32 protein-coding genes and 1 other annotated feature are annotated in these 44,948 nt (G+C 45.4%); of the genes, 25 read left to right on the forward strand and 7 right to left on the reverse strand.

Annotated features, from left to right (window positions below; genetic code table 11):
* Positions 1–271: 271 nt before the first annotated feature.
* Positions 272–832 carry a CDP-alcohol phosphatidyltransferase family protein gene (locus tag ACTNEW_RS13305; RefSeq protein WP_441061899.1) on the reverse strand — a complete coding sequence of 187 codons (561 nt, stop codon included), beginning with the start codon at positions 830–832 and terminating at the stop codon, positions 272–274.
* A gap of 475 nt (positions 833–1,307) precedes the next feature.
* Between ACTNEW_RS13305 and ACTNEW_RS13310 the strand changes: the two genes are divergently transcribed.
* Positions 1,308–2,855, forward strand: coding sequence for a nitrite/sulfite reductase (locus ACTNEW_RS13310; protein WP_441061901.1), 1,548 nt, complete (start codon positions 1,308–1,310; stop codon positions 2,853–2,855).
* A gap of 335 nt (positions 2,856–3,190) precedes the next feature.
* On the opposite strand, the gene ACTNEW_RS13315 is transcribed toward ACTNEW_RS13310, so the two are convergent.
* From ACTNEW_RS13315 to ACTNEW_RS13325, 3 genes are all read right to left on the reverse strand, one after another.
* Positions 3,191–3,622 (reverse strand): RrF2 family transcriptional regulator, encoded by a 432-nt coding sequence (locus ACTNEW_RS13315; protein ID WP_441061903.1) that lies wholly within the window; start codon positions 3,620–3,622, stop codon positions 3,191–3,193.
* A 357-nt stretch (positions 3,623–3,979) separates the two neighbouring features.
* Positions 3,980–4,870 carry an alpha/beta hydrolase gene (locus ACTNEW_RS13320; protein WP_441061905.1) on the reverse strand — a complete coding sequence of 297 codons (891 nt, stop codon included), beginning with the start codon at positions 4,868–4,870 and terminating at the stop codon, positions 3,980–3,982.
* 44 nt (positions 4,871–4,914) lie between these two features.
* Positions 4,915–6,312 carry an alanine/glycine:cation symporter family protein gene (locus tag ACTNEW_RS13325; protein WP_441061907.1) on the reverse strand — a complete coding sequence of 466 codons (1,398 nt, stop codon included), beginning with the start codon at positions 6,310–6,312 and terminating at the stop codon, positions 4,915–4,917.
* A gap of 218 nt (positions 6,313–6,530) precedes the next feature.
* Here ACTNEW_RS13325 and clpB point away from each other — a divergent pair, with 218 nt between their 5' ends.
* From clpB to ACTNEW_RS13360, 7 genes are all read left to right on the forward strand, one after another.
* Positions 6,531–9,125: an ATP-dependent chaperone ClpB gene (gene clpB, locus ACTNEW_RS13330; protein WP_441061909.1), complete on the forward strand. Its 2,595-nt coding sequence runs from the start codon at positions 6,531–6,533 to the stop codon at positions 9,123–9,125.
* Complete coding sequence (locus tag ACTNEW_RS13335) at positions 9,122–9,295, forward strand: DUF4250 domain-containing protein (protein WP_441061911.1); 174 nt, start codon at positions 9,122–9,124, stop codon at positions 9,293–9,295. The genes clpB and ACTNEW_RS13335 overlap by 4 nt, the downstream gene beginning before the upstream one ends.
* 155 nt (positions 9,296–9,450) lie before the next feature.
* Positions 9,451–11,526, forward strand: coding sequence for a HelD family protein (locus tag ACTNEW_RS13340; protein WP_441061913.1), 2,076 nt, complete (start codon positions 9,451–9,453; stop codon positions 11,524–11,526).
* A gap of 502 nt (positions 11,527–12,028) precedes the next feature.
* Positions 12,029–13,072, forward strand: a complete 1,044-nt coding sequence (locus tag ACTNEW_RS13345) for a PsbP-related protein (RefSeq protein WP_441061915.1) — start codon at positions 12,029–12,031, stop codon at positions 13,070–13,072.
* A gap of 309 nt (positions 13,073–13,381) precedes the next feature.
* Positions 13,382–14,143: a class I SAM-dependent DNA methyltransferase gene (locus ACTNEW_RS13350; protein WP_441061917.1), complete on the forward strand. Its 762-nt coding sequence runs from the start codon at positions 13,382–13,384 to the stop codon at positions 14,141–14,143.
* Positions 14,144–14,164: 21 nt separating this feature from the next.
* Positions 14,165–15,043: an Hsp33 family molecular chaperone HslO gene (hslO, locus tag ACTNEW_RS13355; RefSeq protein WP_441061919.1), complete on the forward strand. Its 879-nt coding sequence runs from the start codon at positions 14,165–14,167 to the stop codon at positions 15,041–15,043.
* A 63-nt stretch (positions 15,044–15,106) separates the two neighbouring features.
* A complete protein-coding gene (locus ACTNEW_RS13360) occupies positions 15,107–17,071 on the forward strand; it encodes an NAD(+) synthase (protein WP_441061921.1) in 1,965 nt (654 codons plus the stop codon).
* Positions 17,072–17,241: 170 nt separating this feature from the next.
* On the opposite strand, the gene ACTNEW_RS13365 is transcribed toward ACTNEW_RS13360, so the two are convergent.
* Positions 17,242–17,679 carry an FMN-binding protein gene (locus tag ACTNEW_RS13365; protein WP_441061922.1) on the reverse strand — a complete coding sequence of 146 codons (438 nt, stop codon included), beginning with the start codon at positions 17,677–17,679 and terminating at the stop codon, positions 17,242–17,244.
* A 316-nt stretch (positions 17,680–17,995) separates the two neighbouring features.
* Here ACTNEW_RS13365 and addB point away from each other — a divergent pair, with 316 nt between their 5' ends.
* Positions 17,996–21,316: a helicase-exonuclease AddAB subunit AddB gene (gene addB / locus ACTNEW_RS13370; protein ID WP_441061924.1), complete on the forward strand. Its 3,321-nt coding sequence runs from the start codon at positions 17,996–17,998 to the stop codon at positions 21,314–21,316.
* A 1-nt stretch (position 21,317) separates the two neighbouring features.
* On the forward strand, positions 21,318–25,031 hold the full coding sequence (gene addA, locus ACTNEW_RS13375; RefSeq protein ID WP_441061926.1) for a helicase-exonuclease AddAB subunit AddA: 3,714 nt from the start codon (positions 21,318–21,320) through the stop codon (positions 25,029–25,031).
* Positions 25,032–25,045: 14 nt separating this feature from the next.
* Here addA and ACTNEW_RS13380 read toward each other — a convergent pair whose 3' ends face one another.
* Positions 25,046–26,446: an RsmF rRNA methyltransferase first C-terminal domain-containing protein gene (locus ACTNEW_RS13380; protein ID WP_441061928.1), complete on the reverse strand. Its 1,401-nt coding sequence runs from the start codon at positions 26,444–26,446 to the stop codon at positions 25,046–25,048.
* A 352-nt stretch (positions 26,447–26,798) separates the two neighbouring features.
* Between ACTNEW_RS13380 and ACTNEW_RS13385 the strand changes: the two genes are divergently transcribed.
* The 15 genes from ACTNEW_RS13385 (at position 26,799) to ACTNEW_RS13455 (ending at position 44,040) form a co-directional block, all read left to right on the forward strand.
* On the forward strand, positions 26,799–27,116 hold the full coding sequence (locus ACTNEW_RS13385; protein WP_441061930.1) for a PadR family transcriptional regulator: 318 nt from the start codon (positions 26,799–26,801) through the stop codon (positions 27,114–27,116).
* Positions 27,117–27,119: 3 nt separating this feature from the next.
* Positions 27,120–28,064 (forward strand): DUF1700 domain-containing protein, encoded by a 945-nt coding sequence (locus ACTNEW_RS13390; RefSeq protein ID WP_441061932.1) that lies wholly within the window; start codon positions 27,120–27,122, stop codon positions 28,062–28,064.
* A complete protein-coding gene (locus tag ACTNEW_RS13395) occupies positions 28,061–28,921 on the forward strand; it encodes a GIN domain-containing protein (RefSeq protein WP_441061933.1) in 861 nt (286 codons plus the stop codon). Before ACTNEW_RS13390 ends, ACTNEW_RS13395 begins: the two co-directional genes overlap by 4 nt.
* 41 nt (positions 28,922–28,962) lie before the next feature.
* Positions 28,963–29,145 carry a PspC domain-containing protein gene (locus ACTNEW_RS13400; RefSeq protein WP_441061935.1) on the forward strand — a complete coding sequence of 61 codons (183 nt, stop codon included), beginning with the start codon at positions 28,963–28,965 and terminating at the stop codon, positions 29,143–29,145.
* A 106-nt stretch (positions 29,146–29,251) separates the two neighbouring features.
* A complete protein-coding gene (locus ACTNEW_RS13405) occupies positions 29,252–29,443 on the forward strand; it encodes a small, acid-soluble spore protein, alpha/beta type (RefSeq protein WP_441061936.1) in 192 nt (63 codons plus the stop codon).
* Positions 29,444–29,532: 89 nt separating this feature from the next.
* A complete protein-coding gene (locus tag ACTNEW_RS13410; protein ID WP_441061938.1) occupies positions 29,533–30,249 on the forward strand; it encodes an ABC transporter ATP-binding protein in 717 nt (238 codons plus the stop codon).
* A 9-nt stretch (positions 30,250–30,258) separates the two neighbouring features.
* Positions 30,259–34,173, forward strand: coding sequence for an FtsX-like permease family protein (locus ACTNEW_RS13415; RefSeq protein ID WP_441061940.1), 3,915 nt, complete (start codon positions 30,259–30,261; stop codon positions 34,171–34,173).
* 60 nt (positions 34,174–34,233) lie between these two features.
* Positions 34,234–34,486, forward strand: a binding site (T-box leader).
* Positions 34,487–34,603: 117 nt separating this feature from the next.
* Positions 34,604–37,255, forward strand: coding sequence for a valine--tRNA ligase (locus ACTNEW_RS13420; protein ID WP_441061942.1), 2,652 nt, complete (start codon positions 34,604–34,606; stop codon positions 37,253–37,255).
* A 94-nt stretch (positions 37,256–37,349) separates the two neighbouring features.
* Entirely contained in the window at positions 37,350–39,365 is a 2,016-nt protein-coding gene (locus tag ACTNEW_RS13425; protein WP_441061944.1) for an LTA synthase family protein, read from the forward strand.
* Positions 39,366–39,522: 157 nt separating this feature from the next.
* Positions 39,523–40,824, forward strand: a complete 1,302-nt coding sequence (locus ACTNEW_RS13430; RefSeq protein ID WP_441061945.1) for a bifunctional folylpolyglutamate synthase/dihydrofolate synthase — start codon at positions 39,523–39,525, stop codon at positions 40,822–40,824.
* A gap of 2 nt (positions 40,825–40,826) precedes the next feature.
* Positions 40,827–40,979, forward strand: a complete 153-nt coding sequence (locus ACTNEW_RS13435) for a hypothetical protein (protein WP_441061947.1) — start codon at positions 40,827–40,829, stop codon at positions 40,977–40,979.
* Between the two features lie 12 nt (positions 40,980–40,991).
* A complete protein-coding gene (locus ACTNEW_RS13440) occupies positions 40,992–42,347 on the forward strand; it encodes a tetratricopeptide repeat protein (RefSeq protein WP_441061949.1) in 1,356 nt (451 codons plus the stop codon).
* A 195-nt stretch (positions 42,348–42,542) separates the two neighbouring features.
* Positions 42,543–42,881, forward strand: coding sequence for an anti-sigma factor antagonist (locus tag ACTNEW_RS13445; protein ID WP_441061951.1), 339 nt, complete (start codon positions 42,543–42,545; stop codon positions 42,879–42,881).
* Positions 42,882–42,895: 14 nt separating this feature from the next.
* Positions 42,896–43,321: an anti-sigma F factor gene (spoIIAB, locus tag ACTNEW_RS13450; RefSeq protein WP_441061953.1), complete on the forward strand. Its 426-nt coding sequence runs from the start codon at positions 42,896–42,898 to the stop codon at positions 43,319–43,321.
* A gap of 2 nt (positions 43,322–43,323) precedes the next feature.
* On the forward strand, positions 43,324–44,040 hold the full coding sequence (locus tag ACTNEW_RS13455) for a SigF/SigG family RNA polymerase sporulation sigma factor (protein WP_441061955.1): 717 nt from the start codon (positions 43,324–43,326) through the stop codon (positions 44,038–44,040).
* 194 nt (positions 44,041–44,234) lie between these two features.
* Here ACTNEW_RS13455 and ACTNEW_RS13460 read toward each other — a convergent pair whose 3' ends face one another.
* Positions 44,235–44,738 (reverse strand): QueT transporter family protein, encoded by a 504-nt coding sequence (locus ACTNEW_RS13460; RefSeq protein ID WP_441061957.1) that lies wholly within the window; start codon positions 44,736–44,738, stop codon positions 44,235–44,237.
* Positions 44,739–44,948 lie beyond the last annotated feature (210 nt).

Raw genomic sequence — 44,948 nt, forward strand, 5'->3', positions numbered from 1 at the left:
ATCACACTTCACAGTGTTTCGCACTGAACCAAAGTTCCGGAGAAAACCATACGCATAGTAAAACTCGAAGAATTCTCACATACAGTTGCTGAACTAAAGCCTTCTTTAATTCACCAAAAACATTTTTATTAACTAAAGCCTTCTTTAGCGAATTAAAGAGTTGGATTTGCTTTAATAAAAAAGTGTTTTCCAATTTAACATATCTAAAATCAGAAAACACTTTTCGTAATATTTGGAATAAGATATCCGGATAGCAATTTTTCGACACGTTCTACAGCTTCTCATCAGGTGTTGTCAGTATTCCATGATAAAACCGGATGTAATTTACCAGAGAAAAAATCATAAAGGCGATCATGATAAGAATCAGGACATCTGCGGCTGCAGCCGGCAGATTCGGAGCGAGCAGAAGAAGCATAATACCCACATCTACCACACCGGTGGTAATCTTTCCGAACCACTGAGCACCCTTTCGGACATGCTTCTTTTTGATAACATAAAGCCCCATCAGAGACATATAACATTCTTTTAGCAGGAAAACCACCAGAAAAACTTTCATCATAGGATAACGCAGCAGCACCGCAATCGCAAGTGATCCCTGCGTCAGCTTGTCTGCAACCGGGTCCAGAATCTTTCCGAAATCGGTAACCATATGGAACTTTCTGGCAATTTTCCCGTCAAAAAAATCAGTGAGCAGAGAAATGCCCAGAATCACAAATGCGGCAAAAAAGTCTTCGGGGCTGTCCGCATAACTGTACAGATACAAAAATACCGGTATCATCAGTATCCGAAAATATCCCATAAGATTGGGAATGCTGAAATATTCTTTTACCATGTTATCCTCCTGCTTTTGTGTAATGACTGGAAGTCTGAAGAAAAAATTCCAGAATGCGGCAGATTTTTCTGCCCCCTTATTATATGAATCTGAAAAAAATATGTCAATTATGAATTTGCAAAAGCTGGCATTGGAAGCATTTGTAAAGAATTACAAATATAAAAGAATTCCGGAGAGATTCAGCAAAAACAAATATAAAAGAATTCCGGAGAGATTCAGCAAAAAGAAATAAAGAAGAATTCCAGAGAGACTCAACAAGTTAGCATCTCAAATATAGACAGAATCTGGAAATACAGAGCCACCTGGTTGACATCCGTTTGAAACGATTTTATAATCATTTTCATAGATTCAATATATCTGAATGTTAACTGTTCCGTACATGTTTATTGCATAATTGCATGCAGCAGACGGCAGAATTTTATGTATAACAGATATCAGACAGATGAGATAAATATCTTATATTGGAGGGTTTGTGATGAAAAAAATTGAACCGATGTCCTGGAAACAGGAAATGGCCGCTTTTCGGGAAAAAACAGATGCATTTTATAAAGGTGAGATTAAGAAAAACGAATACAAAGGATTTTCCGGCCTGTACGGAAGCTATGCACAGAAAGGCGGACAGGCCAGCATGCTTCGTCTGAGAATGACAGCCGGACGTGTAACGAAAGAGAAAATGGCGTTTACTGCTGATGCAATCCGTCGTTTTCATATACAGCGTATCCATTTTACAACCTGTGAAACCATTCAGCTTCACGACCTTCAGCCGGAAATGATTTATGATATTATGGAAGGGGCACTGGACTGTGGAATTGTTACCATGGGAGGCGGCGGGGATTTTCCCCGTAATGTGATGTGCTCTCCGCTTTCTGGTGTGGAGGCAGAAGAGTATTTTGATGTGATCCCGTATGCAGAAGCGGCTGCAGAATATCTGATGCATTTTATCAAGACTGAAAAAATGCCGCGTAAACTGAAGGTATGTTTCTCCAATTCACCGAAAAACTATCCCCATGCCACTTATCGCGACCTTGGTTTTGCAGCAAGAGAAGATGGGAAATTTGATGTTTACAGCGCAGGCGGTCTCGGCAACAATCCGCGTTTCGGAGTAAAAGTGGCAGAGGCAGTTGAGCCGGAGAAGATTCTGTATTATATCAAGGCAATGTGGCTTACCTTCCGTGCTTACGGAAATTATGAAAATCGTGCCAAAGCCAGAACCCGCTATATGCAGGATGTACTTGGCGGCGCAGAAAATTACAAAAAAGCATATCTGGAAAAACTGGAGGAAGTTTTTGCATCAGGAGAAGATCTTACAATTTCTGTAACAGCTCCGGAATGCAAAAAAACAGGAGATGGAACGGAGGCTTCCGGTTCTCGTGTTCTTCCGCAGAAGCAGAGAGGACTTTATACAGTTGCATGGCATCCGATCGGAGGTCAGCCATCTGCGGAAACTTTCTGCAGACTCAGTGATCTTCTTGCAGAAATTCCGGATGCGGAGATGCGTCTGGCTCCGGATGAAGGGGCATATATCATCAACCTGACTGGTTCGGAAGCGGAAAAAGTTCTGAATCTGACCAGCGATGGTGCACGTACGCTGTTTGAAACATCGGTAAGCTGTATTGGTGCAAGCATCTGTCAGGTTGGACTGCGCGATTCTCAGGCACTTTTGCAGGTCTGTGTGGATGCAGTAAGAGAAGCGTCCATCCCGGATGGAGCACTTCCGCAGATTCATATTTCCGGATGTCCGTCCTCCTGTGGAACACATCAGACCGGTGCTCTTGGATTCCGCGGTGCAGCAAAATCTATTGACGGCAAATCCCAGCCGGCATTTGTGCTGTATGTGAACGGCAGGGAATCCCAGGGAAAGGAAGCTTTTGGTCATGAAGCAGGAACCATTCTGCAGGATCGTATTCCGGCATTCCTTGTAGAACTTGGAAAGACGGTTGCCGCCAGTGGTAAGTCTTACGAGGAGTGGATTTCAGAAGACGCAGAAGGTGTGGATAAAATTGCTGCAGGCTATCTGGTGTAAATACTGCAGGAATGTGCTGAATTTACCAGAAAAGAAGCACGTGATGGAATTACCAGAAAAGAAGAATGTGATGGATTTACGAGAAGAACAGAAAAAATAGAAAAAGACAGAATCTGACGGAATGTATTTCTGCATATTTTCAGTTTCTCAATTTTCCATAAAATAGAAAGCAGATTTCATTTCTGTACGGTAGTTGAAGTACAGAGAAATGAAATCTGCTTTTCGTATATTTTCAAACACGCTCTAGGATAATGTTATGTATTTCCAATGATATAAGACGGCCCTTCAAACACGCTCTACGACGGAAGGGAATATATTGCGGGAGCAATCCGCAGTCAGATGACATAATCTCCTCCGTCAGTTCCTGACTCCAGCAGGTCCTGCAGTGTAATCCCGTCAAAATACTCGTCAATCAGTTTATAAAGGCCTTCCCACATGCTCAGAGTCTTGCATTCGGCTGCTCTTGGACATTTGTTCGGAACATCTTCCAGACAGGCTACCGGTGCAAGAGAACCTTCTGCCAGTTTCAGAATGCTGCCGATGGTATATTCCTCCGGTGATTTGGCCAGTTTATAGCCGCCGCCTTTCCCGCGCAGTGCAACCAGTAAGCCGTTTTTGCTGAAGGTAGAAATAATGGCTTCCAGATATTTTTCAGAAATCTCCTGTCTTCGGGCAATATCCATCAAAGGAATATATTCGCCCTGGTTATGTTCTGCCAGATCCAGCATCACGCGGATTGCATACCTTCCTCTTGTTGATATTTTCATGCTAGTTTCCTCCACATTATCAATATCTGTTTTTTAAAAACAGTAATGAATTTTCAAACACGCTAGTATAACCCACAATAAATAACCATATGTTTCGGTGAGGTATTTATTGTGGCTTATACTAGTACATCGAATAATAAATAACCAGCTATATCACTTGCCTGATTTCTCATCTGCTGCATTGTCGTCAATCGACGATGCCACCGCATCGCCTCATTCCTCCGCCTTGTATATGAGAAAATCATTCTGCGTGATATAGCCAGTCATTTATTTTTCGATGTACTTGATTCCCTCGTTTTCAAAATAACTGCACCAGATATTCTGCGTTATTGGTATAGTAATTTACGAAAGGATACGTTAGAAGCAGAATTCTCTGAAAAAGTCACACTCTGCATCGTTGCACTGTGCTGCATCAATTGTTTTGATATCACAGTGGAAGACATGTCCAAGCTGATTGATTTTATCACCGAAAACACGGAAGACAAACGGTACATTGTTTTCCATCAGTTTATTTACCAGCAACGGTGCCTGAATCTTCTGGAAATCATTTACAGAAGTCATGCAGAATACCGGCGGATAAACATCAGTAATACGGTTCAGCACATTGATCTTCTCCAGTTCTTCATCAGAGCCCTGTTCAGGAAGGAAATCCTTCATCAGTTCCAGTGCAAGCTGTTGGTCGGGATCGCCATTTTCCAGTGCATAGACACCACAGTTCAGCGCAATGGCTGTCAGCGCAAAGTTTTCCGGAACTGTAAATTCGTATCTTGCTGCATAATCAGGATTGGTGCAGATACCGGCATAGAGACCGAGAAGATGAGCTCCTGCAGAATCGCCTACGGCAAAGATTCTTTCTGTGTCAAAATGGTATCTTCCCGCACGTTTCATGACCCATTTGCACACAAGGTTCAAATCCTCCAGAGGTGCCGGGAACTGATGCTCGGGAGCAAGACGGTAAGTGAAATTCACAACTGCAAAACCGCGCTGAGCCAGACTCATGCAGTAATACTGATAACGCTCTTTGTCACCATATACCCATCCGCCGCCATGCACGCTGATGATCACAGGAAGATCCTCTCCTTCAGCCTGCTTTGGACGGTAAACATCCAGTTTCTGAATATTCCGGTCTTCGTGGCTGTAGACAATATTGTCCCAGCGCTCTACATCCTCCGGTGTATTCATCAATGCGTCTCTTTCATCATCACTTTTTTTAAACTCTGCTCTGAGTTTATCACTTAATTCAGACATTTCATTTCCTCCATGATTCTTATATGATACAGGATTGTTTCCTGTTATTTATTATTTTCGTCGTTCTGGAAATACTCTCTGGTGAGCTGTATAACAACCGGAGCCAGAAGAAACAGTGCAATCAGGTTGGGGATTGCCATCAGTCCGTTGAAGGTTTCTGCGATACTCCAGATCAGACCAAGGTCAACGGTAGCTCCAAGAAGTGCAACCAGTGAGTAGAGTACCATAAACGGCCGGATCGTTCTGCTTCCGAGAAGAAATTCCATACACCGTGCTCCGTAAAGTCCCCATCCAATGATGGTGGAGAAGGCAAAACAGCACATGGCAATTGCTGTAAAAATAGAAACCCAGTTGCCGTAAACAGCTGTAAAACCGGAAATAGTCAGTTCTGCACCTGCGGCTGATCCATAGGGAACGTTCACTCCGCTTAAGAGAATGACAAGAGCCGTGAGCGTGCAGATCACGATGGTGTCCATAAATACTTCAAAGATTCCAAAAAAGCCCTGTTTCACAGGTTTGCGTGTATCCGCACAGGCATGGGCGATCGATCCTGTACCAAGACCGGCTTCGTTGGAAAAAATACCGCGGGAGACACCTTTTTTCATGCTGAGGAAAAAGCTTCCCACAATACCGCCTGTTACTGCAGAAGGCTGAAAAGCACCTCTGATAACAGAAGCAAAAACAGCCGGAACCCGGTTGATGTTCAGAAGTATCACGCCAATTGCAAGGATGATGTAGATCAGTGCCATAACCGGAACCAGTTTTTCGGTAACTTTTCCGATACGCTTGATACCGCCGAGAAGAATCAGGCCGACAAGAATCGTGATGACGATGCCGATGATCAGGCAGCTGATGCAAACTCCGGACTCGGAAATCACATGGTAATTGAGCAGCGCGGAATTGATGGCTGCAGTAATGGTATTGACCTGTGTGGCATTTCCGGTTCCAAATACGGCAAGTACACCGAAAAGAGCAAACAGGTATGCAAGAAAGATCCATTTTTTGCCCAGACCGTTTTTGATATAGTACATGGGTCCGCCCACCAGGTCTCCCTGTTTATTTTTTTCACGAAAATGAACGGCAAGCGTTACTTCGGAAAATTTGGTACACATACCAAGCAGGGCAGAAATCCACATCCAGAATACAGCGCCTGGTCCGCCGATTGCGATTGCTCCGGCAACTCCTGCAATGTTACCGGTTCCTACGGTAGCAGCAAGTGCCGTACAGACAGCCTGGAATGGAGTGAGGGCACCGTCCGCCGCTTCTTTCTTGCGGAACATTCGCCCGATCGTGCATTTCATAGCGTAGGGGAATTTGCGAATCTGAATAAATCCGGACCGGATGCTTAAATACAGACCGACACCAATGATGCAGATCATAGCCGGTACACCCCAGATGAAATCGTTGACAATACTGTTGATTTTTTCAATTGTTTGCAGCATATGAACCTTCCTTTGTATAAAATGATGAAATGGAATAGAAAAATTTTAGCATAAAATGGGGAAAAAGTACAGAATTTTATAGAAAGAACAATTAAAGAAATTAGCACTCGCTCAAAGAAAGTGCTAACAAAACACTTGACACAGGAAAAGAAAAGTGTTATATTCCACATAGAACAGAAGAAGAACGAAATACGTTTTTCATATAAGGAGGAAAGCCTATGAATATCAGTAAATTTACACAGAAATCCATTGAGGCTGTCCAGAACCTGGAGAAAGTCGCTTATGAATACGGCAACCAGGAAATCGAGCAGGAGCATCTTCTGTATACTCTTCTGACACAGGAAGACAGCCTGATTCTCAAACTGATCGAGAAGATGGAGATTAATAAGGAATATTTTCTGAATACAGTAAAAAAAGCCCTGGATGCAAAAGTAAAGGTATCCGGCGGAGAACTCCGCTTCGGCCAGTATCTGAACAAGGCTCTGGTAAGTGCCGAAGATGAAGCGAAGGCCATGGGAGACGAATATGTTTCTGTGGAACATTTGTTTTTGTCCATTCTGAAACAGCCAAGCCCCAGTATGCAGAAAATCCTTAAGGAATTCGGCATTACCAGAGAACGCTTTCTGCAGGCTTTGTCCACAGTCAGAGGCAATCAGCGTGTAGTCAGCGATAATCCGGAAGCTACTTACGATACACTGAACAAATACGGCGAGGAACTGGTAGAAAAAGCCCGCAATCAGAAAATGGATCCGGTGATCGGCCGTGATGCGGAGATTCGGAATATCATCCGTATTCTTTCCCGTAAGACCAAGAATAACCCGGTTCTGATCGGGGAACCCGGCGTAGGCAAAACAGCGGCGATTGAAGGGCTTGCCCAGCGTGTTGCGGCAGGAGATGTTCCGGAGGGACTTAAAAATAAGAAGATTTTTGCCCTGGATATGGGAGCTCTGGTGGCAGGTGCCAAGTACAGAGGCGAATTTGAGGAACGACTGAAAGCAGTTCTGGAGGAAGTGAAAAAGAGTGAAGGAAATATCATTCTTTTCATTGATGAGCTTCACCTGATCGTAGGTGCCGGCAAGACCGACGGTGCCATGGATGCAGGCAATATGCTGAAACCCATGCTTGCCAGAGGAGAACTGCACTGTATCGGTGCCACGACGCTGGATGAATACCGTCAGTATATCGAAAAGGATGCAGCTTTGGAACGCCGTTTCCAGCCTGTGACAGTAGATGAGCCGACAGTAGAAGATACCATTTCCATTCTTCGTGGACTGAAGGAACGCTATGAAGTTTATCATGGTGTCAAGATTACCGACAGTGCTCTGGTAGCAGCGGCAACACTGTCCCACCGATATATCACTGACCGTTTCCTTCCGGACAAAGCCATTGACCTTGTGGATGAGGCATGTGCTCTGATCAAGACCGAATTGGATTCCATGCCTACCGAACTGGATGAACAGCGGCGCCGGATCATGCAGATGGAAATCGAAGAATCCGCGCTCAAAAAAGAAACAGACAGCCTGAGTAAAGAACGTCTTGCAGATCTTCAGAAGGAACTGGCAGAGATGCGGGATGCCTTCAATACCCAGAAAGCACAGTGGGATAACGAGAAGCATTCGGTGGAGAAACTGCAGAAACTCCGTGAGCAGATTGAAGATGTCAACAAACAGATTCAGAAAGCCCAGCAGGACTATAATCTGGAAAAGGCTGCAGAGCTTCAGTATGGGGAACTCCCGAGACTGCAGCAGCAGCTGGAAATTGAAGAGCGTAATGTAAAAGAAAGTGACCGCAGACTGGTTCATGAGGCAGTGACGGATGATGAGATTGCCAGAATCATTTCCCGCTGGACCGGAATTCCAGTGACGAGACTGACCGAAGGAGAGAGAACCAAGCTTCTTGGCCTGGAAGAGCAGCTTCATAAGCGTGTGATCGGACAGGATGAAGGTGTCCGCCGTGTGACGGATGCGATTCTCCGTTCCAAAGCGGGAATCAAGGATCCTACCAAGCCAATCGGTTCCTTCCTGTTCCTTGGACCAACAGGCGTCGGTAAGACAGAACTTGCCAAGACTCTGGCGGAAACACTTTTTGACGATGAGCAGAATATGGTCCGTATCGATATGAGTGAGTATATGGAGAAGTATTCTGTATCCAGACTGATCGGAGCGCCTCCCGGATATGTAGGATATGAGGAAGGCGGCCAGCTTACAGAGGCAGTTCGGAGAAAACCGTACAGCGTTGTTCTCTTTGATGAGATTGAGAAAGCACATCCGGATGTATTCAATGTCCTTCTTCAGGTGCTGGACGATGGAAGAATTACCGATTCTCAGGGAAGAACTGTGGATTTCAAGAATACGATTCTGATCATGACTTCCAATATCGGATCTCCGTATCTGCTGGAAGGCATTGATGAAAACGGTGAGATCAGACCGGAAGCGGAAGAACAGGTGATGAATGACCTGAGAAATCACTTCCGTCCGGAATTTTTGAACCGTCTTGATGAAACAATTTTATTTAAGCCCTTGACAAAAGACAATATTGGTATGATAGTAGACTTACTGGTAAAAGATTTGAACAAGCGTCTTTCTGACCAGGAACTTTCCCTGGAACTGACCGATGCAGCCAAGAAGCTGTCTATTGAGGAAGGATATGATCCGGTTTACGGAGCCCGTCCGCTGAAACGTTATCTGCAGAAAAATGTGGAGACGCTCGCTGCAAGACGGATTCTGTCCGGTGATGTCCATACCGGAGACACAATTGTGCTGGATGTTCAGGATGGGGAGTTCATCACAAGGATAAAGGATGGCAACTCATGATACCAAAAGACCCTGTCATTTTGTTAAGTTACGTGAATACCCAGCTTCGGGATTACTATGATTCCCTGGAGGCTCTCTGCACCTGCAGAGGATTGAAGAAAAAAGAACTGGAAGAAAAGATGGATTCCATCGATTATCATTACGATGCGGATACCAATCAGTTTATATAGGGTATCAACAGCAAAAACCCCCGGAAGCATTCTTCCGGGGGTTTTGTGATGCAGGATTTTACAAGAGCATTTCTTTCTATACTTTTGCGTGAATATGGGATATAATATAAAAATGCCATGTAAGATCATACAAGAGTAAGGGGAATCGAACAATCATGACAGAAAGCAGAAAATATCTGGAACATGTGCTGAACAGTCTTCACAGGAGAATCGCGGAAATCAATGCTTCAATCGCAGAGGGCGAGAAGGAGATTGAAAATATGCATGAATACTACTGGGAAAACTATACAGAAATGGACCAGTATGGATACGAAAATTTTGACAATCAGCAGGCATTGCTTCATCAGGTAAATGCCAACCAGGAAGAACGGCAGCGGCGCCATCGTTTTCGCAAGATGCTGGATTCGCCCTTTTTCGGAAGAGTGGATTTCCGTTTTGAGGGAGAGGAAGAAGCGGAAACTTTTTATATTGGAATCGGGAATTTTGCAGAAAAGACAGGAGGGATTCCACTGGTTTACGACTGGCGTGCTCCTGTGAGCGGACTTTTTTACGATTATGACAAAGGTCCGGCTTCCTATACGGCTCCTGCCGGAGAAATTACCGGCGAGATTACATCAAAATGGCAGTATAAGATCCGCGGAGGAAAGATGCTCTATGAATTTGAGAGCGATATCAAGATTGATGATGAGATTCTAAAAGCAGAACTTGGCAGTAACGGTGAGGTACAGCTGAAAAATATCATCCGAACTATTCAGAAAGAGCAGAATGCCATCATCCGTAATACAAAGGATAAAATACTCGTGATTCAGGGTGCAGCCGGAAGCGGTAAGACCTCTATTGCGCTGCACAGAATCGCTTATCTTCTCTATCATGACCGGAACAACCTGAAATCCTCCAATATTCTGATCCTGTCTCCGAATAGTGTATTTGCGGATTATATTTCTCATATCCTTCCGGAACTGGGAGAGGAAAATATTCGTGAGATGAGTTTTGATCTGTTTGCTTATCGGGAACTGAAAGATACGGTTTCAGACTGTGAGGACCGTTATGATCAGATTGAGCGTTCCATTGCGCATCCTGGTAAGCGGGATTATTTCCACGAAAAACAGTCTGTGGAATTCCTGAACAGTATGGAACGGTTTTTCCTTGAAATGGAAGATGAACTGATGCGCTTCCGGGATGTGGAATACAAAGGACACGTCAAAACAGAAAAAGAGATCATAGAACTGTTTTATTTCAAATTTATGGATATTCCGCTGCTTTCCAGAATGGATGCGGTGGCGGAATATTTTATTGATGAAGTGGAGACGCTTCGCGGCGGCGATCTTCCGGATGAGGAACGGGAAGCACTGAGAGAAAAATTCATGAAGATGTATGAGACCAGAGATCTGTATGTGCTTTACAGCGAGTTCCTGAAAAGAGAGGGATATCCGGGACTTCCGAGGGTTGGCTTTGAGAAGCGGAGACTGCGTTATGAGGATGTTTATCCGATGCTTTATATGAAATACAGCCTTTTCAGAAAGAAGGGAGACAGTCATATCAAGCATCTTGTGGTGGATGAAATGCAGGATTATTCCAGAATGCAGTATCTGATTCTGAAGAAAATGTTTCCCTGCAGGATGACGATTCTCGGAGACAGGGCACAGACGATGGATGAAAAAGTACAGGATGTGCTGGAGTTCCTGCCGGGAATTTTCGGAAAAGATATCCGCAGAATAGTCATGAATAAAAGTTACCGCAATACAGTGGAGATTGCACAATATGCCAATCAGCTTGCCGGTATTACAGATATGGAATTATTTGAACGTCATGGAGCTCCTGTTGAGGAAAAAGAATGCAGTTCTATGAGTGAGGCTCTTGAGAAAGCATTGGAATGTCTCCGGATCGGAGAGGATGCCTATGAGACGGCTGCAGTGATTCTGCGCACGGAAGGAGAAGCCCTTGCGGCTTATGCGTTTATGAAAGAACGGATGGAGCAGAAAGGGTTTGACACGGAGAAAATGCTCACCTATATGGACCGCAACAGCTCCAGCTTCCGCAAAGGTCTGACAGTTACGACGTTTTATCTTGCGAAAGGCCTGGAATTTGACCAGGTATTTTCTGTTTTTCCTGTAAAAGATACCACACCGCTGGTAAAGCAGGCACGGTATATTGCAGCCACCAGAGCGCTGCATGAACTTCATATGTATGAGTATAAAAAGGGAAAAAAGATTATGCGTTCAGAGTATTAAACAATAAAGGTGATGCGTTCAAAGCATTAAAAAATAAAGGTGATACGTTTCGAGCATTCAAGCATAAAAAAATAATACGTTTAGAGAACTTGATCGTAAAAAAGATATTACAGATATTTTACAGAATTTTTATATCATAAGAAAGTGCTCTGCATTGCCTTGTAATATAAAAAAACTCTGGGCAGGATTATATAAGGAGCCATATTTACTGCAGTTGCTTTGCGGATATTTCTGTGAAAATCTGTCCATACTATGGAGAGACGAAGGGTTGTTAAGCAAATGCTGCAGCGGTTTCGGAATTCAGTGGGACACAGGATTTTCACAATACCTGCGGTAAATTTTATTGACAGTTTTGTCATAAAATAATAAAATAAACAGGAATTCTGGAAAATAACAGAAAACAGTCAGTGCACGAAGTTATGCAGAATGTATGATTCCCGTGCATTGCGAAGCGTGTTGCTGGGAATGGATGAAACAGTAACAATGATTTAAGGAGGCTACTATGAAGAATAAAAAAGTACTTGCGATACTTGCAATGGCTATTTCCATGTCCTGTGTATTCACGGCCTGTGGATTTGGCAGCAAAGAGGAGGAACAGGTGGTAGTAGATGTGACTCCTACACCGGAACCGACGGATGTGCCGGATCCTACACCAACGATCGCACCTGATACACAGACAAGTATTTATACATCCAGGGACAAAACAATTTCCATGAAACTGCCGGATGCCACCTGGGCGAATAAGACTGATGAGACAGATATGGTCAGCTTTGAATCTCCGGAACAGGGGAAAATTCTGATTCTCCATGGAGCAGGGGAAGAAGATATGTCTGTGGCTGTGATTCCGAGTACCGAGGATATGGCGGTATCCTTGGAACAGGCATCGGACCTGGTGCAGGGAACCGATTTTGAAATACAGAATTATACGGCGACAAACACAGACGGCATTAACGTTTACAGTTATGTGACCAAGATGCTGAATCCTGATAAGAGTGACGGGTTTGTATATGTGGTAAATAAAGTATTTGCAAATGACGAAGAATACTACACCATACAGGGTTCTGTGAGAACAGAGGATGCTCTGGAGAAGATTCAGGAATCCATAGATTCCTTTGCCATTGTGGGAGATTCTACTCTGAAGAGTGCAGCTCCGGGTGCGGATGATAAGGGAACAACAGGAAATACAGATACTGAAACAGACGGAACCACAGCAGGTACTGCAGATGGTACGGCAGCAGACGGAACGACTGCTCAGCCGGCAGAAGGAACAGACAGCAGTCAGACCTCCGGCGGAGAAAGCTCCGGCAGTACCAATTCCGGCGGATTTACGCAGGAACAGCTGACAGACACCAATCAGACCAGAACGATCTACCGTAATTCCGATGGACATCCGCTTGTGATCACACCGAACGGGGACGGTACATGGAGTGATTTTGACGGAAATACCTATGACTTCGTGAATGAGGAAGATGTTTACGATCAGAATGGCGTAGATTATTATTATCACGGTGAAGGTGCAGATGTATACTACATGCCTGTTGAATAAAATGAGCATGTGCATGTGAAAGGCAGAAATGTCAGAAAAGCTGCGGCAGGGATGAACTGCCCGCAGCTTTTTTGTATCCTGGGTAAGTGCTTCGCATTTTCCTGTAATAAAAAAATATCCCGGGTAAGTGATTTTCATTTTCCCGGGATACAAAAAGCCCTTCGGGCAGGATCACACGGTAATAATAAACTTGTACATATTTCAGGTTCTGTGATACAATAAACTGATTACAGCTGTTTGGAAAAGCTGAAAGATGTTGCTGGGCTGATGGAACAGTAACGGAAAAATGCAATTTCCGGGAGGACAGGAATGGAAGCATATGGTGAATTTGCAAAGGTTTATGATATGTTCATGGATAATGTGGACTATGAGGCGTGGTGCAGTTATCTCACAGAACGCCTGAAAGAATATAAAATCAACAATGGGCTTGTTCTGGAACTGGGCTGCGGTACCGGTACCATGACAGAAATGCTGGCAGAAGCCGGATATGATATGATCGGTGTGGACAATTCCGAAGAAATGCTGGCAGAAGCCATGGAGAAGCGTGTGGAGTCCGGACACGACATTCTTTATCTTCTGCAGGATATGCAGGAATTTGAATTATATGGGACTGTCCGGGCAATCATAAGTGTGTGCGACTGTATGAATTATCTTACGGAAGAGGAGGATTTTCTTCAGGTACTGAAACTGGCGAACAATTATCTGGATCCGGGCGGTATTTTTATTTTTGATGTAAATACGGATTATAAATACCGGGAAGTCATCGGTGACAGCACCATTGCAGAAAACCGTGAGGATAGCAGTTTTATCTGGGAGAACAGCTTTGATCCGGAAACCGGGATGAATGTTTATGAACTGACGCTGTTTCTTCTGCGGGAAGACGGGCTTTATGAAAAAGAGGAAGAAGTACATTATCAGCGGGCTTATACCGTAGATGCGATACGCAGAATGATTGCGGATTCCGGGATGGAGCTTCTTCACATATATGATGCCTATACTCTGGAGCCGCCCCGTGCGGACAGTGAACGGCTCACATTTATTGTGAAAGAAAAAGGAAAAAAACGATTTTGAATAAGGAAGAGGAATAGAAAGATGAGTGATTATATTGTAAGAGCAATGGCGGCAAATCAGCAGATCCGTGCGTTTGCTGCTGTAACCAGAGATGTTGTGGAGACAGCCAGAATGGCCCATAATACCAGTCCTGTGGCAACTGCTGCGCTGGGACGTCTTCTGACAGGCGGTGCTATGATGGGGGTTATGATGAAAGGGGAAAAAGATATTCTTACTCTTCAGATCAAGGCGGGCGGACCTCTGAATGGAATTACTGTAACTGCGGATTCCCAGGGAAGAGTGAAAGGTTATGTGGGAAATCCCAATGTCTGTATTCCGGCAAATTCCAAAGGCAAGCTGGATGTGGCAGGTGCCGTGGGAGTCGGGTTTATGAATGTGATTAAGGATATGGGAATGAAAGAACCCTATATGGGTCAGGTGGCTCTTCAGACCAGCGAAATTGCGGAAGATCTGACGTATTATTTTGCGACCAGTGAGCAGGTGCCGTCTGCAGTGGGGCTTGGCGTTCTGATGAATAAGGATAATACCGTGCGTCAGGCTGGCGGATTCATCGTACAGGTTATGCCTTTTGCAGAGGATGCGACCATCGATAAACTGGAAAAAAATGTGCAGAATATCACTTCTGTGACCAATCTTCTGGAAGAGGGACATACCCCGGAAAGCCTTCTGGAAAAAGTGCTGGAAGGATTTGATATTGAGATCAATGACCGCATTCCGACGGAGTTCTACTGTAACTGCAGCAAACAGCGTGTGGAAAAGGCCCTGATTAGTATTGGAAGGAAGGATCTCAATGAACTGATCCAGGAAGGCAAAGATGTGGAACTGAACTGTCATTTCTGCAATAAGAATTATGTATTTTCCGTAGAAGAACTGAAGGAAATTCTTCGAAGATGCAAATAAAAAAATGCTGTGAATCATAACAAAAGCGGCTGCCTGCTGTGAAAGAAAAGAGAGGAAAGGGCTATGAAAGACGGGTTTATCAAAGTTGCTGCCTGCACACCGAATGTGAGAGTGGCGGATTGTGAGTATAATGCAGAGGAAATCATCCGTATGGCACAGGATGCAGGAACTCACGGAGCAAAGGTAATCGTTATGCCGGAGCTTTGTATTACATCTTATACCTGCGGAGATTTATTCTGGCAGGAGCTGCTTCTGGAAGAAGCAAAAAAACAGCTTCTGCATATTGCAGAAGAAACAGCAAAGCTGGATGCAGTCCTTTTTGTGGGACTTCCGCTGGAATATAAAGGAAAACTGTATAATACGGCAGCAGGTATCTGCCGGGGTGAGATTCTGGGCTTTGTACCGAAGATTCATCTGCCGAATTATAATGAATTTTATGAGGCGAGATATTTTACTTCCGGAGCAGAAGTGGATGGCTTCGTTCTGCTGAAGAACGGTTCCGGAGAGGAAATGGAAGTTCCGATTTCTTCGAACCTGTTATTTACCTGTACCGCTATGCCGGATCTGAAAATTGCAGCGGAAATCTGCGAAGATCTCTGGGTTCCGAACCCGCCAAGTGTTGCCCATGCCTATCATGGAGCCACGCTGATCGTGAATCTTTCTGCAAGTGATGAGGTGGTAGGCAAGGATTCCTACCGGAGAAGTCTGGTCAGCAGTCAGTCCGCAAGGCTGCTGTGCGGTTATCTTTATGCGACAGCAGGGGAGGGAGAATCCACACAGGATGTTGTTTATGGAGGACATAACCTGATCGCGGAAAATGGTACCATACTTGCCGAGAGCAGGCGCTTTGTCAATGGAATCACCTGTGCGGATCTGGATATCCGGAGACTGGCCAACGAAAGAAGACGCATGACGACCTGCCTTTTCTCTTCTGACAGGGAGGAGGGAGAAAAAGAACCATTTTACAGTGAAGTATTTTTTGATTTGTCCGTAGAGGAAACGAAGCTTACCCGGAAATTTGATTCCCGTCCGTTTGTGCCGGGAGTGAAGGAAGAAAGAGACAGACGATGTGATGAGATCCTGCATATTCAGGCAATGGGACTGAAAAAACGTCTTGCGCATATCCACTGCCAGAATGCGGTGATCGGTTTGTCGGGAGGCCTTGATTCTACGTTGGCACTTCTGGTGACTGTCCGTGCCTTTGATCTTCTGGGAATGGACAGGAAGAAGATTACAGCAGTGACAATGCCGTGTTTTGGCACTACAGACAGAACGTATCATAATGCATGTATGTTAAGTGAGCGTCTGGGAACAACGCTGAAAGAGGTAAATATCCGGGAAGCCGTGAATATTCATTTCCGGGACATTGAGCATGATCCGGAGAAACATGATGTGACCTACGAAAACGGTCAGGCCCGTGAGCGGACACAGATTCTTATGGATATTGCAAACCAGTCCGGCGGAATTGTGATCGGAACCGGAGACCTTTCCGAGCTTGCACTTGGCTGGGCAACGTATAATGGAGATCATATGTCCATGTATGCTGTGAACTGTTCTGTGCCAAAGACACTGGTACGTCATCTGGTACAATATTATGCCGATACCTGCGGTGACGGTCAGTTGAGTGAAGTCCTTCTGGATATTCTGGACACACCGGTGAGCCCGGAACTGCTTCCGCCAAAAGATGGCGTGATCTCCCAGAAAACGGAAGATCTTGTGGGACCATATGAGCTTCATGACTTTTTCCTGTACTATATGCTGAGATGGACATTCCCGCCGAAGAAAATCTACCGTATGGCACAGATTGCTTTCGAAGGAGAATATGATAATGCAACGATCCTGAAATGGATGAAGATATTTTACCGGAGATTTTTCCAGCAGCAGTTTAAGCGTTCCTGTCTTCCGGACGGACCGAAAGTGGGAAGCGTTGCAGTTTCTCCGAGAGGAGACCTGCGCATGCCAAGTGATGCCTGCGCAAAGCACTGGCTTGATCAGGTGGAAACACTGGATGGAAATCACGAATCATAAAAAATACTTCATGCTTTTATGCTGAATGGAAATTACTAATCAAAAAGACTATATTTTGTAATTTCGTAATTTATATGGCTATTATTTTTTGCTGAATGAAACAACAGCCCGGCTGAATTTCTGTAAGAGAAACTAAGCCGGGCTGTTGTTTTTGGGGCAGATGAGTGCAGTTATTCCGGTGTGGCTTTTTCCAGAGCATCCTGAATGGCATTCAGAAGCATCTGAGAAGTATATTTCTGGTCAGAGGAATACTCGATTCCTTCCAGAGACTGCGTGGAATAGATCTGGCTGGCAAGAGACACCAGTGCCGGCTGCATCAGCGGGAACATGGCGGAAGTCGTCTCACTCAGATTGACCAGCTGGATGGAGCGGATCCGGTCTGCATCCACTGTCACTTCTACATCAAAGGTGTTTCCGCTAAGTTCAATGGAGGAACGGTAAATGCCCGGAGTGTACCGGGCATTTGTGTCCGAAGCAGTTTTCTGGCTTTGCCCGGGCCCGAACATAAAGAACAGAATGATGCCAAGGGCAATCGCAAGAATGAGAAAAATGGCGGTATAGATGATTTCTTTCATATGTAACACAACGATTTTTGTTCTGGAACTCATGGCACGCGCCTCCTGTTTTACTTTCTATATCCTATTAAACCGGACAGGTTTTTATTCCTGCTTCTGTATCAGAAATTAGACATCAGTCTCTTTATTTGCTATAATGGGAGCATTGAAGTGAGAGAATCCTGATAAGTGAATCCGAAATTTTGAAAACGGAAATCCCCAAAACAGAAATCCCCAAAACAGAAATCCCAAAAACAGAAATCCCAAAAACAGAAACCCCAAAAACAGAAATTCCAAAAACAGAAACTCCCAAAACAGAAATCCCGAAAACAGAAATTTCAAAACAGTAATCCTGAAATGGAGGCACGAAATGTCATTACAGTTTATCATCGGCAGCTCCGGTGCCGGAAAATCCTACTTTGCATATCAGACAATCATCAGGGAAGCAATGGAACATCCGCAGGTTCTGTATGATGTCATTGTTCCGGAGCAGTTTACCATGCAGACACAGAAAACTCTGGTGGAAATGCATCCCGGCAAAGGAATCCTGAATATTGATATTTTAAGTTTTGAGCGGCTTGCGTATCGTGTGTTTGAGGAAGTGGGCGGGGATAACCGCAGACTTCTGGAAGAAACAGGAAAGAGTATGGTGCTGCAGAAAATGGTTCAGCTTCATCAGAAGGAGCTTCCCTATCTGGGAAGTCAGATGAAAAAAGCCGGTTATCTGGACGAGGTAAAATCTCTGATCTCGGAATTTATGCAGTATGATGTCAGGGAAGCGGAACTTTCTGATATGCTGGAAAAGGCTTCTGACAGGAAGCTTCTGCAGATGAAACTGAAAGACGTGGGGACGCTTTATCATGCCTTTCTTGACTATCTGGAAGGACATTATATGACCGGAGAAGAAGTGCTGGATGCACTTCTGAAGGCGCTTCCTCTGTCAGAAAAAATCAGGGACAGTGTTCTTTTGCTGGATGGATTTACCGGATTTACCCCGATTCAGAACAAAGTCATTTGTGAACTACTGGCTCTTTGCCGGAAAGTATATGTGACAGTAACTCTGGATGATCACAACAATCCATTTGCACCGGGAAAACCGCATCAGCTTTTTTATATGAGCCGGAAAATGATCCATACGCTTTCGAAACTCACAAACGAGGTGGAAGAACCTGTATATATTCAGGCAGGAGAGCATTCCAGATTTGCAAAAGCTCCGGCGCTTGGCTTTCTGGAACAGCATCTTTTCCGTTACCGCAGGGCGTCCTATGACAGAGAACAGGAGGAAATCTGTCTGTTTTCCGCCAGAACACCGCTAAAGGAAATGGAGGAAACGGCCCGGCGTATCGCGAAGCTTGTCCGTGTGCGAGGTTACAGGTATGGAGAAATTGCTGTGATCACCGGCGATATGGAAGAGTATGCTACTCTTGCGGGACAGGTATTTGAGGAAGCCGGAATTCCATTTTTCCTTGACAGGAAGCACACAGTTTTGATGAATCCTTTTGTGGAATATCTGCGTGCGGCTGTGGAAATGGCAGTAAAAGGCTTTCCTTATGAAAGTGTATTCCGGTATCTTCGGTGCGGAATGTCGGATATTACCAGACAGGAAACGGACCGTCTGGAAAACTATGTGGTTGCAATTGGCATCCAGGGATTTTCCCGATGGTCCGAAAAATGGGTCCGTATTTATCAGGGAATGGCACCGGAAGCCATCGGAGAAATCAATGAAATCCGTGCGCGTTTTGTGCAGGAAGTGCAGAACCTGGCAAAGGGATTTCAGGGCGGAAGAAAAACCATCAGAGAGTACTGTGTATGTCTTTATGAATTTATTGTAAAAAGCCGGGTACAGGAAAAATTAAAAGAACGTGAGCGCTGGTTTGCCGTAAATGGAGACAAGGCCATGGAAAAGGAATATGCCCAGATCTATGGTATTATTATGGAACTTCTGGATAAAATGGTTGAAATCCTGGGAGAGGAGACGGTCAGCAGAAGTGAATTTCAGCAGCTTCTTGAGACAGGACTTGCGGAGGCAAAAGTTGCACTGATTCCTCCCAGCATGGATCAGGTTCTGATCGGGGATATGGAACGGACACGTTTGAAGGATATCAGGGCACTGTTTTTTGTGGGTGTAAATGAAGGAAGTATCCCGAAAAATACCAATACCGGAGGAATTCTCACGGAAATGGACAGAGAATTCTTTGGTGATCAGGGAGTAGAGCTTGCACCTGCGCCCCGTGAACAGATGAGTATCCAGCGATTTTATCTGTATCTGAATCTGACAAAGCCCAGTGAGTATCTGTGCCTGTCATACAGCAATTCCAGTGCCAGAGGGGAAGCAATCGGTCCCGCTTATCTGATCGGCTCAATCTGTACCCTGTATCCGAAGCTTCAGATAGAGGAAACAGAAACAAAAGCGGATCCGCTGGATTTTCTGGAAACTCCGGGAACAAGTCTGGATTATTTTCTGGAGGGCCTGACAGAAGATGGAAACAGAGATCCTGTTTTCCGGGAATTGTACAGCTGGTATTTGAAAAGTCCGAAATACGGGCCTGTAGTGCGCCGCCTGGTGGATGCTGCGTTTTACAAAAAGCCCATCGATTGTATCAGTAAAGCTGTGGCAAAGGTGCTGTATGGAGAAGTTTCTCCCTACAGTGCCACCCGACTGGAGCGTTTTTCCGCATGTGCGTTTGCTCATTTTCTGCGATATGGGCTGCAGATCACAGAAAGGGCAGAATATGAATTCCGCGCTATGGATATGGGGAATATTATTCATCGGGCGCTGGAGGATTTTGCAGTGGAAGTTCGGAAAAATGGACTTGAATGGAGGACGGTAGATGAGGAAAACCGGACACGCATCGCGGATGAATGTCTGGATAAAATTGCACTGGATTACGGAAATACCATCCTTCAGAGCAGTGCCAGAAATCATTATATGCTGGAACGTACAAGACGGATTCTCCACAGGACGGTATGGGCGCTTCAGGAGCAGCTCAGACAGGGCGAATTTGAGCCGGAAGGGTTTGAGGTATCTTTTGGAGGCGGCAGAATCGACCGTGTGGATGTACTGGAAGACGACAAACGTGTTCTGGTGAAAGTCATTGATTATAAAACAGGCAATACTTCTTTCGACCTGGTGGCGCTTTATTATGGACTTCAGCTGCAGCTGATGATTTATCTGGATGCTGCTGTTCAGGTGGAAAAAAAGAAATACCCGGGGAAAGAAGTAGAGCCTGCCGGAATTTTTTATTACAATGTCAAAGATCCTATGATCCAGGAAACAGCAGAAGCGGATGTGGAGCGTGTGACGGAAAAAATCCTGAAAGAACTGAAAATGAACGGACTTGTGCAGGCTGATCAGGAAGTGGCTGTAAAAATGGACAAAAGCCTTTCTTCTATTCCGGTATCTCTGAACAGAGACGGAAGCTTCCGTAAGACATCATCCGTGGCCAGCAGGGAACAGTTTGAAATCCTGAATCGTTATGTGAAGAAAAAAATCAAAGGAATCCAGCAGGCGATTCTGGATGGGGAGGCAGAAGCAGCGCCTTATGAACTTGGCAGAAAAAATGCCTGCATGTACTGTCCTTATCAGGGAATCTGCGGATTTGACCGGAAACTGCCGGGATATGAATACCGGAGACTGAAGGTCTTTCAGGATCAGGAACTGTGGAAAGCGTTTACAGAGGAGGTGCAGTGAGATGGGAATGAAATGGACAGAAGAACAGCAGCAGGTCATTTCTCTGCGTGACAGAAATATTCTGGTCAGTGCTGCTGCAGGTTCCGGAAAAACAGCGGTACTGGTACAGAGAATCCTGAGTAAGATTATGGATCCGGTACATCCGGTAGATATTGACCGTATGCTGATTATGACATTTACAAGAGCTGCAGCAGGCGAAATGAGAGAACGACTTTCCCGTGCGGTAGAGAATGCACTGTACAATGAACCGGACAATGAACACCTTCAAAGGCAGATGACCCTGATCCATACGGCACAGATCACTACGATAGACGGATTCTGTGCATATGTGATCCGCAATTATTTCCACCTGATCGGGCTGGATCCCGGATATCGGACAGCAGATGAAGGAGAATTAAAGCTGATTAAAGAAGAAGTGCTCAAACAGCTGATGGAAGACCGTTATGCGTCAGGGAGCAGGGAATTCCGGGAATTTGTGGATTCTTATGCTCCCGGCAAAACAGATGATGGGATTAAAGCACTGATTCTTGATGTTTATGAGGCGGCCATGAGTCATCCATACCCGAAAGAATGGCTTGAGGAATGTCTGGATATCTATAAAGCAGACGGCGATGAAAAATTGGAGGATACTGCCTGCATGAGGCTTCTATGGGAAGTCTGTATGCAGGAACTGGAAGGTGCGGAAAATCTTGCTGAAGAAGCCAGATGCCTCTGTCTGGCACCGGAAGGACCGTATCTGTACGAAGAGGCATTGAACAGTGACCTTCTTCTGATCCGGGAATTGAAAGAAGCAGCAAAGGAAAAGCGATATGATGAGATTGCGGAAAAACTTCAGAAGCCTCCATTTGCCCGTCTGTCTGCAAAAAAAGCAGAAGGTGTGGATGAAAATCTGAAAGAACAGGTAAAGTTGCTGCGGGAAGAAGAAAAAGAGATTCTGAAAAATCTCGGGAGCAGTTATTTTGCATGGAAAGAAGAAACGCTGATGCTGTTGATGAACAGCTGCAAAGAATCCATTGAGATACTGGTGGGCCTGACACTGGATTTTGCAGAACGGTTTTCGGAGAAGAAACGGGAGAAAAATGTACTGGATTTTACAGATATGGAACATTTTGCCCTGGAAATACTGATTCAGAAAGAGGAGGATACTGCGGTCATGACGCAGGCAGCCCGGGAACTTTCCGAAAAGTATGAAGAAGTTCTGGTGGATGAGTATCAGGACAGCAATATGGTTCAGGAGCTTCTTGCCAATTGTGTTTCCGGATGGGTGAATGACCGGAAGAATATTTTTATGGTAGGGGATGTCAAGCAGAGCATCTACCGGTTCCGCCTGGCAAGACCGGAGCTTTTTATGGAGAAATACAAAAATTATACGCTGGAAGAGAGCAGGGAGCAGAGAATTGATCTTCATAAAAATTTCCGCAGCCGTCCTGAGGTCCTGGAAAGCGTGAATTTCCTTTTCCGGCAGATCATGGGAGAAGATCTGGGAGGGATTGCGTATGATGATGCGGCTGCCCTTTATCCGGGAGCTGTTTTTCCGGAAGGAAGTGATGCAGAATTCGTAAAAACGCAGGTTCTTCTGATCGAAAAAGACGGGGAAGAACTGGAAGAGGAAAAAGCAGGACAGACTCCGCAGGAGCTGGAAGCGCTGACAATCGCCCAGGAAATTCACCGGATGGTTGGCAAGGAAAAAGTTCTTGACCGGGAGACCGGAGACTATCGGCCGGTGGAATACGGAGATATTGCAATCCTGTTAAGGACAGCGTCCGGCTGGGCGGATACGTTTGCCCAGGTATTGGGTACGCAGGGGATTCCTGCTTATACAGCGTCAAAAACAGGATATTTTTCGGCACTGGAAGTGGTAACGATATTGAATTTTCTTCGTATCTGCGACAATCCGCTTCAGGATATTCCCATGACCGGAGTGCTGCGTTCTCCTATTGTGAATTGTACTGCAGAAGAGCTTGCCATGATTCGCTGTGATTGTCCGGATGGAATGCTGTATGAAAGCGTATGCAGTTTTGTGGGAGATGGACAGATGGTTCTTTTTCCGGAAGAAGATCAGAAAGAATCATTGAAAGAGAAGCTGCGTGGTTTTCTGGAACTGCTGGAGAAAATCCGGGATATGGCCTGCTATACGCCCATTCATGAATTGATTCTCTATGTTCTGCAGGTGACCGGATATGGGGATTATGCCCGGGCACTTCCCGGAGGTGCACAGAGAAGTGCAAATCTCCAGATGCTTGTGGAAAAAGCGATGGATTATGAGAAAACCAGTTACCGCGGCTTGTTTAATTTTATCCGCTATATAGAAAATCTGCAAAAATATGAAGTGGATTTCGGAGAAGTGAATCTGTCCGGAAGCGGAGAATCTTCGGTGCAGATCATGACAATCCACAAAAGTAAAGGTCTGGAGTTTCCTATTGTATTTGCGGCAGGTATGGGAAAACAGTTTAATTTCCAGGATATGAATGCGAGACTTCTGATTCATCCGGATCTGGGGCTTGGTACAGATGCGGTATTTCCGGAGCAGAGGGTGGTTGTGCCGACGCTTTACAAACAGGTCATACGCAGAGAACTTCTGAAAGAAAGTCTGGGAGAGGAATTGCGTGTACTGTATGTGGCTCTTACCCGTGCAAAAGAAAAACTTGTTCTGACAGGTGCGGTTGGAAAAATGGACAGCCTGTTTATGAAACTGTCCAGATATCGGGACACAGAAGAGACACTTTTGCCGCTGGGTGTCAGGATAAAAGCCAGGACATACTGGGATTTTGTACTTCCTGCCCTGGCAAGACATCGTTGTATGGATGAACTGTATGAAGAATATGGGATCCTTCCGAATTTTCGGCACCCGCTTTATCGTGCGGAGGCGGAATTTTCTGTGCGAAAAGTAACAGCGCTGGATCTGGTGCAGGAAGAGGTTCTTTACCAGTCCGCTGCTCAGATGCAGGAAGAGTTCCTGAAAGAGTGGGACGCTGATCAGATCCATGATGCAGAAATAAGAGAAACCATAGAGGAACGGTTCCGTTATCAGTATCCTTATGAGTATCTGAAAGAGATTCCAGTCAAAGTCAGTGTATCAGACCTGAAGAAACGAAGCTATACAGACGAATCGGACAAAGAGACCAGTCTGTTGTTTGAACCTGATATCGTACCGCTTGTTCCAAGATTTGCCGCAGATACACAGGAGGAGTATACCGGGGCTGCAAGAGGTACTGCTTATCACCGCCTGATGGAATGCCTGGATTATCACCGGATCGATAATGGAGAGGATATCCGTGCCCAGATCGGGCTTCTTCTGGAACAAAAGAAAATGGAAGAGGCTGAGGCGGCCAGCATCCGGATAGAGGATGTCCTTCGATTTACCAGGACTTCACTGGGAAAAAGAATGCAGAAGGCGGCACTTGCCGGAAAATTATACCGTGAACAGCCTTTTGTGATTTCTGTAAGAGCGGGAGAAGTGAATCCTGAGTGGCCGGACAAAGAGCCTGTTCTGGTACAGGGAATTATGGATGCCTATTTTCTGGAAGAGGATGAGATCGTCCTGGTGGATTATAAAACAGATTATATACTTCCCGGAGAAGAACAGCGCCTGATCGATCGTTATCATATCCAGCTGGAAGATTATGCACAGGCACTGGAACGGCTGCTGAATAAAAAAGTGAAGGAGATTACGATCTACTCCTTCACTCTTGGAAAACCAATTACATTATCTTAGAGCGTGTCTGGGGGTTAGATTCTCCAGCCGGCCGGATATTTGTTTTTCAGCGTCTGATTGACCAGTTTGCCAAAACCGAGCGGATAGCCGTCGGCACAGAGGAGATGCCATCCTTTGGGGCTGGCGGCTTCTTCTGCGTTTATGAGGAGCGTTTCTCCTTTCAGGTAGCGTATCAGACGTTCGTCGGAAACAGGGAGAGAAATTGTGGATGTTACATCTCCTTTATGGAGAGCCAGTGCCAGAGGCTGGCTGGGTTCAAAACGGTTTTTCTTCAGATCCCCCAGATACAGACCGTTTCTTAAAAAGGTCAGCCCGCGGAAACTTCCTCCGACAGGTGGAAGATAGTAAACCTTATCGCCGCGAATATCCAGCCGGTTCCAGTCGAAGGGTTCTCCCTGAAGAGTCTTAAGACCGATTTCTGCAAAAAATGCCTCGATCCACTTGCGGGCATTTTTGTCAGGGCGTGTCTGAACAGGATGGGATTCTGTGAGAGCGATTCCGGGTTTTCGAAGCAGAGCCATGAAATGCCCTTCTCCATTCATTTTGTGCGGAAAGATCCGGATACATTTTTTCAGTTGTTCCTGTCCGTTTCCCCAGGCAGGTACACCGCTGGAAAAGCCTTCATATCCGGGCATGTCTTCGAGTTCCATTTCCGGATGATGTTCCAGAAGAAAAGAAATGGTACCTTCATCTTCTTCCGGGGCAAACGTACACGTGGAGTAAAGAAGCAGACCTCCGGGGCGGAGCATATCCGCTGCCTGCAGGATCAGTTCCCGTTGAATCTGCGCCAGATCATGGGATTTTTCCGGTGTCCAGTCTCTGGCAAGTGCTTCCTCCTTACGGAACATTCCCTCTCCGGAACAGGGAGCATCCAGGACGATTTTGTGGAAAAACTCCGGGAAAGCTCTGGCAAGTTTTGCAGGAGCTTCACTGGTCACAAACATATTGGAGATTCCGAATAATTCCAGATTGCGCAGAAGAGCTCTGGCTCTGGAGGTACTGATATCATTGGCAAACAGCAGTCCCTGACCGTGAAGCGCAGCTCCCAGTGCCGTGGCTTTTCCGCCGGGTGCTGCACACATGTCCAGCACATATTCTCCGGGTTCGACAGGAATCCGGGATGCGGGGGTCATAGCACTTGGCTCCTGAAGGTAGTAGAGACCTGCCTGATAAAAGGGACATCTTGCCGGTCTGCTGTCCTCTTCATAAAAATATCCGTTTTCGATCCACGGGATTTTTTTTACGGGAAAAGGTACGATTTTTTCAAATTCTTCACAGGTGATCTTGTCGCTATTCACGCGAAGACCATAAGTTCTTCCTGATTCAAAGCTTTTTTCAAAAGCGTCATATTCCGGGCCGAGCATTTCCTGCATTCTCGCAAGGAACGCGTCCGGGAGTCTCAATTCTCTGTTCATGTGTGATAATCCTTGTTCTGTTTTTTGTTTTGTTGATTGCTGTGATTTTTGCACAGGGACCTGCTTATTTTTTATATCATAGGTCTCCTATCATGTAAAAAATATGAAACATTTTGTTTATTGAGTATAACACAGCATATGATGGAAGAAAAGAAGCAGATTTTTATGAAAACAGTAAAATGTTACTGTTTCTGGAAATATGGGTAGAAATACTATTGACAAACATATATTATATGACATATAATATCACTAACCAAATAATATTGCATTTATTTATAATATTATATAATCAAAACAGGAATGTCTGCTTATCCAGACATTACGAATCAGAAAAGAAAAAGGAAGTGATTCCATGGTATTCAATACAGGTGCTGCCCTTCTGGATGCGATTGTGCTGGCGGTAGTTTCCAAGGAACCGGAGGGGACTTACGGGTATAAGATTACACAGGATGTGAGAAGTGTTCTGGAAATATCCGAATCAACACTTTACCCGGTGCTGCGGCGTCTTCAGAAAGATGACTGTCTGGAAGTCTATGATCAGGCGTATGCAGGAAGGAACCGGCGCTATTATAAACTTACAGAAAAAGGAAATGCACAGCTAAATTTATATAAGATAGAATGGAAAAACTATTCATCGAAGATTACTAGGATGTTTGAGGGAGGAATATAGAGTATGAACAGAGCGCAGTTTATGGAACAGCTGGCAAGGCTGCTTTCGGACATTTCTGACGCGGAACGTGAGGAAGCGCTTGACTATTATGAGAGCTATTTTGACGATGCGGGAGCAGAGAAAGAAAGCGAAGTGATCCGCGAGCTGGGAAGTCCGGGTAAGGTAGCAGCCATTATCAAAGCAGATCTGAAAGAGAGCAATGATTCTTTTGCAGAATATACAGAACTGGGATATGAAGATGCCAGAACCAGAGAGGCAGGTCAGATGCCTGACAAATACACACAGATAACCAGAACCGGAGCTGCCGGAGAAAATCAGTCCCCGGAGAGGAATGGAGATGGATTTTCTGAAGAAAATGTACATGGGAGTCAGGGGAGAAATGTTCAGAGAGATTCCCGCAGAGCCGGACAGGAAGAACGTCGGTTCGGCAGGGACAGAGCCAGATTTGAGCAGACATTCAGCCGTGCCGGAGAACAGATGGATCAGGCGTTGAATAAAGCCGGAGAGAAGGCAAGAGAAGGCTTTGAGAGAGCGGAGAGAGGATATCATTATGAAAAGAAAAAGAATCATACGGGAGCCATCCTTCTTCTGATTGTGCTTGTCTTTGTAGCACCGTTTATTCCTGGGATATTTGGAGGAATTCTCGGAGTGGCTGTGACCATTTTACTGCTTCCGTTTTTGCTGGTCTTTGCTCTTGGTGCAGCAGCACTGGGACTTGTGATCGGAGCTGTCGGAACTGTTTTGGCAGGAATCGCTGCCTGCTTTGAAAATCCGGCAGCGGGAATCCTGATGATTGGAGCAGGATGCCTGCTGATGGCTCTTGGAATTCTTGCAGGAGTGGCAGTCATATGGCTGGCAGGGAAAATGCTTCCCGTACTTTTGAGAAAGATTACGGATTTTTGCCAGAGAATTCTGGCGAAATTCAGAAGGAGAGGTGAAGGTGCATGAAGAAGTTTATAAAAGTGATGATGATCATCGCCGGTGTTTTTCTTGCCTTGGGAATCGGCTTTTCGGCAGCCGGAGCCGCTATGGGAGCCTGCATGGAAGATATGGGAATGACGGATGAGCTTCAAAACGGTCTGCAGATCATGAAGAATATCACGGTTGGAAATCGTCATGGAAGCTCTCAGGAAGAACAGCAGTCAGCAGCAACAGGAGAAACCATCAAAGAAAACACACGGTTCTGTACTGTGGATGCTGCGGATTACATCGAAATCAGTCTCCGTTCAGACGAACTGGTCCTTCAGGAGTATTCCGGGGATAAAATAAAAATTGAGATTGAAAATGACAAAGAAGAAAATGTAAAAATAACTTCGTCTGCTTCCAAGCTGGAGATCAGAAGTTCCAGACGGAAAAGCAGCCGCCGGGTAACGGTCTATTATCCGGCAGGCAAACATTTTTCAGAAGTAAAAATCAGCGTCGATGCAGGAAGTGCATATGTCAACAGTGCGCTTTATTCTGAAAAAATGGAAGTAGAAATCGGAGCAGGAGAGTTTTTCAGTGAGGAATCTGTGGAGCTGTCAGAACTGGATGTGGAAGTAGGAGCCGGAAACTTCGAGGCATCTTCTTTGAAAGCAGTAAAAATTGATGGAGAGTGCGGTATGGGTTCTCTGACACTGGGAATTTCCGGTAAGGAAACCGATTATAATTATTATCTGGAATGCGGCATTGGAGAAATCTCCATTCATGGCGACAGCTGCGGTGGTCTGGGCAGCGAAAAAAGGATCACCAATCCGGGAGCAGCCGGAGAAATGGATCTGGAATGCGGCATTGGGGAAATTGCAGTGGAGTTTCATGAATCATAAGTCATAAATTATAAATCATCAAAGAAAGAGAGGAATCAGATATGAGTGACAAACGACTTTACAAATCATCAGTAAATTGTATGATCTGCGGTGTATGCGGAGGAATTGCAGAATATTTCAATATTGATCCGACTCTGGTACGCCTGGCATGGATTATTTTTACCTGTGTTGGCGGCGCAGGAATCTGGGCATATATTATCGCGGCGATCGTGATTCCGAAGTAAGGAACCATTGATGTATAAAACGGTGCAAACCTGTGCATACTCCAGAAGAGACAGAAAAGCTTCCTGCAGACGGAAGATGGGATCATCGAAAAGGAGTGTGGATATCTTGAACAGGGACAAAGAAGTGGAAGCATTCCGCAATGGAGAGCTTTCCCATGAAGAAGAACTGAAATATGAGATTGCTCGTGAACTCGGTCTCCTGGACAAAGTACTGGAAAGCGGCTGGAAAAGTCTTTCAGCCAAGGAAACCGGACGGATCGGCGGACTGATGACACGGAAACGAAAAAGTGAAAATTGAGTGAAAAGGCATTGCCGGGGATTTCCAGGCAATGCTTTTTTGTGCTATAATGAAAAAAGGTATTACAGTACCGGACAGGAGAAAACAACATGGAAGAACAAAACGAAGGTTATGTAAAACTGGAAAAAGTTTCGAAGATTTATGGTTCCAAGGAAGTAAAAATCGTTGCTGTGGATGAAATCAGCTTTGAAATAGCCAAAGGAGAATTTGTCGTGATTGTCGGCCCCAGCGGTGCAGGAAAGACCACCGTACTGAATATCCTGGGAGGAATGGATACGGCCACATCCGGAAGCGTCTGGGTAGATGGCAGGGATATTGCGAAATATAATAACCGGCAGCTTACCGGATACCGCCGGGAAGATATCGGCTTTGTATTTCAGTTCTATAATCTTGTACCGAATCTGACCGCTCTTGAGAATGTGGAACTGGCTCTTCAGATCTGCAGAAATCCTCTGGATGCCAGAACCGTTCTGGAAGAAGTAGGACTGAAAGACAGACTGAAGAATTTTCCGGCACAGTTATCCGGAGGTGAACAGCAGAGAGTTTCCATAGCCCGTGCCCTTGCCAAAAATCCAAAGCTGCTTTTGTGCGATGAACCGACAGGAGCCCTGGATTATCAGACGGGTAAGGCAATCCTGAAACTTCTTCAGGATATGTGCAGGGAAAAAGGCATGACGGTAATCGTCATTACACATAACTCAGCACTGACTCCCATGGCAGACCGGGTCATCCGCATCAAAAACGGCAGGGTATCTGCCATGACACAGAATGAACATCCTACACCGGTAGAAGAAATTGAGTGGTAGGTGATGAGAATGAAAAGAGCATTGCATAAAGATTTCTGGATGGAAATCCGCAAAAATAAAGCCAGATTCGTTTCGATCTTTCTCATTGTGGCACTGGGGGTTGCCTTTTTTTCGGGGATACAGGCTACTTCCCCGGACATGCGTTTTTCGGGGGATGCATATTTTGACAGTGCCAGACTGATGGATATCAAGGTTGTGGGAACCATGGGTCTTACAGACGAGGATGTGGAAGCACTGGAATCCATTGACGGTGTGGAAGAGGCTGTTGGAGGCTATTCGACGGATGCCTACTGCGGAAGCGGCAATAATCAGAAAGTCGTTCATGTGGAAACTATGGATGACAGAGTCAACGTGATCAGTGTATCAGAGGGGCGCCTTCCGGAAACATCCGGGGAGTGTATGCTGGACAGTGTATTTGCCTCCAAATGGGATTATCAGGTGGGGGATGTGATCACGCTTGAAGAGGATGAGGACAGCGAGTTTCTCAAGACGAAGACATATACGGTTGCCGGTCTTGGCAGCAGCCCTCTTTACATAGCATTTAACAGAGGAAATACCACACTTGGTTCCGGTGAAGTGAATGGATTTGTCTATATCCTGCCGGAGGACTTTGATCAGGAAATCTACACGCAGATTTATCTGCGTGTACATGGAGCGGAGGAGCAGATCAGCTACACAGATGCCTATGATCATCTGATCGATAAGATCGCAGAGCGTGTGGAAGGCATTGAGGAACAGCAGTGTCAGATCCGTTATGACACGGTTGTGGCGGATGCAGAGCAGGAACTTCGTGATGCCAGAGAAGAACTGGAAGACGGCAAAAAAGAAGCGGAAAAAGAGCTTGCAGATGCAGAGAAGGAACTGAAAGACGGCGAAAAGGAGCTGGAGGACGGCAAAAAAGAATACGAAGACGGTAAGAAAGAACTGGAAGATGCCAAAAAAGAGCTGGAAGACGGCAAAGAGCAGATCGCGGATGCAGAGAAAGAGTTGGAAGATGGCAAAGCGCAGATTGCGAATGCCAGACAGGAACTTCGTGATGGCAGAAACCAGCTTGCGGATGCCAAAGCGCAGGTGGCAGACGGATGGGCAGAGCTTTCTCCGCAAAGGACGAAGCTTGCATCTGCGTGGCAGCAGTACCATAACGGAGAAGCAGAGCTGAAAGAGGGAGAACAGCAACTTGCCGCTGCCAGAAAGCAGCTGGAAGACGGCAAAACAGCAGTTTCCGAAGCGAAGACAGCTCTGAATGAAAAGCAGAAGGAACTGGACAGCGCCAGTGCACAGATTACTGCAGGCAAAGCAGAAATAGAACAGACAGCAGCGCAGCTGAGTGAGCAGAAGCAGCAGTGTCAGACGGGACTGGAAACGGTTGCAGCGGCAGAAGGGCAGCTTTCTGATCTTCAGGCAGCAGCAGATGCCGCGCAGGCAGGCGTTTCTCAGGCACAGGCAGCAGTGGACGGAGCACAGGCAGAATATGATCGTGTCAGTGCGGAAGTAGAAGCGGGAAATCTTACACAGGAGGATCTGGATGCTGCTTCGCAGAATTTAAGTGCTGCCAGAAGTGCGCTGGATTCGGCATCTGCACAGGCTGCAGCTTTGACAGAACAGCTGGAATCGACACGCCAGCAGCTGGCTGCTCAGAGAGCACAGCTGGAAGAAGGTCTGGCAGCTGTAGAAGCAGGTCTGTCTCAGCTGGAAGCAAAAAAAGCAGAACTGTCTCAGGGAGAAGCAGACATAGCTTCCGGTCAGCAGGCAATCAATGATGGATGGTCAGAACTGAAAAAACAGGAAGCCACACTGGCGGAATCAGAAAAAACAATTGCCTCCAAAGAAAAGGAGCTGGAAGCAGGTAAGGCAGAACTGCAAAGTAACTACGCCACTCTTGCCAGCGCTCAGGATCAGATCAATGCCGGAGAATCCAGACTTTCTTCTGCACAGGCAGAAATTGACGCAAATGAGCAGAAACTGGCAGATGCAGAACGGGAAATTGCCGCGAATGAGCAGAAGCTGACAGACGGCGAAAAAGAAATTGCAGAAAATCAGCAGAAAATCCTGGATGGCGAAAAAGAAATCATAGAGAATGAGAAAAAACTGGAAGATGCCGCAAAAGAGATCGAAGACGCGGAAAAAGAGCTGGAAGACGGATGGAAGGAATACGAGAACGGCAAAAAAGAGGCAGAGGAAGAAATCGCGGATGGTGAAAAAGAAATCGCGGATGCAGAAAAAGAAATTGCAGATCTGGAAGTACCGCAATGGTATGTGACAGACCGTCATGATCTCCCGGAATATTCGGATTACGGAGGAAATGCAGACCGTATTCGCAATCTTGGCACCGTTTTTCCTGTGATCTTTTTCCTGGTGGCAGCGCTCATCAGTCTGACAACCATGACCAGAATGGTGGAGGAACAGCGGACGCAGATCGGTACGCTGAAGGCTCTGGGATACGGCAAATATGACATTGCTTCCAAGTATGTCAATTATGCATTTCTTGCCACTGTGGGCGGAAGTATTTTTGGAGTTCTTTTGGGAGAAAAAATAATCCCGTACATCATCATAAAGGCATATGCTATTATGTACCATAATATGGATAGCAAGTTGATGATCGGGTATGAATGGAAATATGCACTGATTGCCTCTGCAGCCGCAGTGATCTGTACAGTAGGTGCGACACTCAGTTCCTGTTCAAGAGCCCTGGCAGAGACACCGGCGTCTCTGATGCGTCCGGAAGCACCAAAAGAAGGAAAACGTGTTCTGGTGGAGCGGATTCCGTTTTTGTGGAAACATCTGAACTTCACATGGAAATCCTGCCTGAGAAATCTGTTTCGGTATAAAAAACGTCTGTTTATGACAATTTTTGGAATTGCAGGCAGCATGGGACTGACGCTGGTAGGATTTGGTGTCCGGGATTCGATCAGTAATATTGCGGTGAAGCAGTATCAGGAACTGCAGCACTATGACGGTACGATCATCGATGATGAGGATGCTTCGGATGAAGAGCGGGAGGAACTCCGGGCTTATCTTGAGAATCATGAAAAAATAGAACACTATACCGGAATCCTGTTTAAAACGATGAAAATAACGACGGATGATTATAGTCTCAGTACCTATGTTTATGTACCGGAAGATGTGGAGAATTTCCACGAGGATGTGACGCTGAGGAGCAGAACCAGCGGAGAGCTGTATGATCTTAACGATGAAGGTGCAATTATCTGTGAAAAAACATCAACACTTCTGGACCTGAAGGAAGGAGATTATCTGACTCTGGAGGAGAACGGACAGAAATATCAGGTGAAAATTGCCGCAATCACGGAGAATTATCTGGGACATTATGTATACATGACGCCAAATGTTTATGAAGAAACGTTTGGAAAGAAACCGGAGTTCTTTGATCTGGAGTTTACGATGAAACCGGAGTACCGGGGAGAGGTGGAACTGATCGGACATGAAATTCTGAAATACCCGGCGGCACTCAGTATCAGCTATACGACGACGATCGCGGAGCAGGTGGAACGAATGCTGGGAACTCTCGGGCTGGTTATTGTGGTCCTGATCGTTTCTGCAGGAATGCTGGCATTTGTGGTTCTCTATAACCTGAATAACATTAACATTACAGAGCGTAAGCGCGAACTGGCAACGCTGAAGGTATTGGGATTTTTTGACGGAGAAGTTTCCCAGTATGTATTGAGAGAAAATATTCTGCTGACGATTCTGGGAATTATTTTTGGCTCAGGCTTTGGAATACTGCTGCATCGTTTTATCATTGTTACAGTAGAAGTGGACAGCACCATGTTTACCCGTGAAATCCGTCCTGTCAGCTTCCTTTACTGTGCGGCACTTACCTGTGTATTTTCCATTGTGGTTAATGTGGTCATGCACTTCAAACTGAAGAAAATTGATATGGTAGAATCTCTGAAAAGTGTGGAATAAATGTGAAAAACCGGGATTCCGGCTTGACAATCGTGAAAAATCCAATTATAGTAGAACGCAGAAAAGGCTGGGAAAAAGAGGAGTAGGCGATTGTCCCTGACAGAGAGGAGTGTCCATCGGCTGGAAGACATTCTGAGGAAGAGGTTGCTGAAGGTAGCTTTGGAGCCGGAAGACTGAAAAAGATGCGGTCTGTGTATGAACCGGACAGCTGCAGAAGAGTAGGTTTTCACGTATTCCTGCGTTAAAGGGGAATGAGAGATGCAGGCAGGATCTGCATAATGAAGGTGGTACCGCGGTATAGATCGCCCTTCACACGTGCGTGTGAGGGGCTTTTTTATATCACAGGAAAGAGCTTTGCATTTTCCTGTGATACAAAAAAGCCCTCCGGGCGGGAGCGCAGCGATACTATCATATGATACAGGAGGAAAGTATGAGCAAAGAACTTGCAAAAACCTATGATCCCAAAGGGATTGAAGAACGTCTTTATCAGAAATGGATGGACAACGGATATTTCCATGCAAAAGTAAATCCTGATAAAAAACCATTTACAATTGTAATGCCGCCGCCAAACGTTACCGGCCAGCTTCATATGGGACATGCGCTGGATGAGACCATGCAGGATATCCTGATCCGTTTCAAGAGAATGCAGGGGTATGAAGCTCTCTGGCAGCCGGGAACAGACCATGCCGCTATTGCGACTGAGGTTAAAGTTATCGAGAAGCTGAAAAAAGAAGGAATTGATAAAAACGAGATCGGCCGTGAAGAATTCCTGAAGCATGCCTGGGCATGGAAAGAAGAATACGGCGGAAAAATCATCAACCAGCTGAAAAAACTGGGAGCTTCCGCAGACTGGGAAAGAGAACGTTTCACCATGGACGAAGGCTGTTCCAAGGCGGTACAGGAAGTATTTATCAAATTGTATGAAAAAGGATATATTTATAAAGGATCCAGAATCATCAACTGGTGTCCGGTATGCCAGACTTCCATTTCCGATGCGGAAGTAGAACATGAAGATCAGGATGGCTATTTCTGGCATATCAATTATCCGATCGTCGGAGAGGAAGGACGGTTTGTAGAAATTGCAACGACACGTCCGGAGACACTTCTCGGAGATACAGCAGTAGCGGTAAACCCGGATGATGAACGTTACAAAGATTTGGTAGGAAAGATGCTGAAGCTGCCTCTGACAGACAGAGAGATTCCGGTGATCGCAGATGAATATGTAGACAAAGAATTCGGAACCGGCTGTGTAAAGATCACACCTGCTCATGACCCGAACGATTTCGAAGTCGGCAGACGCCACAATCTTCCGGAAATCAATATCATGAATGATGATGCCACAATCAATTCTCTTGGCGGCAAATATGCAGGTATGGACCGTTATGAAGCGCGTAAGGCTATGGTAGCGGATCTGGACGCACAGGGACTTCTGGTAAAAGTAGTTCCTCACAGCCACAGCGTTGGAACACATGACCGCTGCGGTACAACCGTTGAGCCGATGATCAAGCCGCAGTGGTTTGTAAAGATGGACGAAATGGCCAAAGCCGCAATGGAAGTACTGAATAATGGGGAACTGGAATTTGTTCCGCCGAGCTTTGGCAAGACTTATCTGCACTGGCTGGAAAACATCCGTGACTGGTGTATTTCCCGTCAGCTCTGGTGGGGTCACCGTATCCCTGCTTATTACTGTGACGAATGCGGGGAAGTTGTGGTAGCCCGTGAAATGCCGGAGAAATGTCCGAAATGCGGATGCACACATCTTCATCAGGATGAAGATACTCTGGATACCTGGTTCAGTTCCGCACTCTGGCCGTTCTCCACACTTGGATGGCCGGATAAGACAGAAGAAATGGAATACTTCTATCCGACAGATGTACTGGTAACCGGTTATGATATTATTTTCTTCTGGGTAATCCGTATGGTATTTTCCGCACTGGAACAGACAGGAAAGTCTCCGTTCCATCATGTTCTGATCCATGGACTGGTTCGCGACAGCCAGGGACGTAAGATGAGTAAATCTCTCGGCAACGGCATCGATCCTCTGGAAGTGATTGACAAGTATGGCGCAGATGCCCTTCGTCTGACCCTTATTACCGGAAATGCGCCGGGAAATGATATGCGTTTCTACTGGGAGCGTGTAGAATCCAGCCGTAATTTTGCCAATAAGATCTGGAATGCTTCCCGTTTCATTCAGATGAATCTGGAAGGCAAGACTGTTACAGAGCCGGAAGATCTGCAGGCGCTCTGCGCAGAAGACAAATGGATCCTGTCCCATCTGAATACCGTGATCCGTGAAGTAACTGAGAATATGGAAAAATACGAGCTTGGTATCGCTGTACAGAAAGTATATGATTTCCTCTGGGATGAGCTTTGTGACTGGTATATCGAGCTTGCCAAGGTACGTCTGTGGAAAGCAGAAGAGGATCCGAAGGCTGCCAATGAGGCACTCTGGACACTGCGTACAGCACTGACAGAAGGACTGAAGCTTCTCCATCCGTATATGCCGTTTATTACAGAGGAAATCTACTGCACACTTCTTCCGGAAGAAGAATCCATCATGATTTCCAGCTGGCCGGAATATCAGGAATCCTGGAATTTCAAGGATGCGGAAACTGCGATAGAAAGCTTCAAGGAAGTAGTCAGAGGAATCCGTAACACCAGAACCGGCATGAACGTACCTCAGAACCGCAGGACCAGTGTTTATATCGTAGGCAGGGATTCTTCCATCTGTGATATGTACAGAGAAAGCAGCCGTTCTTTTGTAAATCTGGCATATGCAAAAGAAATCCATGTTCAGGAAACAAAAGAGGGAATCGGAGAAGATGCAGTTTCCATCGTTGTTTCCAATGCGGTTGTTTATCTGCCGCTGGAAGATCTGGTTGACAGAGAAAAAGAACTGGAACGCCTTACAAAAGAAAAAGAACGCCTCACCAAAGAAATCTCCCGCTGTGAGGGTATGCTGGGCAATCCGAACTTTGTAAACAAAGCTCCGCAGGCCAAGGTAAATGCAGAAAAAGAAAAGCTGCAGAAATATAAAGAAATGATGGAAAAAGTGGTTTTACAGCTTGAACAGATGAAATAGGGAGAAATGATACAGAAGTGATCACTGTGATTTACATGTGATCCTTATACAGGAAAAGAATCTGAACAGATTAACTCAAAAAAGGAGCGTATGGATGAAGTGGCATAACGTTTTCAACAAAATTTCACTTCTGCTCCATGCTCTGGGAAGCGCGGCGGGTTACTTCCTTATCGAAGCGATCAGCCGCCATTCCTTCCTGGAAGCATGGGAGTATATGACACAGAGACCGCTGGTTTTTGCGTATAATACGGCATTGATCTTTACCACCTCTCTGCTGGTATACCTGTTTCGAAGAAGATGTTTCTGGAGAGTGGTGGTTGCACTTTTCTGGCTGATACTGGGAATTATCAACGGTGTTCTTCTGACCACCAGAGTTACTCCGTTTACCGGACCGGATCTGCATCTGATCACAGATGCCATGAAGATTGCCAATAAATATCTGCCTTTTGCCGGTGTTGTGGCGGTTTGTATTCTGGCAGGTATTCTGGTAATCCTGCTGCTGGTTTTCTTTGTTAAAGGTCCGAAATACCGTGGAAAGCTGAAATATCGCTATAATATTCCGCTGGTGCTGGCAGGTGTCCTTTTATTTGCCGGAATCACTCAGCTTGCGCTGGAAAAAAGGGTACTGTCGAATTATTTCGGAAATATCGCGTTTGCATATGAGGATTACGGATATCCATACTGTCTTGTTACAACGATCTTTAATACGGGAATCAGCTGCCCGAGAGATTATTCAGATGAAGAGATTGCACGGATCGAAAAGACAGAAAAGAATCTGCCGGAAACGAAGGAAGGAGATTATCCGAATATTATTTTCCTTCAGCTGGAATCCTTCTTTGATCCGACCCTGGTGAATTATTTGAAAATATCAGAAGATCCGATTCCGTATTTCCGCAGTCTGATGAAAGAGTATTCTTCGGGATTTTACAAGGTTCCGTCTGTAGGAGCCGGAACTGCAAATACAGAGTTTGAATCCATCACCGGAATGAGCATGCATTATTTCGGACCGGGAGAATATCCTTATAAAAGTATTCTGAAAGAAACGACCTGCGAGAGTGCGCCGTATGTTTTGAAGAATTTAGGATATTCCACGCATGCGATCCATAATAATGAGGCAAATTTTTATGGCCGGAAAACCATTTTTCCGAATCTGGGATTTGATACATTTATATCGGAAGAATATATGCCTGAGGAAGACCAGAAAAATCCTCTGGGATGGGTGAAGGACAGTGTGCTTACAAATGAGATTATGAAATGTCTGGAATCCACGAAGGAACCGGATTATATTTATACGATTTCTGTGCAGGGACATGGGGCATATCCGGAGGAGCCGCTGCTGGAAGATCCGGAGATAACCGTTTCCGGATCACCTACAGAAGAAAGAAATTATCAGTGGGAATATTATGTGAACCAGATTCATGAAATGGATAATTTCGTTAAAGAACTGACAGAGACCCTTTCGGAATATCCGGAGGATGTGGTGCTTGTCATGTATGGAGATCATCTTCCTACCATGGGACTGACGGTGGAAGATGTGGATAACAAGTATCTGTTCCAGACTCAGTATGTGATCTGGGATAATTTCGGTCTGAAGAAGATTGACGATAATCTGGCTGCTTATCAGATGGCTGCTGAGGTCATGGATCGTATCGGCATCCATGAAGGTACAATTTTCCGCTATCATCAGGCCCGCAGAAATACCAAAAACTATCAGGTGGATCTGGAGACTCTTCAGTACGATATTCTCTATGGGGAGAAATATGCATATGACGGGGAAAATCCGTTTGCCCGTACTTCTATGAGGCTCGGGCTTTATGATATTACCCTGGATTCTATGGAGCTGGTTTCCGAGACAGATCATACATACTATATCCGGGGAACGAATTTCACTCCTTCCTGCGAGGTGCAGATCAATAAGGAATGGTATGATACCGTTTATATCAATGAAAATAAACTGATGATCACAGGCATGGAACTGAATGATTTTGACCGTATTTCTGTCGTAATGAGGAGCAACAGTTCGACAAGAAAGGCTCTCAGCAAGAGCTATGACCGTTCCTGCTATGCGCTTTATCAGGAAAATAAATGGAAATTGCCGGCGAATGAGTAAGTTTTGAAATACTTTGTCAGATAAAAACTTACGATTGGTACTGGACATCTTTCACCACTTATATATAATGATATCGTAATGGTTTTTTTGTACGGCCGGTTTTCCTGCCGTATAGATACAGCCATTCGAATACATTAGATAAAGTGGTGAATTTTTTATGAATTACGAAGAAGCAGTTGCTTATATTGAAGAAACTCCAAAGTTTACGACCAAGAATAAACTGGAGCATACAAAAGAATGTTTAAAAAGACTTGGAAATCCACAGGAAAAATTCCGTGTCATCCATGTAGCCGGAACGAATGGAAAGGGAAGTACCTGTGCGTTTCTGACTTCCATACTGCGGGAAGCAGGATATTCCTGCGGACTGTTTACTTCTCCTCATCTTGTGGAGATCAATGAAAGATTTCAGATCAATGAGGTGAATATTGATAACGATACGTTTCTCAGCGCGTTTCTGAAAGTAAAGAAACTGGCAGATGAACTGGTTGCAGAGGGAAATTATCATCCTACTTATTTTGAGATGCTGTTTCTGATGGGGATGGTTATTTTTGCTGACGCAGGTGTGGATTATGTGACTCTTGAGACAGGGCTTGGAGGCAGACTGGATGCGACAACGGCTGTGGAAAATCCGGTGGCCTGCGTCGTTGCCTCCATCAGCTTCGATCACATGCAGTATCTGGGAAATACCATTGAGGAAATTGCAGCAGAAAAAGCCGGCATCATTGTGCCTGGAGTACCGGTGATCTACGATGGCAATGATCCGAAGGCAGCGGAAGTGATCCGGAAGCACGCACAGGAACTGGGAAGTCCGGCTTATGAGGTGAAACGGGAAGATGCCGTGATTCACCGGATCACAAAGACCGGTATTGAATTTTCCCTTGATAATGCTCATTACGGAAAAACGGTGTTCCAGATTCCGTTTGTGGCAAAGTATCAGGTGATGAATGGTTCTCTGGCATTAAAAACCATGGAAGTCCTGAAAGATGTGATTCCGGCTTCTGTGGATACCATAAAAAGAGGAATGATGGGTACACGCTGGCAGGGACGTATGGAAACGATTCTTCCCGGTGTGATTGTAGATGGTGCGCACAACGAGGACGGCGTGGCGAAATTCGTGGAGACAGCGGCTCATTTTCAGGAGGAATATCCTTTGACACTGCTGTTTTCTGCAGTAGATGATAAGGATTATACAGAAATGATCCATACGATCTGTGAAAAAATTAAATTCCGGAATGTTGTGGTTACACAGGTAGGAGGATACCGGATGGTTCCGGCCGGTGTGCTTCAGGATATTTTCCGGAAGGAAGGATATGAAGAAGTACAGGCATTCGAGGAAATTCCGGAAGCTTTTGAATATGCACATACAGTAAAAGGAGAGGACGGACTTCTGTTCTGCGTTGGTTCTCTTTATCTGGTGGGTGAGATCAAAAGTTTTGTCCGTGAGAGAAACGGGAGGTAATGATGATTGATTACGAAGAGGAACTGAAGAAGTTTGAACCGTGTCTGGATGTGACAGATGCGGAAGGGGCAATTTATGACCGGGAACTGACAGATATTCTGGATGTGCTTCAGGAAGTACTGAGGGAAGCCAAGAGCAACAAACGTACAAGATAAGGAGACATACGAATGAATTGTATGAATTGCGGCGCGTACCTGATGGATACGGATCTGGACTATTGTCCTCACTGCGGATGCAATGTGCTGATCCAGAAAAAGGTGGATTACCTGTCCAAGTGTTATTACAATCAGGGGCTGGAAAAAGCCAGTATCCGTGATCTTTCAGGGGCAATCACCTGTCTGAAGCAGAGCCTGGCATATAATAAGATGAACATTCAGGCAAGAAACCTTCTGGGGCTTGTGTATTTTGAAACCGGTGAGGTAGTGGCTGCACTCAGTGAATGGGTCATTAGCAAAAATCTGCAGCCGACCAGAAATCTTGCTTCGGAATATATCGGCAAGCTGCAGGCAAATCCGAATAAGCTGGAAGCAATCAACGAGACGATCAGGAAATATAACCATGCGCTTTATCTGTGCAGGGAAGGGCATGAAGATATGGCGTCTGTCCAGCTGAAAAAAATACTTTCCCAGAACTCCAAGCTGATCAAGGGATATCATCTCCTTGCATTGATCCAGATTCATGATGAGGAGTGGAATAAAGCCCGCAGAACATTGAAGAAAGCGATTCGTATCGATAAGACGAATACGACAACTCTGCGTTTTTTGCGGGAAGTAGATGAACGCACCGGGGTGACCACAAGATTTGAACAGCCCAAAAAAGGTCTTTTCCGGTCTCGTACAGAAGAAAAAGATGTGGAGGTATGGAGCAGTGACTATGCGGTCCGGACTTCAGCAGAGAAAGACGGCTCCAGAGTTCCTCTGTTTTTTACTCTGATGGCAGGTCTGGCTGCCGGAGCTGCTGCTTTCTGGCTGCTTGCAGTGCCTGCGATCCGTCAGAATATTTACCGGGAGGCTAACCGCCAGATTGTAAAATACAGTGAATCGGTAGTGAGTCAGGGCGCAGAACTTACGAGAGCTCAGGGTAAGGCGGAAGAATCTGACAGTACGGCAGAAGCTGTGCTCACGCAGATGGAAGAAGAAAAGAAAAAGAGCAGTACTTATGAAGCTCTTTTGTCTGCATATGCGTATCTTCTTCAGGAGGATTATGACAGTGCGGCACTGAAGATCCAGAATGTTTATGAAGATTATCTTACCGATGACATGTGGTCTATGTATAATGCTGTCTGCAGCGATACCGGTGTGACGGGAATCAAAAGCGAAGATTCCGGAGATGCGGAGGAAGAGGACTCTGGTGATGGAAGCTATGATGATAGCTATGACGATAGTTATGATGACGGCTATGATGATAGTTATGATGACAGCTATGATGAAGGTTATTATGATGGCTATGATGACGGTTATGATGACAGTTATGACGATGGTTATGATGACGGATACTATGAAGACGATGGATATGAGGGATAACAAATGAGGAACCTCGTGGAAGGGGATGTGCATGATGTGTACATCTCCTTTTTTGTGACTTTTTGGGAGTCACGGAAGGCTGGTACAAATTTGAAAAACTTCTGAAAGCTCTGCATAATATGGAAAATTATGGAGAAAATAGCAAAAAAGTAATGAAGGAAAATAAAATAACAGGAACAAGAGGGGAGAATTGTTATGAATCCATTATTTGAAACAGAGGACGCATGTCTGACTGTAAGATTACCGAAAGAACTGGATCATCCGGCATCTGACTGTATCAGGAGGGAATCTGACAGAATTATGAATCAGACTTATATCAAAACGATGATTTTTGATTTTGAGAAGACCGGCTTTATGGACAGCTCCGGAATTGGGCTGATCATGGGACGATATCGTGCGCTGGGAATGCGGGGAGGATGTATCCGTGCCATTCATGTGAACGGTCATATCAATAAAATGCTGCATCTGTCCGGCGTACACCGGTATATAGAGATTCAGAAGCAGGAAGCGGACTGTGAAAAAATTGGAGAATAGGAAGGGAGTATATTATGGAAAATACCAATGAAATGACGATTATTTTTGACAGCAGGCCTGTGAATGAGGGCCTGGCAAGAGTCGCGGTGGCAGCTTTTTGTACGCAGTTGAATCCGACACTGGAAGAAGTGGCAGATCTGAAAACAGCAGTATCCGAAGCTGTGACCAATTGTATCATTCACGGGTATGAGGGAGAGGTACATAAGATTGAATTATGCTGCAGACTGCAGGGAAGGGAACTGTTTGTGGATGTCAGAGATGAAGGCGTTGGCATTCCTGATGTGGAGAAAGCGATGGAGCCCATGTTTACCACAAAGCCGGAAAAAGACCGTTCCGGGATGGGGTTTACTTTTATGGAAGCATTTATGGATGAAGTTTCTGTAGAATCCCGGGTTGGGATGGGAACCACTGTGCACATGAAAAAAATCATCAGGAGGTAAGGATGGGGGATACTCTTGCCCTGATCGGGCGTGCGCACCAGGGGGATAAAGAGGCAAGAGATATACTTTTTGAGGAAAATATTGGTCTGATCTACAGTGTGGCCAGACGATTTGCGGGACGGGGAGCAGAAATGGAGGATCTGTTCCAGATAGGAAGTATTGGTTTGCTGAAGGCTGTGGATAATTTTGACACTTCTTTCCAGGTGAAATTTTCCACATATGCGGTTCCAATGATTGCCGGAGAGATCCGGAGATTTCTTCGAAATGACGGTATTTTGAAAGTCAGCCGTTCCGTAAAAGAAAACCAGTATAAAATTTTTAAAATGCGTGAGGAACTGGAGAAATTGACCGGCAGAGAGCCTACCGTAGAGGAACTGGCGGATGGAATGAATCTGCCTGTGGAGGAAGTGGTTCTGATCATGGAATCCCAGACAGAAGTGGAGTCTATTTACAAAACCGTTTACCAGGGAGAAGGAACGGAGATTTCTCTGCTGGATAAACTCCCGGAGAAAGAAAACCAGCAGGAAAAAGTTCTGAACCGGATTTTTCTGGAAGAAATTCTCAGAACGCTTGAACCGAAAGAGCGCCAACTGATCGCTATGCGCTATTTTCAGGATATGACACAGACCGAAATTGCGGAAAGACTCGGTGTATCCCAGGTACAGATATCCAGGATGGAGAAGCGGGTTCTGGGGAAAATTCGTAAAATGTACAGCTGAATGGTGGATAAACTTCCGGAAAAAAGTAAACGGCAGGAAAAGGTTCTGAGTTGAACTTTTCTGGGAAAACAAGAAAAAACGCAGGTAAATTCTTCATACAGAAGGGATTTATCTGCGTTTTGACTATTAGTCTGTAACACACGTAGAAACTTGGCAATACAGATGGTGTTTCTGAGACAGGAAATAACGAAATGTTATTTCGTGCAGTTTGCAGTGGCGTTTCCAAAAATTACATGCTGATATTTGGAAAGTGCAGTGAGCAATACCATACCGATCACTCCGCAGGAAAGGATTTCTCCGGCACCTACCGTAAGCATCATAAATGGGATTGGAAGATTGATTCCGTATCCATAATACAGAACAAATGGTACGATGACGGCATTGGCAACAATCGGCGGGATTGGCGCAAACCATTTGCAGCTTCGCAGACGATAGGTAAAAACAGCACCGATCAGAGTGGCAATGCTTCCGAAAAGGATATCAATTGGAATTGCTCCGCCAAGAAAGTTGGCAATGATACATCCCACAAATAAACCCGGAATGGCAGCAGGGGTGAAGTAAGGCAGCACGGTCAGTGCCTCCGAAAAACGGATCTGAACTTCACCGAAGCTCAAAGGTGCGAAGACAAGTGTCAGAACTACATAAATTGCCCCAATGGCAGCAGCCTGCACAAGAAACAGAGTGTTTTTGTTTTTCATGATTCAATTCTCCTTTAGTTTTGTTTTACGAGTGGAAGGTCTCGAACACTCGGCACATTTTACGGCGGTGACCGCCGGAAAGCCCTATAGACCTTATTTTGTTATCCGGCATTTTATCTGGTCCTAAACCATACCGCATTCAATCAAATTAAAAAGAGGCACAGCATAAATTATTCTGATGGATTTTACATCGGATTGCTTTACGCTGTG

Source organism: Blautia sp. HCP3S3_G3 (assembly GCF_052063365.1).
In the GTDB taxonomy this organism is placed as follows: domain Bacteria; phylum Bacillota; class Clostridia; order Lachnospirales; family Lachnospiraceae; genus Blautia_A.

Bases quoted from the DNA above. Each gene is read 5' to 3' on its own strand.
- ACTNEW_RS13305 (WP_441061899.1), bottom strand. From the start codon at position 832: ATGGTAAAAGAATATTTCAGCATTCCCAATCTTATGGGATATTTTCGG.
- ACTNEW_RS13310 (WP_441061901.1), top strand. From the start codon at position 1,308: ATGAAAAAAATTGAACCGATGTCCTGGAAACAGGAAATGGCCGCTTTT.
- ACTNEW_RS13315 (WP_441061903.1), bottom strand. From the start codon at position 3,622: ATGAAAATATCAACAAGAGGAAGGTATGCAATCCGCGTGATGCTGGAT.
- ACTNEW_RS13320 (WP_441061905.1), bottom strand. From the start codon at position 4,870: ATGTCTGAATTAAGTGATAAACTCAGAGCAGAGTTTAAAAAAAGTGAT.
- ACTNEW_RS13325 (WP_441061907.1), bottom strand. From the start codon at position 6,312: ATGCTGCAAACAATTGAAAAAATCAACAGTATTGTCAACGATTTCATC.
- clpB (WP_441061909.1), top strand. From the start codon at position 6,531: ATGAATATCAGTAAATTTACACAGAAATCCATTGAGGCTGTCCAGAAC.
- ACTNEW_RS13335 (WP_441061911.1), top strand. From the start codon at position 9,122: ATGATACCAAAAGACCCTGTCATTTTGTTAAGTTACGTGAATACCCAG.
- ACTNEW_RS13340 (WP_441061913.1), top strand. From the start codon at position 9,451: ATGACAGAAAGCAGAAAATATCTGGAACATGTGCTGAACAGTCTTCAC.
- ACTNEW_RS13345 (WP_441061915.1), top strand. From the start codon at position 12,029: ATGAAGAATAAAAAAGTACTTGCGATACTTGCAATGGCTATTTCCATG.
- ACTNEW_RS13350 (WP_441061917.1), top strand. From the start codon at position 13,382: ATGGAAGCATATGGTGAATTTGCAAAGGTTTATGATATGTTCATGGAT.
- hslO (WP_441061919.1), top strand. From the start codon at position 14,165: ATGAGTGATTATATTGTAAGAGCAATGGCGGCAAATCAGCAGATCCGT.
- ACTNEW_RS13360 (WP_441061921.1), top strand. From the start codon at position 15,107: ATGAAAGACGGGTTTATCAAAGTTGCTGCCTGCACACCGAATGTGAGA.
- ACTNEW_RS13365 (WP_441061922.1), bottom strand. From the start codon at position 17,679: ATGAGTTCCAGAACAAAAATCGTTGTGTTACATATGAAAGAAATCATC.
- addB (WP_441061924.1), top strand. From the start codon at position 17,996: ATGTCATTACAGTTTATCATCGGCAGCTCCGGTGCCGGAAAATCCTAC.
- addA (WP_441061926.1), top strand. From the start codon at position 21,318: ATGGGAATGAAATGGACAGAAGAACAGCAGCAGGTCATTTCTCTGCGT.
- ACTNEW_RS13380 (WP_441061928.1), bottom strand. From the start codon at position 26,446: ATGAACAGAGAATTGAGACTCCCGGACGCGTTCCTTGCGAGAATGCAG.
- ACTNEW_RS13385 (WP_441061930.1), top strand. From the start codon at position 26,799: ATGGTATTCAATACAGGTGCTGCCCTTCTGGATGCGATTGTGCTGGCG.
- ACTNEW_RS13390 (WP_441061932.1), top strand. From the start codon at position 27,120: ATGAACAGAGCGCAGTTTATGGAACAGCTGGCAAGGCTGCTTTCGGAC.
- ACTNEW_RS13395 (WP_441061933.1), top strand. From the start codon at position 28,061: ATGAAGAAGTTTATAAAAGTGATGATGATCATCGCCGGTGTTTTTCTT.
- ACTNEW_RS13400 (WP_441061935.1), top strand. From the start codon at position 28,963: ATGAGTGACAAACGACTTTACAAATCATCAGTAAATTGTATGATCTGC.
- ACTNEW_RS13410 (WP_441061938.1), top strand. From the start codon at position 29,533: ATGGAAGAACAAAACGAAGGTTATGTAAAACTGGAAAAAGTTTCGAAG.
- ACTNEW_RS13415 (WP_441061940.1), top strand. From the start codon at position 30,259: ATGAAAAGAGCATTGCATAAAGATTTCTGGATGGAAATCCGCAAAAAT.
- ACTNEW_RS13420 (WP_441061942.1), top strand. From the start codon at position 34,604: ATGAGCAAAGAACTTGCAAAAACCTATGATCCCAAAGGGATTGAAGAA.
- ACTNEW_RS13425 (WP_441061944.1), top strand. From the start codon at position 37,350: ATGAAGTGGCATAACGTTTTCAACAAAATTTCACTTCTGCTCCATGCT.
- ACTNEW_RS13430 (WP_441061945.1), top strand. From the start codon at position 39,523: ATGAATTACGAAGAAGCAGTTGCTTATATTGAAGAAACTCCAAAGTTT.
- ACTNEW_RS13435 (WP_441061947.1), top strand. From the start codon at position 40,827: ATGATTGATTACGAAGAGGAACTGAAGAAGTTTGAACCGTGTCTGGAT.
- ACTNEW_RS13440 (WP_441061949.1), top strand. From the start codon at position 40,992: ATGAATTGTATGAATTGCGGCGCGTACCTGATGGATACGGATCTGGAC.
- ACTNEW_RS13445 (WP_441061951.1), top strand. From the start codon at position 42,543: ATGAATCCATTATTTGAAACAGAGGACGCATGTCTGACTGTAAGATTA.
- spoIIAB (WP_441061953.1), top strand. From the start codon at position 42,896: ATGGAAAATACCAATGAAATGACGATTATTTTTGACAGCAGGCCTGTG.
- ACTNEW_RS13455 (WP_441061955.1), top strand. From the start codon at position 43,324: ATGGGGGATACTCTTGCCCTGATCGGGCGTGCGCACCAGGGGGATAAA.
- ACTNEW_RS13460 (WP_441061957.1), bottom strand. From the start codon at position 44,738: ATGAAAAACAAAAACACTCTGTTTCTTGTGCAGGCTGCTGCCATTGGG.